The organism is Robbsia andropogonis, from assembly GCF_000970345.1.
GTDB classification, from domain to species: Bacteria; Pseudomonadota; Gammaproteobacteria; order Burkholderiales; family Burkholderiaceae; genus Robbsia; species Robbsia andropogonis.
Genome location: NZ_LAQU01000032.1, coordinates 1 through 47720, shown reverse-complemented (window position 1 = coordinate 47720; position 47720 = coordinate 1). Strand labels below are relative to the sequence as shown.

Annotated in this window: 37 protein-coding genes and 4 pseudogenes; 16 read left to right on the top strand and 25 right to left on the bottom strand. The window is 61.0% G+C overall.

Translation table 11 applies throughout. From position 1 onward, the window contains the following. Positions 1 to 263: 263 nt before the first annotated feature. On the bottom strand, positions 264 to 920 hold the full coding sequence (locus WM40_RS21380) for a DsbA family oxidoreductase (protein WP_024901909.1): 657 nt from the start codon (positions 918 to 920) through the stop codon (positions 264 to 266). A 451-nt stretch (positions 921 to 1371) separates the two neighbouring features. Between WM40_RS21380 and WM40_RS21375 the strand changes: the two genes are divergently transcribed. Genes WM40_RS21375 through WM40_RS28995 form a run of 3 tightly spaced genes read left to right on the top strand, consistent with a single transcriptional unit; the run spans position 1372 to position 5289 of the window. Continuing rightward, positions 1372 to 2688, top strand: coding sequence for an MFS transporter (locus WM40_RS21375; RefSeq protein ID WP_024901908.1), 1317 nt, complete (start codon positions 1372 to 1374; stop codon positions 2686 to 2688). A gap of 59 nt (positions 2689 to 2747) precedes the next feature. Then, on the top strand, positions 2748 to 3149 hold the full coding sequence (locus tag WM40_RS21370; RefSeq protein WP_024901907.1) for a DUF423 domain-containing protein: 402 nt from the start codon (positions 2748 to 2750) through the stop codon (positions 3147 to 3149). 19 nt (positions 3150 to 3168) lie between these two features. After that, positions 3169 to 5289, top strand: coding sequence for a cation:proton antiporter domain-containing protein (locus WM40_RS28995; RefSeq protein WP_024901906.1), 2121 nt, complete (start codon positions 3169 to 3171; stop codon positions 5287 to 5289). A gap of 56 nt (positions 5290 to 5345) precedes the next feature. On the opposite strand, the gene pxpA is transcribed toward WM40_RS28995, so the two are convergent. From pxpA to pxpB, 3 genes and pseudogenes are all read right to left on the bottom strand, one after another. Then, on the bottom strand, positions 5346 to 6116 hold the full coding sequence (pxpA, locus tag WM40_RS21360) for a 5-oxoprolinase subunit PxpA (protein WP_024901905.1): 771 nt from the start codon (positions 6114 to 6116) through the stop codon (positions 5346 to 5348). Positions 6117 to 6503: 387 nt separating this feature from the next. Next, a pseudogene (locus WM40_RS21355) lies at positions 6504 to 7670 on the bottom strand (5-oxoprolinase subunit C family protein); the annotation flags it as partial. Then, positions 7667 to 8323, bottom strand: coding sequence for a 5-oxoprolinase subunit PxpB (gene pxpB / locus WM40_RS21350; RefSeq protein ID WP_024901903.1), 657 nt, complete (start codon positions 8321 to 8323; stop codon positions 7667 to 7669). The gene pxpB and the pseudogene WM40_RS21355, both read right to left, overlap by 4 nt. A gap of 228 nt (positions 8324 to 8551) precedes the next feature. Here pxpB and WM40_RS21345 point away from each other — a divergent pair, with 228 nt between their 5' ends. Then, positions 8552 to 9064, top strand: a complete 513-nt coding sequence (locus WM40_RS21345; protein WP_024901902.1) for a winged helix DNA-binding protein — start codon at positions 8552 to 8554, stop codon at positions 9062 to 9064. A gap of 289 nt (positions 9065 to 9353) precedes the next feature. Here the strand turns inward: WM40_RS21345 and leuA are convergent, their stop codons facing one another. Both leuA and WM40_RS21335 read right to left on the bottom strand, forming a co-directional pair. Further along, positions 9354 to 11078, bottom strand: a complete 1725-nt coding sequence (gene leuA, locus WM40_RS21340; RefSeq protein WP_046153907.1) for a 2-isopropylmalate synthase — start codon at positions 11076 to 11078, stop codon at positions 9354 to 9356. A 612-nt stretch (positions 11079 to 11690) separates the two neighbouring features. Further along, positions 11691 to 13169 carry an MFS transporter gene (locus tag WM40_RS21335; protein WP_024901900.1) on the bottom strand — a complete coding sequence of 493 codons (1479 nt, stop codon included), beginning with the start codon at positions 13167 to 13169 and terminating at the stop codon, positions 11691 to 11693. Positions 13170 to 13568: 399 nt separating this feature from the next. Here WM40_RS21335 and WM40_RS21325 point away from each other — a divergent pair, with 399 nt between their 5' ends. After that, entirely contained in the window at positions 13569 to 14849 is a 1281-nt protein-coding gene (locus WM40_RS21325; protein WP_046153905.1) for an Hsp70 family protein, read from the top strand. Between the two features lie 170 nt (positions 14850 to 15019). Here the strand turns inward: WM40_RS21325 and WM40_RS21320 are convergent, their stop codons facing one another. The 5 genes and pseudogenes from WM40_RS21320 to hemA all read right to left on the bottom strand — a co-directional run bounded on the left by WM40_RS21320 (position 15020) and on the right by hemA (position 19846). After that, positions 15020 to 15223, bottom strand: coding sequence for a cold-shock protein (locus WM40_RS21320; protein ID WP_024901897.1), 204 nt, complete (start codon positions 15221 to 15223; stop codon positions 15020 to 15022). Positions 15224 to 15597: 374 nt separating this feature from the next. Then, positions 15598 to 15909 (bottom strand): Grx4 family monothiol glutaredoxin, encoded by a 312-nt coding sequence (gene grxD, locus WM40_RS21315; RefSeq protein ID WP_024901896.1) that lies wholly within the window; start codon positions 15907 to 15909, stop codon positions 15598 to 15600. A gap of 149 nt (positions 15910 to 16058) precedes the next feature. Then, positions 16059 to 17066 (bottom strand): peptide chain release factor N(5)-glutamine methyltransferase, encoded by a 1008-nt coding sequence (gene prmC / locus WM40_RS21310; protein ID WP_046153911.1) that lies wholly within the window; start codon positions 17064 to 17066, stop codon positions 16059 to 16061. A 101-nt stretch (positions 17067 to 17167) separates the two neighbouring features. Further along, positions 17168 to 18253: a peptide chain release factor 1 gene (gene prfA, locus WM40_RS21305; RefSeq protein WP_024905969.1), complete on the bottom strand. Its 1086-nt coding sequence runs from the start codon at positions 18251 to 18253 to the stop codon at positions 17168 to 17170. A 274-nt stretch (positions 18254 to 18527) separates the two neighbouring features. Continuing rightward, a pseudogene (gene hemA, locus WM40_RS21300) lies at positions 18528 to 19846 on the bottom strand (glutamyl-tRNA reductase). A gap of 178 nt (positions 19847 to 20024) precedes the next feature. Between hemA and WM40_RS28180 the strand changes: the two are divergent. Further along, positions 20025 to 20444: a hypothetical protein gene (locus tag WM40_RS28180; protein WP_162199110.1), complete on the top strand. Its 420-nt coding sequence runs from the start codon at positions 20025 to 20027 to the stop codon at positions 20442 to 20444. A 98-nt stretch (positions 20445 to 20542) separates the two neighbouring features. Then, on the top strand, positions 20543 to 22498 hold the full coding sequence (locus tag WM40_RS21290; RefSeq protein WP_081765223.1) for an aminopeptidase P family protein: 1956 nt from the start codon (positions 20543 to 20545) through the stop codon (positions 22496 to 22498). Between the two features lie 156 nt (positions 22499 to 22654). On the opposite strand, the gene WM40_RS28175 is transcribed toward WM40_RS21290, so the two are convergent. Further along, positions 22655 to 24043, bottom strand: a complete 1389-nt coding sequence (locus tag WM40_RS28175) for a DUF748 domain-containing protein (protein ID WP_024905965.1) — start codon at positions 24041 to 24043, stop codon at positions 22655 to 22657. 99 nt (positions 24044 to 24142) lie between these two features. Beyond that, a complete protein-coding gene (gene ettA, locus WM40_RS21280; RefSeq protein WP_024905964.1) occupies positions 24143 to 25810 on the bottom strand; it encodes an energy-dependent translational throttle protein EttA in 1668 nt (555 codons plus the stop codon). A gap of 274 nt (positions 25811 to 26084) precedes the next feature. Between ettA and WM40_RS21275 the strand changes: the two genes are divergently transcribed. Further along, positions 26085 to 26768 (top strand): outer membrane beta-barrel protein, encoded by a 684-nt coding sequence (locus tag WM40_RS21275; RefSeq protein ID WP_024905963.1) that lies wholly within the window; start codon positions 26085 to 26087, stop codon positions 26766 to 26768. Between the two features lie 132 nt (positions 26769 to 26900). Here WM40_RS21275 and WM40_RS21270 read toward each other — a convergent pair whose 3' ends face one another. After that, the gene (locus WM40_RS21270; RefSeq protein ID WP_036013329.1) at positions 26901 to 27152 is read right to left on the bottom strand and encodes a hypothetical protein; all 252 of its coding nucleotides are present in this window, start codon (positions 27150 to 27152) and stop codon (positions 26901 to 26903) included. 304 nt (positions 27153 to 27456) lie between these two features. On the opposite strand from WM40_RS21270, the gene WM40_RS31725 reads away from it, so the two are divergent. Together WM40_RS31725 and WM40_RS21260 are read left to right on the top strand one after the other, a co-directional pair. Then, positions 27457 to 29481 (top strand): glycosyltransferase family 9 protein, encoded by a 2025-nt coding sequence (locus WM40_RS31725; protein ID WP_052738443.1) that lies wholly within the window; start codon positions 27457 to 27459, stop codon positions 29479 to 29481. Between the two features lie 91 nt (positions 29482 to 29572). Continuing rightward, positions 29573 to 30196, top strand: a complete 624-nt coding sequence (locus WM40_RS21260; RefSeq protein WP_157685888.1) for a DUF2939 domain-containing protein — start codon at positions 29573 to 29575, stop codon at positions 30194 to 30196. Between the two features lie 159 nt (positions 30197 to 30355). Here the strand turns inward: WM40_RS21260 and ychF are convergent, their stop codons facing one another. Further along, positions 30356 to 31450, bottom strand: a complete 1095-nt coding sequence (ychF, locus tag WM40_RS21255) for a redox-regulated ATPase YchF (RefSeq protein WP_046153903.1) — start codon at positions 31448 to 31450, stop codon at positions 30356 to 30358. Positions 31451 to 31667: 217 nt separating this feature from the next. On the opposite strand from ychF, the gene WM40_RS21250 reads away from it, so the two are divergent. The 3 genes from WM40_RS21250 (at position 31668) to WM40_RS21240 (ending at position 35922) form a co-directional block, all read left to right on the top strand. Next, positions 31668 to 32903 carry a UbiH/UbiF family hydroxylase gene (locus WM40_RS21250; protein ID WP_081765220.1) on the top strand — a complete coding sequence of 412 codons (1236 nt, stop codon included), beginning with the start codon at positions 31668 to 31670 and terminating at the stop codon, positions 32901 to 32903. A 66-nt stretch (positions 32904 to 32969) separates the two neighbouring features. After that, positions 32970 to 33743, top strand: a complete 774-nt coding sequence (locus WM40_RS21245; protein WP_024905957.1) for a DsbC family protein — start codon at positions 32970 to 32972, stop codon at positions 33741 to 33743. A 211-nt stretch (positions 33744 to 33954) separates the two neighbouring features. Continuing rightward, positions 33955 to 35922: a M61 family metallopeptidase gene (locus WM40_RS21240; protein WP_082103083.1), complete on the top strand. Its 1968-nt coding sequence runs from the start codon at positions 33955 to 33957 to the stop codon at positions 35920 to 35922. Here the strand turns inward: WM40_RS21240 and WM40_RS21235 are convergent. Beyond that, positions 35909 to 37021 carry a LysR family transcriptional regulator gene (locus tag WM40_RS21235; RefSeq protein ID WP_052738442.1) on the bottom strand — a complete coding sequence of 371 codons (1113 nt, stop codon included), beginning with the start codon at positions 37019 to 37021 and terminating at the stop codon, positions 35909 to 35911. The genes WM40_RS21240 and WM40_RS21235 overlap by 14 nt on opposite strands. A gap of 207 nt (positions 37022 to 37228) precedes the next feature. On the opposite strand from WM40_RS21235, the gene WM40_RS21230 reads away from it, so the two are divergent. Next, entirely contained in the window at positions 37229 to 37828 is a 600-nt protein-coding gene (locus WM40_RS21230; protein ID WP_046153902.1) for an FMN-dependent NADH-azoreductase, read from the top strand. A gap of 127 nt (positions 37829 to 37955) precedes the next feature. Here the strand turns inward: WM40_RS21230 and WM40_RS21225 are convergent. The 9 genes and pseudogenes from WM40_RS21225 to rpe form a co-directional block, all read right to left on the bottom strand. After that, a pseudogene (locus WM40_RS21225) lies at positions 37956 to 38719 on the bottom strand (uracil-DNA glycosylase). Beyond that, the gene (locus WM40_RS21220) at positions 38716 to 39501 is read right to left on the bottom strand and encodes a CYTH domain-containing protein (RefSeq protein WP_052738441.1); all 786 of its coding nucleotides are present in this window, start codon (positions 39499 to 39501) and stop codon (positions 38716 to 38718) included. The pseudogene WM40_RS21225 and the gene WM40_RS21220 overlap by 4 nt, the downstream one beginning before the upstream one ends. Before the next feature lie 16 nt (positions 39502 to 39517). Beyond that, complete coding sequence (trpC, locus tag WM40_RS21215; protein ID WP_046153901.1) at positions 39518 to 40324, bottom strand: indole-3-glycerol phosphate synthase TrpC; 807 nt, start codon at positions 40322 to 40324, stop codon at positions 39518 to 39520. A gap of 6 nt (positions 40325 to 40330) precedes the next feature. Then, positions 40331 to 41383, bottom strand: a complete 1053-nt coding sequence (gene trpD / locus WM40_RS21210; protein ID WP_036013297.1) for an anthranilate phosphoribosyltransferase — start codon at positions 41381 to 41383, stop codon at positions 40331 to 40333. 83 nt (positions 41384 to 41466) lie between these two features. After that, positions 41467 to 42030 (bottom strand): anthranilate synthase component II, encoded by a 564-nt coding sequence (locus WM40_RS21205; protein ID WP_024905949.1) that lies wholly within the window; start codon positions 42028 to 42030, stop codon positions 41467 to 41469. Position 42031: 1 nt separating this feature from the next. Continuing rightward, positions 42032 to 43528: an anthranilate synthase component I gene (trpE, locus tag WM40_RS21200; protein ID WP_046153900.1), complete on the bottom strand. Its 1497-nt coding sequence runs from the start codon at positions 43526 to 43528 to the stop codon at positions 42032 to 42034. 4 nt (positions 43529 to 43532) lie between these two features. Continuing rightward, complete coding sequence (locus WM40_RS30695) at positions 43533 to 43841, bottom strand: hypothetical protein (RefSeq protein WP_162199108.1); 309 nt, start codon at positions 43839 to 43841, stop codon at positions 43533 to 43535. Positions 43842 to 44211: 370 nt separating this feature from the next. Further along, positions 44212 to 44951, bottom strand: a pseudogene (gene gph, locus WM40_RS21190) (phosphoglycolate phosphatase). Positions 44952 to 44961: 10 nt separating this feature from the next. Continuing rightward, complete coding sequence (gene rpe, locus WM40_RS21185; RefSeq protein WP_024905945.1) at positions 44962 to 45669, bottom strand: ribulose-phosphate 3-epimerase; 708 nt, start codon at positions 45667 to 45669, stop codon at positions 44962 to 44964. Positions 45670 to 46092: 423 nt separating this feature from the next. Between rpe and apaG the strand changes: the two genes are divergently transcribed. Next, positions 46093 to 46467 (top strand): Co2+/Mg2+ efflux protein ApaG, encoded by a 375-nt coding sequence (gene apaG / locus WM40_RS21180; RefSeq protein WP_024905944.1) that lies wholly within the window; start codon positions 46093 to 46095, stop codon positions 46465 to 46467. Between the two features lie 74 nt (positions 46468 to 46541). Next, positions 46542 to 47687, top strand: coding sequence for a murein transglycosylase A (gene mltA / locus WM40_RS21175; RefSeq protein WP_081765221.1), 1146 nt, complete (start codon positions 46542 to 46544; stop codon positions 47685 to 47687). Positions 47688 to 47720 lie beyond the last annotated feature (33 nt).

Genomic DNA, 47720 nt, shown 5'->3' with positions numbered 1-47720 from the left:
CTGCCCTTCCTCCAATACCCCAGATGCACTCATAACACCGCACCACGGCGAACCACCCGTGCGCATGGGTGAGCGCGGCCGCGCACGCGCGCCACTACCATGCCATGCTTCAACAGCGCACCGCGACCCACGCACGCGATACCACCCCACCTGATCCACCCCCCACCCTAGTAACCCCCTCGACCCAGAAATTGGCGACCAATCGCGCACTTGCCGCATTGCCGGCAAGCGTCGCTCGCGACGATTTCGGACCTATCGCCCGCTCATAGTTCCGGGAAACCATCGGGGAAAAGGCGTTGCACCGCCGCCTCGAAATGCGCTATTGGCGCCGCGCCGCGCAATGCGATTGGTGGAGGTGGTGTTTCCTCGCCCACGGCAGGGTCTCGCGACAGCACAATGAACGGAACGCTCGATATGCCCAGCTGTTTGGCGAAGTCCTCGTCTTCCTGCACCGCTGATGCAAAGCGGTCCTCTCGAAGGGCTTCGTCTAGCGCTTCGGGGTCGAGCCCAACAGTACTGCCGATGTCGATCAGGATATCGACATCGCCGATATCCAGACCGTCTTCGAAGAATGCTTTGAACAGTGCCATATGCATTGCATCGAAGGCGCCTGCCTCCAATGCGAAACGGGCCGCCTCGAGTGCTTTTCGGCTACGCGGGCGTACCGCAGGCATGCGAATCGTCAAGCCACGCTCTGCGGACATCGGATAGATATTGCGTTCCCAGCTTTCCACTAGCGATTCGTCGTCGGGCTCCGGAAGCGCGACAGGCTCAGGACGGAGTTCGAACGCGTGCCAGCGCAGCTCGACCGCATCGCCATACGCATCGCGAAATTGGTGCAGTACGGGCAATTCGAGATAGCAGAAAGGGCAGACGTAGTCGGACCAGATATCAAGGTAGAGCGTTGCTCCGCTAGCCATCGGATTTTCTCGGCAAAAGCGCGTGTGGTGAAGCACGCGTGGATTTCAGACTTGGTTCAGCGTAGCCCGCCTACGAACACATTAACGCCTTTCCTAACAGACAGGCGGCGGCACTGCCGTATCGGCGGAAGTCGTTCCCGCGCGGGTATGCGCTGTGCCTTAATGGTAGCGCGTTGCGCATCACAATGCCGATTCCGGCTCATTCTGCGACTGACACGACGACTTGGACTGAATAGGGAACTTCCGCCCCAGCCCTAAAAAGTAGCAGGTTTCGACGGCGCGGTATCATAGCGACGAGACATCCGAACCCTGTTCGCCCGCGTCCTGCCGATGAACTCATGTGCCCAATGCGCCCCGTTGCAAAGGCGCAATTGGACGCAGGCATCCAAGAACGCCGAATAAACAGGCCCTGACTGCATTCGATCCGCTTTGTTCGTCAAAAGTCCACCTCATGCCCGATCCATCCCCACAAAGCCCACCATCGGCATCAGACCCCGCCGCAAAGCCACGGCTCCATTATGGTTGGATCATGATGGGCGTGACGTTTCTTGTGTTGCTGGCCGGCGCAGGTGTACGCGCAACGCCAGGTGTCCTGATTCGCCCGCTCCAGAGCGCATTCGGCTGGAGTACGGGTGAAATCTCCTTTGCAATCTCGATCAATCTGGTCCTGTATGGCCTGATGGGACCTTTCGCAGCGGCGTTGATGCAAACCATCGGAGTACGCCGGGTTGCCGTCATCGCGTTGACGTTGCTTGCAAGTGGCGCATTGCTCAGTCTGACCATGTCATCGACGGCGATGTTGACCTTGACGTGGGGGTTCATGGTTGGCACGGGCTCCGGCATGGCGGCACTGACATTGGGCGCGACTGTCGCGAACCGCTGGTTCATCAAGCACCGGGGCTTGGCGATGGGGCTGATGACCGCCAGTGCCGCTACCGGACAACTGGTTTTCCTGCCGTTGATGGCGGCATTGGTGACCACCTATGGTTGGCAGGGCGCCGTCTGGACCTCGGGGCTCGGTGCCGTAATCATGTTGCCATTGGCATGGACTGCCATGCGAGAGTCGCCGGCAAGCCTGGGTCTTGCGCCCATCGGAGGGCACCTTCCGGCAGAGGGTGTCCCGGTCTCGCCAACCCCTGCAAGCGCGAATCCATTTGGCAATGCGTTCGGCGCGCTGCGTGAGGGCATGCATCACAAGGGTTTCTGGCTGTTGGCCGGCAGCTTCTTTATCTGCGGTGCAAGTACGAACGGCTTCATTGGTACGCACTTTATTTCGATGTGCGTCGATCACGGCATATCGGAAGTACGTAGCGCGAGCTTATTGGCCGCGATGGGTATATTCGATCTGATGGGAACGACGGCATCTGGCTGGTTGAGCGACCGTTTCGATAATCGCAAATTGTTGTTCTGGTATTACGGCTTGCGTGGCTTATCCCTGCTGTTCCTGCCGTTTGCCTTCGGTTTCGATTTCTACGGCCTACCGATTTTCGCGGTGTTTTATGGTCTTGACTGGATCGCCACCGTGCCGCCTACGGTCCGCTTGACCACCGACATTTTCGGCCGCGAGCGCGGCCCGATCGTCTTCGGTTGGATCGTCGCATGCCATCAGATCGGCGCTGCGTTCGCCACGCTCGCGGCAGGCATGATGCGGGCATCGCTGGGAAACTATCAGCTCGCGACGTATTGCTCCGGTGCTTTGTGTGTCCTCGGCGCGGTGCTGGTACTGCGTATCCGCAGTCACGCGAAACCAATCGGGTTGGCTGCGTAAGGCCAAAATCAGGCCGAGCGGCGCGCATTGTCACCCTGTTTAGCAGAGAAGAGGAAACCATGAAGGACCGGCAGTTACTAGTGGCAGGTGCCATCAATATGTTCATCGCGGTGGTGGCCGGAGCGTTCGGCGCGCACGGTCTGCGCAACGTCGTCTCGCCGCTGATGCTGGGTGTTTGGGAAACAGGGGTTACGTATCATCTGATTCATGGCATCGCATTGCTGCTGATCGCACTCGCGATGCCGCATATCGGTGAAAAGGCGTTATCGTTGTGTGGAACGTTGATGCTGGCTGGTATTGTGCTGTTCAGCGGCAGCCTTTATCTGCTCGTATTAACCGGCGTGCGCTGGATCGGGGTGATCACCCCGATCGGAGGCGTTGCCTTTCTTGCCGCCTGGGCTGGGTTCGCCTGGGCGGCCTGGCGTGCACCGAATCGCAATTTGCAGAGATGTGACGATTGATTTTTCATAAGGACAGCCGATGCCCCATGCCACGCCGCTGATCGCGACTATTGTCGCCGGCCTTTGTATCGCCTTTGTCTTCGGGGCGATTGCGAATCGTTTCAAGATTCCGCCGCTTGCTGGTTATTTACTGGCAGGTATCATCGTCGGACCGTTTACGCCAGGTTATGTCGCCGATCAACATATCGCGCCGGAATTGGCGGAAATCGGGGTGATTCTGCTGATGTTCGGCGTGGGTCTCCACTTTTCGCTGAAGGACCTGTTGGCGGTAAAGCGCATCGCGGTCCCTGGCGCGCTGGTGCAGATCGCCTTTGCCACGCTGCTCGGCTGGGGCGCTGCCCGCGTATTCGGCTGGAGCAGTGGCGCCGGCATCGTTTTCGGCCTGTCACTGTCGGTCGCCAGTACGGTCGTGCTGTTGCGCGCGTTGCAGGACTTGCGTCTGCTTGATACCGACCAGGGACGCATTGCGGTTGGCTGGTTGATCGTCGAGGACCTCGTCATGGTGCTCGCCCTGGTGCTGCTGCCACCACTGGCTGGTCTGCTCGGCGGTAGCGATGACGCCGCCACGGCGGGTGGTGCCGCCCCCGTTGCATCCACGGGCTCGTTGCTGTGGACGCTGACGTTGACACTGGCTAAAGTCGTCGCGTTCATCGCGGTGATGCTGGTGGTCGGCCGTCGCGTCATTCCGTGGGTCTTGAGCCAGATCGTCAAGACCGGCTCGAAGGAACTGTTCACGCTCGGCGTGCTCGCAATCGCATTGGGCGTCGCATTCGGTTCGGCGTCGATCTTCGGTGTGTCTTTCGCCTTGGGTGCATTTTTTGCCGGGATGATTCTCGGCGAGTCTGAAATGAGTCACGACGCGGCCGAGGATATCCTGCCGCTGCGGGATGCCTTTTCAGTCCTGTTTTTTGTTTCGGTCGGGATGCTGTTCGATTTTCACGTGCTGATCGAACGACCCATCCAGGTCCTGGTGACCTGCCTGATCATCATCGTTGGCAAATCGGTTGCTGCCCTTGCGATTGTCCGGCTGTTCAAACGCTCGACGGAAACGGCGTTGACGATTGCCGCCAGCCTCGCGCAGATCGGCGAGTTCTCGTTCATTCTCGCCGGACTCGGTGTCAGTCTGCATCTGTTGCCTGAAAGCGGGCGTGACCTTGTGCTCGCCGGTGCCATTCTGTCGATCATCCTGAATCCTTTTGTATTCGTGGTCGCGCGCCGGCTGACATCCAGTGCTGGCCGTACCGCGGCAAACGGACTGTCCCCGGCAACGGAGGCGATGGGTCAGCACGCTTGGCGTGATGGTGCGGCAAGCGATGGAGACCTAGAGCGCGCGGCTTCAGGCGCCGGATCGACTGGTTCGGTTACGTCTGTACCATCGCATGTCTATGCGGCAAGTTCGCTCGGACCCGTTTCCACCGCATGGACCAGTGAGGTGAACACGCCTGCCCCTGCCATGGAGAGGCAGGACAACGTGGTTGGCTCCGACACAGGCGCACGGACGGCGCGGAGCGACGCCACCAACGATGTGCACAGTGCGTTCGATGGCACGTGGGGGGCGGCGGCGGAGAAGGCGCGTGCGACCGGTCTTGCGGACGAAGCAGCGCGGCAAGCCGGTATCGCAGGCAAGCCGGACGAGATGCGCACACCTACGGATACTGCGGCGGCTGGTGCCTCCCTGGAAGAAACGCGACATGACGAAGAAACGACCACCGGACGACATGTCTCAGATGCGACCGAGGTGATCATCGTGGGGTACGGCCGAGTAGGGCGCGAGGTCGTGCGGACGTTGTTGGCGGGCGTGCCGCGCAATATTGTCGTGATCGAAGATCGGCCGGATATGCATGCGCGGCTGCGCGATGCGCATGTGCGGAGCGTATGCGGCAACGCGGTACAGCCCGATGTGTTGCGGCAGGCTGGGCTGGCCAACGCGCGCTTCCTTATCGTTGCGATCCCGAATGCTTTCGAAGCGGCCGAGGTGATTCGGCATGCGCGGCTACTCGCACCCGGGGTTCGCATCCTGGCGCGAGCGGGTAATACCGCCGAATTGCAGCACCTTGAGGCGCATGGCGCGCATGCGGTCGTTATCGAGAAACATGAGATCGCGCGCGGACTGGCGCGAGAGCTGGCCGATACGATCTGATGTATCGATGCGGCGAGAAATCATAGGCCGCACGGTGTAGACGCTTGCGCTATGCCTTAGACAATGCTGCACATGCTTGCTTGTGCGGAGACCGTGATCCGTCTTTCGTCCAGCGTATTGCGGATGCGCCGCGCAAATGTCACGGCATGGGGACCGTCGCCGTGCAAGCAGAGGGTCTCGACATTCAGGTCGCACCAAGTGCCGTCAATGGCTTTGACCCTGCGATGGATGATCATGTCCAGGATACGCGAGATCATCGTATCTTCGTCCTCGATCATCGCACCTGGGGTGCCGCGTGGAACCAGCGTGCCATCGGACTGGTAACCACGGTCGGCAAACGCCTCCTCCGAGGTACACATGCCGGCTTCTCGGGCTGCCACGATCAATTCTCCGCCCGCGAGCCCGACGATGACGATATTCGGGTCAAACGCCTGAATGGTCGCCACCACAAGACGGGCCAGGACGGGGTCTCGTGCCGCCTGGTTGTACAGTGCGCCGTGCGGCTTCACATGAACGATCCGACCACCTTCCTCCGAGACAATTTTCCGCAACGTTTCCAGTTGCGCCAACAGTGATTTTTGAAGATCGCTCGGGATCTGCTTTATTTCGGTGCGACCGAAATTCTCGCGATCCATATAGCTGGGATGCGCGCCGATGGACACGCCTTTTGCGACAGCCCATCGAGCACAGGCCCGCATCGTATCCGCATCGCCCGCGTGCCCGCCACATGCGATATTTGCCGAGCTGACCAGCTCTAGCAAGGTCTCATCGTTGTCACAGCCCTCGCCGAGGTCCGCGTTCAAGTCGATATGTAATTTGGAAGTCATGACTGAATTCAAAAAGAAGGTTGAGGCGCGCCGCTTTGCGCGGACAGGTCGCGGCTGATCACGGAGCGCTGCGGGCCTGCTTTGACCGGCGACGCGCGACGCCCACAATCGTTAGTCCTTGAGTACGCCGGACAGCAGTTCCGAGACCAACTCCGAGACGGGTAGCTCGGCGTCCGTGTCCGACAACGCCATGATTAGCTTGCCAATATTGCCGGGTACGGTTTTATTGACGATCGAACGTCCTTCGGGCTCCTTCCTTTCTTTCTTGTTCTTGCTGTCGGTCTTCGTGGGTTTGGACTGTTTTGCCGATTCTGAAGACGCGGGTGCCGGCGTCGATGTGGTCGGCGCCACGGACTTTTCCTGCACCATATGGGCGTTATCTGGTTGCGCGTTGTGTGCGACCGCGCGTTTGGTCTCGCGCTGGACAGGTCGTCGCGCAATCGCGATATCCACTTGCGCCAAATAGCGAAGCAGCGCACGTTGGGCTTCCAGTGCGTCTGCGCGCGTGCATTGCACGAAACGGATTGTCGTCGTTAGCCGCGCTTGTGCCAGCAACCAGAGATCGGCGGTAACGACGGCGCCAATTTTTGGATAGCCTCCTGCGGTCTGGGCATCGCCCATTAGCAGGATGGGCTGGCCATTTGGCGGGACCTGGATCGTCCCAGGCAGCACTGCATGCGACAGCAGCTCGACGTCATTGGCTTTTGCCGTACGTTTCAGTGCCGGACCGGAAAGGCGATAGCCCATGCGATTGCTGTTAGGTGTGATGGTCCAATCGGCATGCCAGAACGCTTGCTGGGCCGCAGCATCGAACATGGTGTATTCCGCGGCCGGAATGACGCGCACGACCAGCGCTTCGGCCCCATTGCCTCGGGCGGACGTTGATTCGGCGGTTGCGGACGGTAACGCACCGGCATAGGCCAGACGACACCAGGCTGGTGATTTCACGCCGAAGGCGGGCTGATCCAATGCCGCACGCAATGCGGCGCGGGCGATGGTGGTGAGCTGCTGCGCCGTCGCGGTGCCGGTGGTCGAGACGTCTGTCGTGGTTGTGGCCACTGTGGCGACGTCACGCTGCGCGGCGCTATGCTCACCGATCGCCAGTGTGTCGCCATCGGCCAATGCACGGCCATTGGCGCCGCCGAAGGCGGTCTTCAGATCCGTGCTGCGTGATCCCAGCAATAATGGTACGGCTATGCCGCCCGCCACGCCCAGGTAGGCGCGCATCGCATGGCTCGCGCTTTGCAAGGCCAATGTCTGGCCCGCCGCTACCGGTACGCTCCACCATGCGTGAATGGGCGTGCCATCAAGCGTGGCCCGGCAATCGGCACCGGTTAAGGCGATACGCGTCGCCTGCCGGAAAACGACGCTGAACGGCAGGCCAGCGGTGATTTCTATCGCGGCTGCATCGTCCTCGTTACCTACCAGGCGGTTCGCCACCCGCAGCGCGACCTGATCCATCGCACCGGCGCTGATCACCCCGAAGTGTCGCGATCCGGTTCGCCCCAGATCCTGGACCGTGCTCAACAATCCCGCTTTCAGAATTTCGATCATGACATCACGCTCGCAATAGTGAAACGAACCTGGTCGCCCGGTTGCATCAGGCTCGAAGGATTACGAGCCGGATCGAACAGCACGACGTCGGTATGACCAATCAGGTTCCAGCCTCCCGGCGACTCGCTCGGATAGACACCGGTTTGCTCGCCACCGATGGCGACAGCACCCGCCGGCACTTTCATCCGGGGTTCCGCACGGCGTGGGGTGTGTAACGCGGCTTCCAGGCCGCCCAGATAGGCAAATCCCGCCTGAAAACCCAGGAAATAAACGGTGTAGTGGCCGCACGCATGCCGTTCCGCGAATTCTCCCGCCGACATGCCGCGTGCGGCGGCAATCTCGCTCAGATCGGGCCCGGCGTCGCCGCCGTAATGCACGGGTATCTCCACCACGCGCGACTGGGCGATTGCCTCGGGCTCGGGCGTTTGCCATGCGGCGCCCAACCGGGCCGTCAACGTTTCCACGTCCGCCCGGAGCGGGTCGAACACCACCGTCAGGTTATTCATGCCGGGCACAACGTCGATGACGTATTCCCAGCGGCGGGCACTGGCTGCGAGGGCCCAGATGCGTTTTTGACATGCAAGCGAGGCCGGAGGCGCGCAGTTCAGGACAAGCGCGCTATCGCCGAACGACTGGATTCGAGGATCGGACATGGGGCAAGGGCCTGTGTGTGGCTCGGGACCAGAGCCTCTCACAAAGACGTAATGAGTTATTGATGGAGTCATTCTACAATGCCAATAAAATGTCGATAATTTATATTTGTTTTTTTGCTTTTGACTCGGTGTATGCTGTCGATATGGTGAGGTTTTCGGTGTTTTTTATTGACATCGGGGTTCGTCCCGATGGACCTTCTTCCTCTTTTTTATTTCCCGAGAGGGCCCATGCCCAACACGAACGCGCCCATCGTTTCATCGATCCACTTGTTATCGCCGGTCAGTGCGGAATTGTCGGAGCTCGAGTACGGACTCATCATGACCAGCAATGCCTTTAACAAGTGGATGACGCGCTGCATGGCGGCGGCAGGCGTCGACGACATGACGGCGTTGGAAGTGTCACTGCTGCACCACGTGAATCATCGTGAGCGCAAGAAGAAGCTCGCGGACATTTGTTTTGTCCTGAACATCGAAGATACGCACGTGGCGAGCTACAGCTTGAAGAAATTGGTCAGTCGCGGCTATGTAACCACCGAGAAGAGCGGCAAGGAGGTGTTGTTCTCCACCACGGACGAGGGGCGGGCGTTATGCGCGAAATATCGTGGGATTCGAGAGACCTGCCTGATGTCGACGCTGCCAGAGTCCGGCTTGACGAATCAGCAGATCAGCGAGGCGGCACAACTGCTGCGCAATGTTTCAGGCATTTACGATACCGCCGCACGCGTGGCGGCGTCGCTGTAGTACGCCGAGGCGCGACAACGGCGCGGGAACAAGCGGTATCGCAATAAAAACGCGATGCCGTTGCCTGTGGCCGCCGGTGCATTGGCGGCATGAAGAGGCAGGGCATCGCTTGGGAAAAGCATCTGGTCCGATGACGGGCAAGGTATGCCACCGACAGGCGCTCATGGCGCTGATGCTGCAACTGTCGCATACGGTCCGCGGCGTTCTGGGCGCGCGGATGGCCTGATTGGACGGACGACGATTTCGTCCGTGCCTTTGGTTTATGACGTGGTCGATGGTGCGTGGGGCATCAGGCCGTGGCGGTTGCTTTTGTGTCGACCGTCGTTACCTGTTTGACGAAGAACGTCGCTCTTACAGCCTTGTCGGCCCGGGCATAGGTACGATTGATGCCGCTGATGGCGGAACGAATCGACGCGGTCGTCAGGTTCGGGTTGATGCCAACGCCGAAGACGCTGCCAGGCACGCCGTCACAGGTCATTTCAGCGAACGCGACGGCAGTCGCATCGGCACCCTGGCCGGTTGCGCGTTCTTCATAGTGTTGAATGCGAACCGGCACTTGCAAGGCGTGCATCAGTGCATCCAGCGGACCATTGCCGCTACCTGTCAGCACACGGGTCTCGCCGTCGATTTTCGCGGTCAGCGTGATGGTTTCGCGCTCGCCTTGATCGTCGAGGTGATGTTTGACGTACTCGATCGGCGCGGCCACGCGGATGTATTCCTGTTGAAAGGCTTCCCACAGTTTTTCCGCGGTCACTTCGGTGCCGTTTGCATCGGTAATCTTCTGAATTGCGCTGCTGAATTCCACTTGCAGGCGGCGGGGCATTGCCAGGCCATAGCGGTTTTCGAGGAGATAAGCGATACCGCCCTTGCCGGACTGGCTGTTCACTCTGATCACGGAGTCATAGGTACGGCCAACATCACTTGGATCGATCGGCAGATAGGGCACTTCCCACACGCTTTCCGGCTTCTGCGCGGCAAAACCCTTTTTGATCGCATCCTGGTGCGACCCGGAGAACGCGGTGAAGACCAGGTCGCCCACGTAGGGATGACGTGGGTGAATCGGCAACTGGTTGCATTCCTCTACCACGCGCGCCACATCGTTGATCTGCGAGAAATCCAGGCCCGGATGCACGCCTTGCGAATACAGGTTCAACGCCAACGTCACCAGATCCACGTTGCCGGTGCGTTCACCGTTGCCAAACAAACAACCCTCGATGCGATCCGCGCCGGCAAGCACGGCGAGTTCAGCGGCTGCGATGGCCGTGCCACGATCGTTGTGTGGATGCACGCTGATCAATACGCTGTCGCGACGTGCGAGGTTGCGATGCATCCACTCGACCTGGTCCGCATAATGATTCGGTGTCGCCACCTCCACTGTGGCCGGCAAGTTGATGATCATCTTGCGCTCCGGCGTTGGGCCCCATGCCTCGATCACCGCATTGCATACTTCCTTCGCGAATGCGAGTTCCGTTGCAGTGAAGCACTCAGGGCTGTATTGGAAGGTCCATTCCGTTTCCGGATGCTGATCCGCGATTTCCCGGATCAATTTGGTGCCCGTCAACGCCAACGCCTTCACGGCGTCCTTGTCCATGTTGAACACGATATTGCGCCATGCCGGCGCCGTCGCGTTGTACAGGTGGACGATCGCGCGCTTTGCGCCCTCGACCGACGCCATCGTGCGACGGATCAGGTCTTCCCGCGATTGCGTCAATACTTCGATCGTCACATCGTCCGGGATATGGCCGTCGGTGATCAACGTGCGGACAAAATCGAAATCCGTTTGCGACGCGGACGGGAAGGCGACTTCGATTTCCTTCAAACCGATCTGCACCAACGTCTTGAACATCTTCATCTTGCGCTCACCGTCCATCGGCTCGAACAAAGACTGGTTCCCATCGCGCAGATCGGTACTCATCCAGATCGGCGGACGCGTCAGTGTCTTCGTCGGCCAGGTGCGATCGGGAATGTCGACTGGCGTGACGGGACGGTACTTGGTGGACGGGTTGTTCAACATGATCGGTTCGCTCGCAAAGACGTGTTCTGAAAGGTTCGTGAATTCTGTTTGCCATCCCCGGCCCACATGGTTTCAGATCATCTCGATCTGTCCTCGCTCCTTGGCAGGTCACCGGGTGGGGCGTGCGGTCGCTGTTATTCGCTACCGTTATGCATGCACCAGATGCGCCAAGACAACGCTGACTGCTGAAACCGTACGGCTTTACTACGATGGGAGGGAAAGCGATGCTACAAAAACCGAGGGGCGGGCGTCGGCGCAGCTAAAGTCGTGAAATCTGGGGCGTCGATCTGGTACTGCGAGGGTCGACTGGCCGGACTTTAGATGCGCGCTAGTAGGCCTAGCCGATCTAGTCGGGCTAGTAGTAGTGCGGAAAGAAGGGGGGTCTTGAATGCAGACATGCGTAAAGTATCGTCAACGGGAGGTGGGCTTGTCAAGCAGAAATTGCGCGTTCCGATGAAAATTGCGACGAATCGTCCGCGGTTGAAGCCAGTGCCAATCGATTACTTGCCGCAGGTTCCGCCTGCTTTAGGCCGCCACCGGTCCCGTGCATGGCCCATTGGGGCGGGGCAGGCCAGATACCGTCCGCGTACATGGATGGGCATGTCAATGTCGTCAGTCTTCATGGGTCGATAAGGGGGCGGCGATGCTTTCGAGTGACTTACCCTCGGCGGCGACGCCCCAACGCAGATGGACCGCGGCGGCGGCGATCATCCAGACCGCGCCGAACACATAGCCGGCGAATACATTGAGCCGTTGGTGGCTGTCGATCAGCCAGCCGAATAGTGCGGGTCCGGCAATCCCCCCTGCACCGGTGCCCACCGCATAGAAAAATGCGATGGCCAGTGCACGGATTTCCAGTGGGAACGTCTCGCTGACGGTCAGGTAGGCCGCACTGGCGGCCGACGAGGCGAAGAAAAAGATGATCGTCCAGGCGATGGTCTGCGTGCGTGCATCCAAAGCGCCTATCGAAAACAGATAGCCGGATACCGTGAGCAGAATGCCGGACATCGCATAGGTAAACGCGATCATCGGACGTCGACCGATGACATCGAACAGCCTGCCCAACAGCACCGGCCCGGCGAAATTGCCAAGCGCGAACGGCAGCAGGAACCAACCGACATGCGCGGCCGGAACGCCGTAGAAGTCGGTCAGCACCAACGCGTAAGTGAAAAAGATCGCGTTATAGAAAAACGCCTGTGCCGACATCAGCATCAGGCCGACCCAGGCCCGCTGGCGGTGCTGCACGAACAACGCCTGCGCCACTTCGCGGAGGCTGACATGGCTGCGGCGGCGCAGCTTGATCTTCGGCAATGGCGTGCTGTCATGAGGCGTACCGCCGACGACGTCGGCCTCGATCGCTGCGACGATTTCGCTTGCCTCCGCTTCGCGGTTATGGGTCAGTAGCCAGCGTGGACTCTCGGGCAAATGCCGCCGGAAGAAAACAATGATCAATCCGAGCAGCGCGCCAATGCCGAAACACACGCGCCACCCGATGTCGACGGCCAGCCACGCCGGATCGAGCAGCACGATCGAACCTGCGGCACCCAGGCCGGCACCAAGCCAGAAGCTGCCGTTGATGACAAGGTCGGTCCAGCCACGCACACGGGCCGGCATCAGTTCCTGGATCGTCGAGTTGACCGCCGTATATTCTCCCCCGATGCCGGCCCCGGTCAGGAAGCGGAAGACGACGAAGCTGGCCAGGCTCCAGGAGAAGGCCGTGGCAAACGTGGCCGCCACGTAAAGCAGCAATGTGATGAAAAACAGCTTGCGCCTGCCGAGCCGATCGGTAAGCCAGCCGAAGCCCAATGCCCCCAGCACCGCCCCGGCGATGTACGCGCTGCTGGCAATCCCGATATCTGCATTATCGAAATGCAGCGAGTCCGGCGATTTCAACGCGCCCGCCACCGCGCCTGCCAATGTTACTTCCAGGCCGTCGAGCAGCCAGGTGATCCCTAGGGAAAACACGACCAGCGTGTGGAAGCGCCGCCAGGGCAGTCGATCCAGGCGAGCCGGGAGGTCTGTCACGATCAGCGAGCGGTCTGGAGCGGGCGACGCGTCCGCGTTGGGAGGGGATGTCTGATGATCGGGCATGCCAGTGCGCTGGAAGGATAGGGGCGGTTGCCGCCCGCCCCGGGGTCTGCGATCGGGCCAACGGTCCTGGGGCGCCGCGGTGGCGCTCTTTCCGCCCCGGAGATCGCCGTGTCCGTGACGTTCATTGATGGTAAGCCAATTGCTGCGCCATCACAGGTGGGCCGCGTTTTTTCCACATGATCTCCGTCGGATTCGGAAAGCGAGCCCGGATTTCCGCGATCTTGTTGTCAGGAACACCACGCTTCGCCAGGGTAGGTAGGCGCGATGAGCGCTTCGTTCGGTCCGATTGCCGCAAATGCATCAGGATGTGCTAAAAAACAAGATTGACTTGCGTGCGCGTCGTCCTTGCCGAATGTTCGGCCAGGATTCCCGCGTGCATGCGTAGCGGACACGACGACCATGACTTACTGCGCGATCGATTTCGGCACGTCCAATTCCGCGTTGGCGCTGGCAAAGCCCGGCGCTGCCACAAGCGGGGGCGCATTCGAGGCGCCTCGCCTGATTCCATTGGAAGGCGGCAACCTGACCCTGCCCACGGCGGTGTTCTTCAATACCGACGAGCATCGGCATGTCTTTGGGCGCCAGGCAATCGCCGAGTACATCGATGGCTATGACGGGCGCCTGATGCGGTCATTGAAAAGCATCCTCGGCACCCATCTCGCCGACGCGTCGACCGAAATTGGCGACGGCGCATCGATGCCTTTCACCGAAATCATCGGACTCTTCCTGCGACATTTGCTGCAGACGGCGCAGCGCGAGGCCGGTGGCCCGGTGACGCAAGCGGTCATGGGGCGTCCGGTCTTCTTCGTCGATGACGACCCGAAAGCCGATGCGGCGGCGCAATCGCAACTGGAAGCGGCGGCACGCTCGGTGGGGTTGCGTGACATCGTCTTCCAGTACGAGCCGATTGCCGCGGCGTTCGACTACGAGTCGACACTGGATCGTGAAGAAGTGGTGCTGGTGGTCGATATCGGCGGCGGTACGTCCGACTTTTCGCTGGTACGCGTCGGGCCGGACCGGGTCCGGCAGGCAGCGCGTCATGACGACGTGCTGGGTCACTTTGGCGTGCACGTTGCCGGTACCGATATCGACAAGCGGGTTGCACTCGCCAGCGTCATGCGTGAACTGGGTTTCCAGGCACTCGACCCGTCTGGCCGGGAGATGCCGAACCGCATCTACTTCGATCTCTCGACATGGCATTTGGTCAATGCGCTTTACAGCCCAAAGCGGATGGCGGAATTCGATCAGATGAAGCACTTGTTTATCGACCCGGCGCATCCAACGCGGTTGACGCGTGTGTTGCGCAACCGATTGGGTCACGCGCTGATCGGACTGTCTGAAAAAGCAAAAATCGCGGTGTCGAACGGCGGCGAGACGATGATAGACATGTCGTTGGTCGAACCCGACTTGAGCATGGCTTTTACGGAAACGGTGATGGCGCGAGCGGCGGCCGAGGATGCGGCGCGCATCGTCGCCGCGGCGCGGGAAACCACGCGGCAGGCCGGTGTGCGCGAGGCGGATGTCGCGGCGGTCTACTTCACTGGCGGGTCGACGGGGCTGCGGTTCCTGGCCGATGCCATTGCGACGGCCTTCCCCAATGCTCATGCCGTGCGCGGCGATCCGCTTGCCAGTGTGGCCAAGGGCCTGGGTATTCATGCGCAGCGGATGTTTGCTGTCTGATGTGGCAATGCCTGCGCGCATGTTGCGCGTGGGCATAAAAAAACCGCGCTCAGGGAGCGCGGTTTTTGTTCACCGTGCCATCGAAGGCACCGTGCTTACCGAATTTTGTGATCCGTTAAGCTAAACCTTGGTCGTTTACCAAGGTGATCGGGCCGAAACCCAATGCTTCTTTAGATCGGCTGGATGTTCGACGCTTGCAGGCCTTTCGGGCCTTGCTTTGCGTCATAGCTGACCTTTTGGTTCTCTTGCAGCGACTTGAAGCCTTCGCTACGAATTTCCGAGAAGTGGGCGAAAAGATCGTCACCGCCGCCATCCGGAGTGATGAAACCAAAGCCCTTAGCGTCGTTGAACCACTTGACGGTACCAGTTGCCATTTACGTACTTTCCTAACTATTTGTGTTGAAGTGGGCGAAAGCGCCCGGAGTGCATGATATCAAGGAGGTAGAAATGACGACAGAAGTACCGTGTTGAGGCAACTACGTGCAGACAAATGCTCACGCTTGAAAATCTTGCTCACTCTTTATACGATTAAATCCGACAATCGTCAACCCCCTCAACACACATGATACACAGATAGATGCCTTCGTGTGCGTTACGCGACAACGATTCAAAAAATAATGAATAATCATATAGTTAATTTTTGGTTCCACCGCGTATTTTTGGCGTGATCCGGTTGTCGTGCGCAAAATAAAAGCCGCGCAGCGTCGTTTGGTGACGCTGCGCGGCTTACCACACACTGTTTGAACGGTCAGGCGGCAGTGAAGACCTGCTGCAATTCACCCGACTGGTACATCTCGGTCATGATGTCCGAACCACCGATGAATTCGCCCTTGACATAGAGCTGTGGAATGGTCGGCCAGGCAGAGAATTCCTTGATGCCCTGGCGGATTTCCGGGTCTTCCAGCACATTCACGGTGAACGGCTTGTCAACACCGCAGGCCTTCAGGATCTGCACGGCGCGGCCAGAAAACCCGCACATCGGGAATTGCGCGGTGCCTTTCATAAAGAGCACCACGGGGTGCTCGTCGACCAGTTGTTGGATGCGTGCTTGCGTGTCCATGACGAAAAACCTGAAAAACAAGAAAGGGGACGGCGCGCTCGCCGTCGCCACGGTGAAGCGGGCGAAGCGCCACGTTATTGGGCAAATGATAGCGGATTCCGAGGGGCCTTAGCGGATCGGCACCGTTGGGAAGGCGGGAATGCGCCGGATTATCCGCCAGGCGGACGACCACACGTTACCCGATCCTGACCACCCAGGTCCTGTGTTGTCCGGATGTCTTGCCACCCGGACGCACGGAACAACGCGCGCACCGATTCACCCTGGTCGTAGCCATGTTCGACTAGCAAGGTTGGCCAGGCGTGATCGATCTGCGACCGCGACGTGGCTGGGTATCGCGGCGTCGCATCGTGCACCGGTTCCGGCATGGCAGTCACCGGCGTGCCATCGGCATGCCGCAACCAGCGCATCGCTTGAGCCGTCAGGATGCGCAACGGTCCCAGGCCGTCCGCGTCGTCAGTCAACGCGCCACGTGGTTCGAAACGCAGGTCACCTTGCGACAAATGCGCATCGTCGCGGTGTATGTAAGGAGGGTTGCTGACGATGACATCGAAGAACGATGCATCGATCCCCGCCACTGACAACGCTTCGAACCAGTCTCCCTCGATAAAACGGATGGATTGGCGGCGGCGCTCCCCGAGCAACGCGGCAGCGTTTGCTCGGGCGATCGCCAAGGCGGCCGCGCTGCGATCCGTCGCGACCACCTCGACAGTCGGCCGTTCCGCCGCCAATGTGACGGCGATGGCACCGCTACCTGTACCCAAGTCCAGGACACGTACAGGCCGGGTGTCGGCGCGTCCGAGGCGCAGGTGACGGTCGATGACCGCCAATGCCTGCTCCACCAGCAGCTCGGTATCAGGGCGGGGAATAAGAACGTCGGGCGTTACCTGAAAATCACGTCCGTAAAATTCCCGTGCACCCACCAACTGGGCGACTGGTTCACCGGCATGTCGCCGCGCGGCCAGTGCCTGGAAAGCACGCAATGCATCGGGCTGTGTGACGTCGAGGCGTTCGTCGGCACGGGTGACCAGGAAGGCGCGTGGCCACCGCAGCGCATGACATAACAGCACCCGTGCATCCACATTGTCCAAGCCCGATGCACGCAGCACATGCGCGACACTGGCGCCAGCCGGCCCGGCATCGGCCCGCTTTTCAGGTATTGCGTCGTCGAGACCGGCATGTTTGTCTGGCCCGCTGCCGCTGCCGCTGCCGCTGCCGCTGCCGCTGCCGCTGCCGCTGCCGCTGCCGCTGCCGCTGCCCGTCACGCGTCCGCCTCGCCGAGTGCGGCCAGTTGTTCCGCCTGGTGTTCGGATGCAAGGGCGCCGATCATTTCGTCGAGATCGCCGTCCATGATCGCATCGAGGCGGTATAAGGTGAGGTTGATACGGTGATCGGTCATCCGGCCTTGCGGGAAGTTATAGGTCCGGATGCGTTCGGAGCGGTCGCCAGAGCCGATCAGGCTTTTCCGTGTGGCCGCCTCCGCCGCATGCGCGGCTTGATCCTGCTTGTCCTTGATTCGGGCGGCCAGGACCTTCAATGCACGATCCTTGTTCTTGTGCTGCGAGCGGTCGTCCTGGCATTCAACGACGATACCGGTTGGTAGGTGCGTGACGCGGACCGCGGAATCGGTCTTGTTGATATGCTGTCCTCCGGCACCGGATGCACGGAATGTATCAATGCGCAGCTCCGCCGGATTCAGCGTGACTTCGGCAACCTCGTCCGCTTCCGGCATGATCGCAACGGTGCAGGCCGACGTATGGATGCGGCCTTGTGACTCGGTCGCGGGGACACGTTGGACGCGATGGCCACCGGATTCGAACTTCAGCTTCGAATAAGCACCTTGTCCGACCAGGCGGACAATGACTTCTCGATAGCCACCCAGGTCCGACGCGTTTTCGGACATCGTCTCCACCTGCCAGCCCTGGCGTTCCGCATAGCGCAGGTACATGCGCAACAAATCGCCCGCGAACAGCGCGCTTTCGTCACCACCGGTGCCGGCGCGGATTTCGAGAAAGATATTGCGATCGTCGTTCGGGTCTTTCGGCAGCAGCATCGTCTGCAACTCGCGCTCCAGCGTCGCCATGCGGTCGCGTGCCTGATGCATTTCGTCCTCGGCGAAGGCCTTCATCGACGGATCCGACATCATTTCCTGTGCATCCCGCTCGTCGCTGGCGGCACTACGCCATAGGCCATATTGCGTGACAACTGGCGTCAACTCCGCGTGTTCGCGGCTCAGGCGACGGTATTGATTCATGTCGGACGCAATGTCTTCGCTACCTAGCATGACCGTCAATTCGTCGAGGCGGCTGACCAATTGATCGAGCTTGCCTTGCATGCTTGCTTTCATCGATGCGGACCTTGCTGTGGCGTCTGCTGCGGGGAAGGAGCAGGCGCTGTTCGTTCAGGGTGCCCGGTCGGTGTAATGCGCCGGGCGGCAGGGGGCGGCAGGGGGCGGCAGGGGGCGGCCGGCATACACGGGAGGCGAGGAGCGCCGGCGCGCGGGAACGTGCCTTTGAAACCTCGATTACGCAAGTGAGACTGATGTTGCGGTGGCCTTCCAACAAGGGCTGCCAGGCTGTCCGGTGCGCCGTGTTGCCGTATCGTAAGTCGTGGTAGCGGCGCTAACGTTCGGGCGGGCCGTGACGGAACAGATCCGGTAGCAATTGCACCAGATGCTCGCGATCCGACGCATTGGCTTGGTTCAATGCCTGGGTCGGGCCATGCATGAATTTTTCGTCAATGAATGCGACAGGGCGTCCAGCACGGTCATTGGGTCTTCGCCACGCGCCAGCAATTTTTGCGCACGTTCAAGTTCCGCGCGGCGCATGGCGTCGGCCTGTTGGTGGATCGAGCGAATCACCGGCACGACCGACCGTGTCTCGATCCATTGCATGAAATTCGCAACGCGCGCCTCGATGATCTTTTCCGCCTCCGCGACGGCGGCCTGCCGCGCGGCGTTCCCTTGCCGGACCACGTCGCCCAGATCGTCGACGGTATAGAGGAAAACGTCTTCCATCTGCCCGACTTCGGGTTCGATGTCGCGCGGCACGGCCAGATCGACCATGAAGATCGGCCGGCGTCGCCGCGCCTTGATGGCGCGTTCGACCGCGCCAAGGCCGATCAGCGGTAACGTGCTGGCGGTGCATGAGATGACGATATCGAAGTCTTGCAGCCGGGTCGGGAGGTCCGCCAGGCCGATCGATCGGCCGTTGAAGCGCGCCGCCAGGCGCTCGCCGCGTTCCGCTGTCCGATTGGCGATGACGATCTCGCGCGGCGCGCGTGCGGCAAAATGGGTCGCGCACAATTCGATCATCTCGCCGGCACCGATGAACAGCACCCGCTGGTCCTGGATATGTTCGAAGATCCGCTCGGCCAGCCGAACGGCGGCGGCGGCCATCGAGACCGAGTGCGCCCCGATTTCCGTCTGGCCACGCACTTCCTTTGCGACCGAGAACGTGCGTTGAAACAATTGATTCAGATAGGTGCCCAGCGCGCCGGCCTCTGCGGCCGTACGGACCGCATCCTTCAGCTGCCCGAGGATCTGGGTCTCTCCCAACACCATCGAATCGAGACCGCTGGCGACGCGAAACGTATGGCGGACCGCTTCCGACTGCGGCAGCGCATAGACATGCGGCGCGAGCTCTTCGACCGGGACGTTATGGTATTCGGCGAGCCATTGCACCGCCAGATCCTGGCCGGCACGATTGTCGGTCGCACAATAGAGTTCCGTGCGGTTGCACGTCGACAGGATGGCGGCTTCCGGTAAGGCACCGCCAGACGGCTGTGCGAACAGCGCCAACGGCCCTGCGGTCGAACGACCCAGCCAGATCGATTTGAATGTCTGCAATGCGGGCTTGATTTGCTCGATCGAGAACGCCACACGTTCGCGCAAAGCGACCGGCGCCGTATGATGGTTGATCCCGATTGTGAGCAGTTGCATTTTTTATGACTCGCTGGTACGCCGCCATTATAGTCGCTTCTCTCTTACCCTTCCCGATTGCCCAAGGTCCTTCCGTCCTACAAGGCATTCCCGGTCGGAAATGACGTAAAGGCGCAACATTGGATGCCATGGCAGCTTTGCGGTGGCGGACGATGCGGGGATACGGCAGGGGAAAGCGTTGCCTGCCTTCAATGGGCATGTGTTCCGGTCGACGTTGCATGAAAACGATGCCGATGGAACGCGTAGGCGTTGGGTGGCGCCGTCGTTGATAATGCGCATGACGGCGGGGCGGGATTTGGTGATACGAGCGTGGAGACGGGCGATGGGGTGGCTTGGGACATTGATGATTGGCGCGGTGATCGGATGGGCGGGCACCTGGCGTGGACGCGCCGGCGCCACCCGGCACGCGCGTTGGATTGTCGTGCTGGCGTGTGCGTTGGCGGCAATGGTGATAAAGATGGCGGGCAATATTGTCGACGTGTTTGACGATGGTTCTATTGCGGAATGGCTCTGTTCCGTTGGCGCGGCGATGCTGATGCTGGGCGTCGTGCAGCAACTGCCGGCAGGGCGTCTACGTAACAAACGCGGCAGCGCATGACGGAATGTGTCTGTTGATAGTAGGGGCGTTCGTGTGAGCGGAGCGGTCGCATCACGGAAAAACGCGTCGGATCGGGCAAACGTACAAGGGGCGGCATGATGGGGAACGGGCAAGGCGCAGTCGATGCGGGAAGCGTTGTCGTAAGGCGGGCGGACGAAGCGGTGACGGCGACTGCCCAGCAGTCAGCGCTGGAACGCGTCACGCAGATTCAGGGCCGGATCGCCACTTTGCGAGCGGCGATGGCGGCAGCGGGACTGGCGGCCTATGTCGTACCGTCATCGGATCCGCACTTGTCCGAGTATCCGCCCGCGCGCTGGCTGGGCCGTGCCTGGCTCTCCGGATTCACCGGATCGGCGGGGACCCTGGTTGTCACGCCAACCCATGCCGCGGTATGGGCCGACAGCCGCTATTGGGTGCAAGCGGAAGCGCAATTGGCCGGCACCGGGATCGTGCTGGCGAAGTTGCAGGGTGGCCAGGTCGCGCCTCATATCGCCTGGCTGGCGGAGCATGTCGAGCGGGGCGGGCAGGTGGGAATCGATGCCCACGTGGTGGCGCTGGGCGCGGCACAGGCGATGACCACGCAGCTCGCGGACAAGGGTGTGACCCTGCGCACCGACGTCGACCTGCTCGATACGATCTGGCTCGGCCGTCCCGCGTTGCCCGACACGCCTATTTACGCGCATGCGTCGCCGTATGCGCCGCGCGCGCGTACGGACAAGCTTGCCGTCGTCCGCGAGGTGATGGCATCGTACGATGCACATTGGCATCTGGTATCCACACTCGACGATCTCGGCTGGTTGCTGAACTTGCGCGGCGCGGACGTCAGCTATAACCCGGTCTTTCTCGGCCATGCCCTTATCGGACGTGCAACGGGTGTCGATGGGCGAACGATAACCGGCGTGACGTTGTTTGTCGACCCGCGAAAGGTACCCGCGTCCCTGGCGGCCGAGTTGGAAGCGGACGGTATCACGCTGGCGCCGTATGACAAGGCCGAGGCCACCGTGCGCGCATTGCCCCCCGGAAGCCGGCTCCTGATCGACCCGAAACGGGCCACCCTCGGTATGGCGCAAGCGGCGCTTGATGCTGGCGCGGTGCTAGTCGAGGCGGCCAATCCGTCGACGCTGGCGAAAGCGTGCAAGATCCCGGAGGAGGCCGAGCATATTCGACGGACGATGGCGCGGGACGGTGCCGCTTTATGTGTGTTCTTCGCCTGGCTGGAGCAGGCGCTTGCGGCGCGGGCCGCCGGTGATGTGTCGCAGCCGCCGATCGACGAACTGATGATCGACGCCAGATTGCGCGCCGCTCGCGAGCAGCAGCCGGGTTACGTCTGTGAAAGTTTCGCGACCATCGCGGGATTCAACGCAAATGGTGCGATGCCGCACTATCGCGCCACGCCGGACGCGTTTTCAGTGATCGACGGCGATGGGTTGCTGTTGATCGATTCGGGGGGGCAATATCATGGCGGGACCACCGATATCACCCGGGTGGTGCCGATTGGTACGCCGTCGGAGGCTCAGAAACGGGACTATACGACGGTATTGAAGGGAATGATTTCCCTCTCGCGAGCACGGTTTCCGCATGGGATTCGCGGCCCGATGCTCGATGCCATCGCCCGCGCACCGATGTGGGCCGAGGGCATCGACTTTGGTCATGGCACCGGGCACGGCGTTGGTTATTTCCTGAACGTACACGAAGGGCCGCAGGTGATTTCGCACTATGCGAATGCCGATGCGGCCACGGCGATGTTGCCAGGGATGATCACGTCGATCGAACCGGGTGTCTATCGCGCGGGGCAGTGGGGCGTGCGAATCGAGAACCTGGTGATGAACCAGCCGGCGCCACGGACAGCGGAAGGCGACACGTTCGGACAGTTCCTGGCGTTCGAGACGTTGACGCTTTGCCCTATTGATACGCGGTGTATCCAGTCCGAGCGATTGACACCGGAGGAGCGTGCATGGCTCGATGCCTACCATGTCACTGTGCGCGAGCGGGTCGCGCCTTTGGTCGAGGGCGATGCATTGGCCTGGCTCGAGAAGCGAACGCAACCGTTGTGAGCCACGACGCGAGGCGCGGTGTTTTGCGCCTGCCGTGTCCGCATCGCCCAAGGGGGCTTTTCGCCGCATGCAATGCGAGAAGATGCTGCGACGGCGGTGCAAGGCTGTTCCGCACCACGCGCGGTGTAGGGTCGCCTGAGCGCGGCGCGCGCCGGGTTATTTGCCCAGCAACCCGCGTAGCGCGTCGCCGAGCCCCTTTGTCGTATCGCCGACGCTTCGAGCTACCCCTTCGGCATTGACGCCGAGGGCTTTCGCCAATCCCGCGATGATGCGGGTGGACAGCGTCTCATCCAGCGAAAACGACGGATCGGAGAGATTTCCGGAGAGCGTGAAATTCAGCGAGATCCGTCCCTTTTCGTCCTGCAGTGCGCTGATGACCGCCTCGCGCGGCAGCGTCTCCAACACCGATGTCGGGCCATGCCCGCGCGCGACCTGGAGTTGTGCGAGGGAAAGGGTACCGTTCGCCTGTAATTGTCGATTCTCGACCGTCGAATGCGCGCTCAGCGCGGCCCGGCCGTGCTCGAAAGCGATTGTCCCATGCGGATCGAGGTAGGGCGTCAACGTGCGGACGTCGACATTCTCGAAATGCGTGCGTATGTCGGATTGCTGCGTGGACAGCACGATCCATCCATCCATATGCACCGGACTGCTTCCGTTTGTCGCCTTCTCATTGTTCGCGGTGGTTGATGGTGATCCCGCCGCCGAGAATGACGCAGTGGCGGGCGCGCTTCCGGCGCTGCTTGGGCTGTCGGCGTCTCGGGCGTTGGCGGAAATCGTAAAGACCGTCTTGGCATCGCCGCTTGGGAACTGCATCGGGCCGATCTGCGCTTGCAGCCGATCGAAAGTCAGTCGATACGGTGCCGCATGGTCCCCTTCGCCAGCAAGCGTATCAATGCGTGCGTCTGGCGAGACGCGGCGATCGTAGAAATCCAGCGTGCCATCGCGGATCGTCACGTTATCCAGCCGGACAGGATAGCTGCGCGACGTGCCACTGCCGGTACTGCTGCCGACCGATGGCTGGGCTGTGCGTACGCTACTGGCTTGGTCCGCGACCGATGTCGTGGGAGCCATCCCGGGGGATGATGCCGGGGACGGCGCGGCCGCGCCTGCCGCTTCCGCGCCCCCGGTCGTCAACGTATTGGGTGGCGCGCCATTGACATCGTGCTTGGCGCGAAGGTTGGGAAGCAGCGTGATGCGCTTGTCGCTTCCCCGTACGATCGACAGATACGGGGTGTCGAACGTCGCGTCCCGGATCACCACCTGATGCTGCAACAGCGCCAGGGGTGCGAGCGATAGCGTGATTCGTCGCGCGCGCAATGTCTGTGGCGCGGGCCAACCGGGCGGGCCGCCGATCGTGACATCGTCGAGAATGATCTGACGTAGCGAAACATCGATATGGGCAGCATGGCCGGTGGGACCCAGCAACGCCACGACCTGCTTGCGCAGGGTATGCGTTGCCCATTGGGTCGCGACCAACGTGCCTATGGCGAGCACGGCGATGACGATGATGCCGCCGAACACGCGGCGAGCCTGGCGTGAGTGCATTCGGCGCTCCGGTTGACGCTGGCCCGAGATGGACCGGCACAGGACGAGAGGAGGGGCGATGTAAAACGGCGGACAGATCCCGCCGTTTTACCCTGGCGCTTAGCGGGTGATCGGCCGATAGCGCAGGCGTTTCGGTCGGCTGGCCTCTTCGCCAAGGCGCGCACGCCTGTCCGCTTCATACTCCTGGTAGTTGCCGTTGAAGAACGTAACCTGCGAGTCGCCTTCGAATGCCATGATGTGAGTCGCGATCCGGTCCAGGAACCAGCGATCGTGCGAAATCACCATGACGCAGCCGGCGAATTCGAGCAGCGCGTCCTCAAGCGCCCGCAGCGTTTCCACGTCCAGGTCGTTCGATGGTTCATCGAGCAGCAGCAGGTTGCCACCGGCCGACAGCGTCTTGGCCATGTGTAGCCGGCCTCGCTCACCGCCGGACAGCGTATCCACGCGTTTCTGCTGATCGCCGCCCTTGAAATTGAAGCGGCCGAGGTAGGCGCGCGCGGGCGTCTCGAATCGGCCAACGGTGATCAGGTCCGCGCCGTTGGCGATGGACTCGAATACGGTCTTATCGCCTTCCAGGTCCTCGCGGCTTTGTCCCACGTAAGCCATCTTCACCGTCGAGCCGATCTTGATGGTGCCGCTGTCCGGTGTTTCCTTGCCGGTCAGCATCCTGAATAGCGTCGACTTACCAGCGCCGTTGGGCCCGATGACCCCGACGATGGCACCCGGCGGCAATGTGAAGTTGAGGTTGTCGATCAGCAGCCGATCCCCGTAGGCCTTGCTGACATTCTCGAAGGTCACCACCTCGTTGCCGAGCCGCTCCGCGACCGGAATGAAGATTTCCTGCGTCTCGTTACGCTTTTGGTATTCCTGGCTGTTCAATTCCTCGAACCGGGCCAGACGCGCCTTCGACTTTGCCTGACGTCCCTTCGGGTTCTGGCGAACCCATTCCAACTCCTGCTTCAACGCTTTCTGACGGGCCGACTCGGTGGATTCTTCCTGCTTCAGTCGGTCCTGCTTCTGATCCAGCCAGCTGCTGTAGTTGCCCTTCCAGGGAATCCCGTGACCGCGATCCAGTTCCAGAATCCATTCGGCCGCATTGTCCAGGAAGTAGCGATCGTGGGTCACGGCGACCACGGTGCCCGGAAAGCGCAACAGGAACTGTTCCAGCCAATCGACGGATTCCGCGTCCAGGTGGTTGGTCGGCTCGTCGAGCAACAACATGTCCGGTTTCGACAGCAGCAGGCGGCACAGTGCGACACGGCGCTTTTCACCGCCGGACAGATTTCCGATCACGGCGTCCCAGGCCGGCAGGCGTAGCGCGTCAGCGGCCACTTCCAATTGCTGTTCGGGGTTTGCGCCATCCGACGCGGCGATGATCGCCTCGAAGCGTGCCTGTTCCGCGGCCAGCGCGTCGAAATCCGCGTCGGGCTCCGCATAGGCGGCGTAGATCTCTTCGAGCTTTTGCTGGGCGGTGAATACTTCGCCCAAGCCCTGCTCCACGGCTTGGCGCACGGTTTGGGTATCGTCCAGCTTGGGCTCTTGCTCCAGATAGCCGATCGTCAGATTCGGCATCGGTGTGGCCTCGCCTTCGATCTCCTTGTCGGCGCCGGCCATGATTTTCAGCAGCGTGGACTTCCCGGACCCGTTCAGCCCGAGCACGCCGATCTTGGCGCCTGGAAAGAACGACAACGAGATGTCCTTCAGGATGTGGCGCTTGGGCGGAACGATCTTGCCCACGCGGTTCATGGTGAAAACGTACTGTGCCATTTTTCAATTGAGGCGCGCGAGGTGGCGCCTGTGTTCGGAAGGGTTGACGGTGCAAAACGGGGTGCGCGAATCAGCCACGATAAACAGACCGCCGTTTGACGAAAGGCAATCGCCAAGGAAGCGACTGCCTGTGCATATCCGCATTCTACGGGATGTCGGGCGAACGACGGAGAGGCTTGAATTGCTTAGGATTTTTGCGAAGAGTCCCATAGCCCTCCCGATGAGGCATGACCGAGAATGGCCGCTTGCCATTACTCCCGAGACCCTTCCTATCATGACCTCTTCTCTTTTATCGCGAAGCACCTTGCTGATCGGATTGGCTGCAACTCTTAGTGTTCTGTGGTCCGTTTCTGCGATCGCCGAGGAACGGTCGCCGATCTATATTTTTGGTCTAGGTACCCTTGATCCGTCCAAGGTTACCGCCACGCCAGCCGCACAGCCTGGCAAGGAAGCCCAAGTCGGCGCCGCGGCGAACAGCCGTCGTGGCACGTTTGGTGGTGAACTGGGCGTGGGCTATCGATTTTCGCCCAATGTTGCTACCGAATTGAGCATCAATGCCGGACTGCCGCAGTCTGGTCGTTTTGGTGCAAATGGGGATTTCCGCACACATATGATGGGCGTGCGTGCCGGCGTACTCGGGATTGTGCCGCTGTCGTCAAATTTCGAGGTCTTCACGAAGGCCTCGATTGGATACGAATTCACGCGAACGCGTTTGAACTATGCAGGCGCGGTTGCCAATCAGCGTAAAGGACGCATCGTTCCTGCGATCGGGGTGGGTGTGACGTACTATGTAACGCCGAACTTGGCGTTCAGAGCCGAGTACGAATATCAGGTCAAGGTCGGCCGCAAGGCGCGTGCTGATGAGAACATAGCCGTTTCCTCGGGAGATGCGTCGGACGTGACGCTGCGGCGGCAAAACCTGGGCATGGTTAAAATCGGTCTGCAATATTCGTTCTGACCCAGGTCCGTTCCAGGGGGAAGAACTGCTTCCTGGTAAGTGCCCTGTTTCCCTTACCAAGCAAGCATGGGTCAAGCGCCGCCACGAATTCGTGGCGGCGTTGTTGCGTGGCACCAGCGAATCCGCGCGGCGTCAGTCGTTCGGGCCGCACTTCAAGTTACATCCGTCCGGATCGCCATAGTCGGCACGCTTGCGTGCTTCCGATGGCTTGCCGCGCTGGTACTTTGCGCTGGGTGCCGACGCCGCGAAGGGCATGTCCGGATGCTCGTTGATTTGGAATTTGTAGTCCAGGATGCCGCCTGGCACACCGGGCGAATTTTGCGCAAGGCAGGCTGGGCTTGCCAGTGCGGCGCATAACGTGGCCCCGGAAAGGGCAAGCAGCAGCGGTAAGACGTGCGTGCGCCGTCGAGCGCGTTGCTTTATCGGCGAATCTGAAACGGCGGAGAGCAAGGAGCGGAACATGACAGTGCGGCTTTAAGGCGTTGGAACTCGCAATGTAACGCAAGTCGCGCCGAGCTGCTTCGTAAAGACCCCGCGCATGTGTTGCGATTGCTTACAGGGTGCAAGCGCTATCGGTAGGCAGCCAGGGTTTTCCGGGTTACGCTTCGGCTGCGGCAGCACGCCCCATGCAAGGGCGCCGCGCTGTAGCGCTTCATTTTCGGAAATTGTCACCCTCGAGATCGCAACGTTGGAACTGGAAGCTTTGAGCGTGGGCGTGCCACCTCTCCCGCACGATTGGGTGCAGCAGCGCGTGGCCGTATTATTGTCGCCGGCCTTGGGCGATTCGCTGGTCACGATGATTATCGCGAATAATCTCGCCCGAGCGGGGGCGTGCGTGACCGTCTTCGGTAGCCAGACGATGGCGTTGCATGATTGGTTTGCGCACCAGACTGGTCTGACGCTGGCTCCTGCTATTGAATCCGGCAACGGCGTGACGGAACCTGCGTCCCGTGCCGCCATCCAGGCCGCGCTGGCGGTCTTCGACGTGGTGGTGCAGCTCCATCACCAAAAGCCCGTGCCGGATCTGGCCTCGGCGCATCGTTGCGCGGTGGTGCTGGAGCCGGTTTTCGACGTGCGTGGCGATGCCGCGATGGTCGATCGGATGCAGGCCGTCGCGCGGACTCTTTTCGGGTGCGTCGATGCCACGCGCGATAACGGCCTCCAGGCTCCGCGGGGCCTTCAGTCCAGGCGCCACGCGCGGCGCGTCGCGATCCACCCCATGGCCAGTACCGCGGACAAATGTTGGTTGCCGGAGCGGTTTCTCGTCTTGGCAACACGGTTGCGCGGCGCGGGTTTCGATCCCCATATGATTCTGGCATCACACGAACGCGCCGCGTGGGCACCGCGGCTGGCGCGAGCGGGCATTCCCGTCGCCGAGGTGGATTCGCTCTCGGCGCTGGCTTCCTGGATCTATGAAAGCGGCTGGTTCATCGGCAACGATTCCGGCATCGGGCATCTGGCGTCGAATCTCGGCGTGCCGACGCTCTCGCTGTTCATGCGCAAAGGCATTGCTCGGACCTGGCGTCCGTCCTGGGGGTCGGGACACGTCCTGATCGGCAGCCAGGGCATTCCCACCGGCAAGTTGAAAGAGCGTTTCTGGAAACATGCGCTGACCGTCAATCGGGTGTGGCAGGCATTTGCCGCGTTGCGTGCCCAGACGGCGGATGGGCGGGATGGGGCGTCACTTAAGCGCGTCCCGGTCAGGCCGCGATCCGAAGCGGCGGGTGTCGATGCGGTTCCGCATGGCGGCGTGGCTCGCGCCGACGCTGCTGGTTTTGACGTTGCCATGGCGAATGGCGCAACGGTTGCGGCGGGTCTCTCCCCGCAGGCCGGGGCGGTCGCCATATCGATGTCCGGCGCGATCGGCGACACATTGGTGATGATGGTGGTCGTGCGCAATTTGATGCAACACCGCATCCCGGTGACTGTCTTCGGCCGCACCGCGCATGCGTTGCGCACGTTGTTTCCTGATGTCGATATCGTCTTGCCGCCAGAGGATGAGGAGGCTTGCATCGCGGCATTACGCGACTATCCGACGGTGCTGCAGATGCACGATCATCAGCCGATTCCGCGGTTGACGGAGCACCTGCCACAAGCACGAACGTTGCGGGAGGTCGAATATTCCAAGCACGGCGCCTGCATGGCGGAGCGCTTTGCCGCGTATGCGCAGGCGACATTCGATCTGGCGCATGCGAGCATCGACAATGGCCTGACGCCGCCGGTGAACAAGCGATATCGCTTGCACCGGATGCGCGTGGTCATCCATCCGGAAGCCACCACGGACGACAAGCGTTGGGGCAACGATCGATTCGTGCGTTTGGCGGCGTTGCTGCGCAAGAAGGGATACGAGCCGCATTTCGTTATCGCGCCGCACGAGCGCACGCGGTGGCCCGGTTTGGCGGCCAGCGGCATTCCTGCGCCGCACTTCGCGAATTTGCAGGTGCTGGCGGAATGGATCTATGAATCCGGCTGGTTTATCGGAAACGATTCAGGTATTGGGCATCTGGCGTCGAACCTGGGTATTCCGACCTTGAGCCTGTTCCGCCGCCGTGGTTCGGCGCAACGTTGGCGGCCGGCATGGGGACGGGGACAGGTGGCGCTCGGGTGGCAATGGTTGCCGGGGGCGTCGATGAAGGAACGGTATTGGCGGGAGACGCTGCACTGTCGCCGTGTGATGCGGCAGTTTCTCGCCATGGTGGAAAACGACGGATAGCGGGGAGCGCGCTGTGGGAGTGAATCGGTTAACAGGATGTTTGACTCGGCAACGCGGTGCGTCGCGGCCTGCGATATGGGTTGTCGCGATCGTGGCAATCGGGTTTATCGCTAGTGTGTATGCAAGCCCGTGGTGGACGTTAAGGGCGATGCGCAATGCGGTGCAGGCGCGCGATGCGCAAACTTTTTCGTCGTATGTCGATTACGCGGCACTGCGTGAGAGCGTTCGCGCGCAGATGTTTCCGACGACCGAGGCACCGCCCAGCAGCAATGCGTTAGGCAGGCTGGGTCAAATGCTGGGACGCCAAGTGGGCGGTGCGGTGGTGAACATTGCGGTGACGCCCCAGACGGTCATGTGGGTAATGGAGAATGCACAGCCTTTGCCTGGTGTGCCATTGCCTCCCGCCGCGCCTCCGTCCGATGCGGCGGGTAGTGCCGCGGCGGGTGAGGGGGCGAGCGGTACGGCGGGAGCCGGGCCGTCATCGATGACCGGTACGCCGGGTGACGCGCATGCATCACAGCGTGACGATGTTCGCAGCGACGATAACATCGTCGATGGCAAACCGCTGCATTATGCGGTTCGCTACCGCGACATGTCGACGGTGGCCGCATCGGTCCAGCGTGGTGATGATCATCCGGTCGTTTTCGTGTTTCGTCGCGCCGGGTTGTGGTCGTGGCGACTGGCGGGATTGGAAATGGGGGCTGCGGGGCAGTGACCGTGCACGGGTTGCCGGTTCGTCTTTCATCGCACACGTCATGCATTTCCGGTGCGTGATGGAAGCGCCAGGGATAGGAATATCTGGCAAAAATTCGGGATAAAAAAAGCGACCCATTCGGTCGCTTTTTATTCGTACGTCTTTTTGAGAGCAAGTGGCTTAGACGTTAAACAGGAAGTTCAGCACGTCGCCGTCCTTGATGACATATTCCTTGCCTTCGGCGCGCATCTTGCCTGCTTCCTTCGCGCCTTGTTCGCCCTTGTAATGAATGTAGTCGTCAAAGCCGATGGTTTGGGCGCGGATGAAACCACGCTCGAAGTCCGTGTGGATGACACCGGCCGCTTGCGGCGCGGTTGCACCGACGCGGATCGTCCATGCCCGTACTTCTTTCACGCCGGCCGTGAAATACGTCTGCAGCCCCAACAGACTGTATGCGGCGCGGATCACGCGGTTCAGGCCCGGCTCTTCCATCCCCATATCGGCGAGGAACACCGTTGCATCCTCTTCGGGCATATCCGCGATTTCTGCTTCCACGGCGGCGCAGACGGATACGACCGGTGCCTTTTCCGCGGCCGCATAGGCCTTTACCGCGTCCAGCAGCGGATTATTCTCGAAACCGTCGTCCTTGACGTTGGCCACGTACATCACCGGTTTCGACGTGATCAAGCAGAACGGTTTCAGCAACCCAATCTCATCATCCGACAGATCCAATGCGCGCACCGGCTTGGCCTCATTCAACTGCGCTTGCGCCTTTTCCATCACGGCGACAAGCTTTCCTGCTTCCTTGTCGTTGCCGGATTTTGCGGCCTTGGAATACCGTGTTAGGGCCTTTTCCACCGTGGCCATATCGGACAGCGCGAGTTCGGTATTGATCACTTCGATATCGGCGATCGGATCGACGCGACCGGCCACGTGGATCACGTTTTCATCCTGGAAGCATCGTACGACGTGCGTGATTGCATCGGTTTCGCGAATGTTCGCGAGGAATTTGTTGCCCAGGCCTTCTCCGGTCGATGCGCCGGCCACCAGCCCCGCGATGTCGACGAACTCGACCACGGCCGGGACGATACGCTCCGGCGATACGATGGCGCTCAAGGCCGCCAGGCGTGGGTCGGGCACTTCGACGATGCCGACATTCGGTTCGATCGTGCAGAACGGATAGTTTTCCGCCGCGATGCCGGCTTTCGTCAGCGCGTTGAACAGGGTGGACTTGCCGACGTTCGGCAAGCCGACGATGCCGCATTGGAGGCTCATGGAGGACCTTCGGTAATCTGGGATGTGGCCGCACGGCATACGCTGCGTGCGCAAACCGCGATTGTACCCCGAGCGGCAGCTGTTTCCGCTGCGACGGGATTCTGAGATTCGACTTTACAACCATTGCTTTCGCAATTTTAAGTTGCGCAAGCATACCGGCCGTGTAAACGCCCAACGGTATAATGCATCGATGTCCCCTCGACCCCCACCGCATCCGATGCCAGCCCAAAAGCCTCTTCATGGCGCGCCGCACAGCCCCCTCCACACGTCTCGAAAAGCGGCATTGCCGCAGCATGCGATCGTCGTTGGCGGTGGTCTTGTGGGTAAAGCCGCTGCGCTTGCGCTGAGCCAGTCTGGATTGCGTGTTGCGCTGCTTGCGCCGCAAGCGGCGCCCCTGCCGGCGGACCAGCCATTCGACCAGCGTGTCTATGCCTTGTCCGCCAGTTCGCAGGCACTGTTCGAAAGATTGCGTGTCTGGCAGGCGTTGGACCCCGAGCGACTTGGACCGGTATCCGATATGCGCGTGCTGGGCGATGGCACCGGTGCATTGCATTTTTCCGCATTCCAGGCAGCGGTGCCGCAACTGGCCCATATTGTTGAATCGTTGCAGGTGGAAAACGCACTGGATGCCGCTTTGCGCTTCCAGCCGCAACTGACCTGGCTGAACGCACGCGCGCAGGGCTTGCAAATCGATCCGGTCAGGTCCGATAAACCGGCGTTGTTGACGTTGGACGACGGTCGAACGCTGGAAGCGGAATTGATCGTCGGGGCTGACGGCGCCCATTCATGGGTGCGGGCGCAGATTGGTGCGAGCGTCGAGCGTCGGGATTATGCGCAGACCGGAGTGGTAGCCAATTTCCGGATTTCACTGCCCCATGCGGAAACCGCTTGGCAATGGTTCCGGGACGGCGAGATTATTGCGTTGTTGCCGATGGCGGGCCCGTATGTCTCGCTGGTCTGGTCTGCCGAGACTGATCATGCGCAACGCCTGGTGGCGCAGGGCGGGGACGTGCTGGCTGCGGAACTGGAGCGGCTGGCCGGCGCGACCCACGGAACGTTTGAATGTGTGACCTCGCCAGTAGGTTTCCCACTGGCATTGCAACGGGTGGACAAGCTAATCGCGCCACGTGTCGCCCTGGTGGGCGATGCCGCGCATCTGATACATCCGCTGGCGGGACAGGGCGTGAATCTGGGCTTGCGTGATGTCGCCGCGCTGACCGACGTGCTGCGGGAGAAGGAAACGTTCCGGGACCTGGGCGATCGTGTGTTGTTGCGACGTTACGAGCGTGCGCGCCGGGAAGACATCGCATCGCTGACACTTGCCACCGATGGCTTGCACCGGTTGTTCGCGTTACCCGGAACGGTGGCGCAAGGATTACGGAACGTGGGCATGTCGCTCGTATCGGCACAGCCGTTTGTCAAGCGCTGGCTCGTCGAGCACGCGTTGGGTTGAAGTAGGAAGGGGGCGGGGTGCCATGGCGCCGCGTCGAATCAAATCTATCGTAGAGGAAGGTGCGCGATGACTGTTTTCAATCCAGGCCGCTTGGCCGCCCGTCGCGTGGGGGCTGCGCTGGTCCTGGCCTTGGCGACGACCATGTCGCTGGGCGCGCATGCCGAAACCGACGCCAAAGTCGAGGCGCTGAAAAAGACGCTCCAAGAGCGCCTTGGTAGCAAGGCCGAGATCAGCGAGATCCGCAAGTCACCCATCGCAGGTCTGTATGAAGTCGATGTGAATAAGCAGGTGTATTACGCCGACCCCACTGGCCAATATCTGATGCTAGGCGAGATCCGCGATACGACTACCGGGGCGAACCTGACCCAGGAGCGGACGGATCAGATCAATCGAATCGATTTCGCATCGCTGCCATTGCAAGATGCGGTGAAGGTGGTGCATGGCAACGGCGCGCGCAAAATCGCGGTGTTCTCGGATCCACATTGTCCGTATTGTCATAAGCTGGAAGAAACGCTGCAGAAGGTCGACAATGTGACGGTCTACACGTTCCTGTTCCCGATCCTGTCACCGGATTCAGTCGCAAAATCCAAGGCGATCTGGTGTGCGAAGGACCGGGGAGCCGCGTGGGAAAACTGGATGCTGCGTAAGCAGGTGCCGGGCAATGACGGAAGTTGCAATGTTGCGGTGCTGCAGCGGAACCTTGCGATGGGTCAGTCGATGAATGTCACGGGTACGCCCACGGTATTCCTGGTCGATGGCAATCGCCTGCCTGGTGCGGTCGACAGCGACAGTCTCGAGAAAGCGTTGAAGGCTGCCCAAGCCAGTAACAAAAAAAGCTGACGCCATGCGCGCGTCGGGCTGAACCTCCGCGAAAGGGGGGAAATGTCCGCGCTGCGGCGTTACAAACAACGCCCGCGGTTTCTGAAACGCCGCCTGCCAGGCGCCGTTTTGCCACACAGGCCGGAGACGTGCATCATGAAGCGCGCCCTCGGTGCCCTCGCCGCGCTCCGGGACGCTCGCCGAATTTCGGCACGCGGGCTATCATGCTTTCATGAGCACGATACGTTACGGCATTCGCGCGGACCAGGCCGCCGCGCATCTCTTCGACGTCACGCTGACGATCGCCGATCCTGACGCCACGGTGCAGGCAGTCTATCTGCCGGCGTGGATTCCCGGTAGCTATATGATCCGGGAGTTCGCGCGCAATATTGTCACACTGCGTGCCGAGGATGACACCGGTGCGCCCGTGCACGTGAACCAGACCAGGAAGGATCGCTGGCTATGCGGGCCACTGGCACCCGGACGCGGGCTGACGTTGCATTACCAGGTCTATGCTTGGGATCTGTCGGTGCGCAGCGCCCACCTGGACCAGCATGTTGGTTTCTTCAATGGCACCAGCGTGTTTCTGGCCGTGGAAGGCCGGGAGACGTCGCGCTGTACCATCGATATCGCCCAGCCGGGCCGTGCCGCGGTCAACGCCCCTGTGTCTGGCGACAATGTCTCGAACACCTCATTCGAAGGATGGCGTGTGGCAACCTCTCTGCGGGAAGCCGAAGGGACGTCGCGATACGGATTTGGCTTGTACGAAGCGGATAACTACGACGAACTGATCGATCATCCGGTCACGCTGGGTGAATTTGTGCTGGCCAGCTTCGATGCGCATGGTGTGCCGCACGACGTGGTCATCAGTGGTGGTGTGCCACGACTGGACATGGACAGGTTGACCCGCGACCTTAAGCGAATCTGCGAGGCACAGATCGCTCTTTTCGAGCCGGAAACCCGTCGCGCGCCAATGTCGCGCTACGTGTTCATGACGATGGCGACCGCGGACGGTTATGGCGGACTGGAGCATCGGGCCTCCACCGCGTTGGTCGCGAAGCGCAGCGATTTTCCGATTCTTGATGAACCAGCGGATACGCCGATGTCCGACGGGTATCGCACGTACCTCGGCCTTTGCAGTCACGAATACTTTCATACCTGGAATGTCAAACGCATCAAACCCGATGTCTTTGCGCCTTATGACTTGCACGAGGAATGCTATACGCCGCTGCTGTGGCTGTTCGAGGGTTTTACGTCCTATTACGACGACCTGATGCTGGTTCGGGCCGGTGTGATCGGTCAGAAGGACTACCTGAAACTGGTGGGAAAGACACTGGGTGGCGTGTTGCGCAATAGCGGTCGCCTGAAGCAAAGCGTGGCGCAAAGTTCGTTCGATGCGTGGACCAAGTACTACCGGCAGGACGAAAATGCGGCCAATGCGATCGTCAGCTATTACACGAAGGGATCGTTGGTGGCGCTGGCCTTCGACTTGCGCATCCGGGCGCATACGGACGGCGAGAAGTCGCTTGACGATGTAATGCGGCTTCTGTGGCAACGCTATGGCAGGACGTTCTATACCGCGGATGGCGGCCGTGGCGTCCGGCCGGATGAGGTCGTGCCATTAATGCGCGAGGCAACCGGCGTCGATTTGACCGAATTGCATGCGTTGGCGGTCGATGGCACGGAGGACCTTCCGCTTGCGGCACTGCTGGCGCCGTTTGGTGTCACGATTTCGCCGGTCAAGGCGAAGCAATCGGTGTCGATTGGCGCGCGCGTCAAGGGGGATGCTTCCCTGGCGGTGGTGCACGATGGGGGGGCTGCGCGTCGCGCCGGCCTGTCGGCGGGTGATGTCCTGGTTGCACTCGATGGGTATCGTGTTACCGGGTCGAATCTGGATGGCTTGCTCTCGCGTTATCTACCCGGGACCACGGTCACGCTCCATGCGTTCCGCCGCGACCAGTTACGCATCTGCGAATTGACACTCGATGCACCGGATGTGACCGAATACGCGCTGCACGATTCCACGCGTGCGCCTGATAAGGTGTATTCGGCGGATGAAGGGGCGGCGAAGGAGCGCGCCGGGGAAGTGTCGGTCGACAACTTCCCCGGTACGATTCCGGAAACGGCCACCGGGGTGCCGTTCGATGATGTCTCCGCGCGGCGTTATTTCGACGCTTGGCTGGGAATTATCCGCGATTGAGAGGGGGCTCGATGGTTTCGGAGGCGGCGTGGCTGCCACCGAAATCGGGCATCGGCCGCATACGGTAAGGCTGGGCGGGCCGTTGGTCACATGACACGGCTGCATGGGTCGTAGCATCGATCACGGGATAGGGCGGTGCCGGGTCGGACAGCGTCACGCGTGGCGAAACGGGTTGGCCAAGACTGGCGCGTTCGATCGCGCGGCACATGGGTTCGATCTCGGTCACATATTCGATAAACGCTTGTGTCTTGCGTGGCACGAAACGCCGTGATGGGGTCACCAGATGTATCGCGGTAGTGGGGAGTTGCCATTCCGGCAATACCCGTTCGAGTTCATGCCGCTGCCGTTGTTCCCCCGTCATCGCATCCGGAAGTACCGAAATGCCTGCTCCCGCGGAAACCAGTTCCCGTACCATCGTCAGGCTATTCGCTTCCACGCGCCCGCGCATCTTGAGTTCCACGGTCTGCCGGCCGCGGGTCAGTGTATCGCGATCGTGCACCTTGCGCGCCCCACGCAGCAGCACGAAGCGATGTCGTGCCAGATCGTCCGGTGTTTCCGGGCGGCCCGCGCGATCCAGGTAGGCGCGACTGGCATACAGGGAGCGTGTCATCACCCCCAGTTGCCGGGCAATCAGCGTCGAGTCCGTGAGATGACCCGCGCGAATGGCGATGTCGATTCGCTCGCCAATCAGGTCGACATGACGTGCGCTAAGATCGAATTCCAGCGTGACTTCCGGGTAGCGCGCGCTGAAACCGGCAAGCGGACCGGCGAGCCAAAGCTCGGAAAAATCCGGGGGCGCAGAGATACGGAGCAGACCTCGCGGACGCTGCGCTAATTGCGATGCAAAATCTCGCGCATTTTCAACATCCTCGAGAATCGGCAGACAGTGCTGGAGGTAGGCTTCCCCGACTTCCGTCAATTCCAATTTGCGCGTGGTCTTATCCAGCAGCCGGGTGCCCAACCGTTGTTCGAGTTTTGCAAGACGCCGGCTGACGGTGGTCTTGGGCATGCCGAGCACGGCCCCGGCGGCCGTCAAACTGCCCGAACGTGCCACCTCGGCGAATACCAGCATGTCGTTCAGATCGTCCATCGCGGCCATTGGCGGGCTCCTTGGCATTTGTCCCAAAAACGGGACAATGTTACCCAAATTTGCGACTTGTGCCAAAAACGGTGAAGTCTACAATGAAGCCATCACGATTACCGTGCACGCCTGGATGCCACGGCCTTGTCATGCAGGGTCGCCAAACCGCTCAGGTGACGGACGATCGATCTTCCATGTGACCTCCTTTTTTGGACAGGAACCACCATGACCACGATTCTTCAAATCAATGGTGCCGCGCGCTCGCAAGGCGCGAACTCGACATTGCTGGCCAACGAAACCACCGCACATCTGAAAGCCAAGCATCCGGGCGCGACGGTTGTCGTGCGCGACCTGTTGTCGACAGGATTGCCGTTGCTGGGCGACGAAATCCTGGGCGCATTCTTTACGCCGGCGGAATCTCGCAGCGACGCACAGAAGGCGATCGTTGCCCGTAGCGACGCACTGATCGACGAACTGCGCGCAGCAGACATCGTCGTCATCGGCGCGCCGTTATACAACTTCGCCGACTCGACGCAATTGAAGGGCTATCTGGACTGGATTACACGTGCCGGCGTGACGTTCCGCTACACGCCGGAAGGCACGCCGGAAGGGCTGATCAAGGGCAAGAAAGTGATCGTCGCCGCGGCGCGGGGTGGCAAGTATACGGGTACGCCGATGGATGTGCAGACCCCTTACCTGAAGTTGATCCTGGGTTTCCTGGGCATGACCGATGTGACATTCGTGTATGCCGAAGGTTTCGCGATGGGGCCGGATGCAGCCGCGCTGGCGCTGTCGAGCGCGCGTGAGGCGATTGCCGCGCTGTAAATTGTTTTTTCTCGCGCAACGCGCGGCCTGGCACGGCCTCTAGCGGCACGATCGACCCCTGGTTCAACAGGGGAATCGTGCCGCTTTAGTGTGTGTGTGATGGAAAGTAGCCTTCGGGCGGACGCAGTTAAAACAGCGTGCCGTTAGCCTGACTTTCGACGATCGCCGCCGCTGGAATCGACCAGTCGATCGGGGCGAAACCGTGGTGCGTGAGAAAGCGATTGGCTTCCCCAAAGTGGCCACAGCCCAGAAAACCCCGATGTGCGGATAACGGTGAAGGATGCGGTGCTTCCAATACAAGATGATGCGCGTGCTGCATCAGCAATGCGCGTTTTGCTTGCGCATGGGCACCCCATAGCAGAAACACCAACGGCGTCGGGCTTGCACCGAGCCGGGCGATCAAGGCATCGGTGCAGCGCTCCCAGCCGTGCTTCGCATGGCTGCCGGCATTGGCTTTTTCGACTGTCAGGACCGTGTTCAACAGCAGCACGCCTTGGCGCGCCCAATGATCGAGGCAACCATGCGTAGGGGGGGGTGGCCAAACTCCGCGCTGATTTCCTTGCAGATATTGCGCAGCGATGGTGGAGGCCGGACGCCTGGTGGCACCGAGAAGGCCAGTCCGTGCGCCTGTGGAATGCCATGGTCTTCACCGTGGTACGGGTCCTGCCCGAGAATGACCACGCGGACGTGATCGGCATCCATTAACGTCAAAGCCCGGAATGGGTCGGCCGGGTAGATCGTCTTGCCGGCTGCCCGCTCACCATCGACGAATTGGCAGAGCCGCGGATAGGTGTCACTGGCCAGGAAATCCGTCAGGCAGGCACGCCAGCCGTCAGGCAGCGCGTCGAAATGCCGCGCGAGCGGTGTCTGGTCGAGATGGTCGTGCGTCATACAGCACCACCTTGTGCCGAACCCGGAGTCGCGTTGCCACTGGACGATACGGGTAGCGCCTGCCGTGCCTTGAACAAGGCATAGCCGCGTGCTGCTTTCGACGTATCGTCCGCGCGCAAGTCTGGAAAGGTTGCGCGCAATGTGTTCGCAAAGTCGACTAACGCCGTTTCTCTTTCCTCGTCACTACCGTCACCGCCTTGCAACTCGAGCTCCAGCTCTTCAATCGCTAGCGAGGCGCTATCGGCGTGCGGCGCATCGTTGCGTTCATCCGGTACGAAAACCTTGCCAAGATCCAGCGCCACTTCGATATCGGCATGGTGATGCCGAATAGGCCAAACGGTCCGATCGAAGTCCGTACGGAACACCGGGATCAGTGCGATGCCCGCATCGTGGAATGCCTGCAGCGTGGTCAGCGCCGCAGGGTCATCGCAGGCGGTGCGCAATGCTTCCAGATCCAAGCTGGGGCCGGCCACCGGCATTTCCCATTCGCCGCGGGCATGCAGGCCATTGACCGACTTGCCTGCGGTTTTCAACGTTTGCAACCAGCCGTGCGGCGACAAGCGCAAGCGCAATGCGATCTTGCCGCGTGCCAGATCCAGTGCCGGCGTGTCGTAATAGATATTCCGCAACGCAAAGGTGGATGCCCTGCCGCTGCTGCCCACACGCTTGTCGCCTGCGCGCGCGCCGGGGGCGACGGCGGATGCCCTTTGCTGTAACCATTGCGTCAGTGCTTGCGGTGTCGTACCGCCAAGCGCCAACTTCATTTCCTTTTCGATGGCCATCCCGCATGTTGTCCTGTCAGCTTTGCGATGTGAAGAACAGTCGAGCCATTTCCTCACCGGGTTCCGGCGCGCGCATGAATGCCTCGCCGACCAGGAATCCGGGCACGCCGCCGTGACGCAGCACTGCCACGTCGTCGTGGTTCGCAATGCCCGATTCCGTGATGACGAACCGGTCTTCCGGAAGATCGGCCAGCATATCCAGCGTCGTGCGCAGCGACACGTCGAACGTGCGCAGATCACGGTTGTTGATGCCCAGCAGGGGTGTTTTCAAGGTCAATGCCGCGGCGAGTTCGTCACGACCATGAATTTCGACCAGGACTGCAAGGCCGAGTGACAACGCCAGCGCTTCGAGATCGCGCATTACTTCCGGCGTCAGGATCGCGGCGATCAACAGGATGCAGTCGGCACCCATCGCCTTTGCTTCGTACACCTGATACGGATCGACGATGAAGTCCTTGCGCAATATCGGCAATGTGCAAGCTTCGCGTGCCTCCTCTAGATAGGGCACGCCGCCCTGGAAGAATTGCACATCGGTCAGCACGGACAAGCAGGCGGCGCCATGCGCGGCATACGAGCGGGCGATATCGGCGGGCACGAAGTGCTCGCGGATCACGCCTTTCGACGGGCTGGCCTTCTTCACCTCGGCGATGATCGCGGACAGGCCGGCTGCGCGTTTTGCGCGCAACGCACCAACGAAGTCGCGCGCATCGGCGGCATCGCGGGACTCGGCGCGCAAGCGCAGTGCCGCGAGCGGTTCCGCCAACTGCGCGGTGGCGATTTCCTGGCGTTTGACAGCGACAATTTTCTCGAGAATATTCGACATTTTTTCTTATCCTTTGCAGAATTGGGTAAAGTCCACCAGGTCCTGGACCTTGCGTTGGGCCGCGCCGCTCGATAAGGCGTCACGCGCACGATCGATTCCCTCGGCAATCGACGCAGCGAGGCCGGACGCGTACAGCGCCGCGCCGGCGTTGAGCAAGACGATGTCGCGCGCGGCCCCAGGCATATCGCCGAGAGCCTGGCGCAACATCGCTTGCGATTCGGTTGCGCTGCCAACGCGGATCGATCGATTCGACGTCATCTGGAGGCCGAAATCCTCCGGATGAATTTCGTATTCTCGCACCTCGTCGTCAATCAATTCGCCTACCAGGGTCGGCGCGCCAAGCGAAATTTCGTCCATGCCGTCACGGCTATGTACCACGAGGACATGCCTTGCGCCAAGGCGTTGCATGACGCGCACCTGGATACCCACCAGGTCTTGATGGAACACACCCATCAACTGGTTCGGTGCGTCGGCGGGGTTGGTCAACGGTCCCAGTATATTGAAAATCGTTCGGACACCCAGTGCCTTGCGCACTGGCGCGATATTCTTCATCGCGGGATGGTGATTCGGAGCGAACATGAAACCGATGCCGGTAGCGGCAATCGATTGTGCTACCTGCGACGGGGTCAGGTGCAAATTGACTCCCAATGCTTCGAGCACATCGGCACTGCCTGACGTGCTCGATACGCTGCGGTTCCCATGCTTCGCGACCTTCGCACCTGCGGCCGCGACCACGAACATGGACGCGGTCGAGATATTGAACGTGTGTACCCCGTCACCACCGGTACCGACGATATCGACGAAATGCGTCTTGTCGTCCACCGGAACGTGGAGCGCCAATTCACGCATCACGGTGGCCGCCGCCGTGATTTCGCCGATCGTTTCTTTCTTCACACGCAGGCCCGTCAGCAGGGCCGCGCACATTTCCGGCGCGATTTCACCGCGCATGATCAGGCGCATCAGATGCACCATTTCGTCGAAGAACAACTCGCGGTGTTCGATGGTCCGTTGCAGGGCTTCTTGCGGACTGATAGGGGTAGCGTGGGAGACGTCGTTCATGCCGATATCGGTTGCGGATGCGTAAGAGAGGGATGTCGCCAGCGATGCATGCCCGGGCGCCTATTGCCCGGGGGACCCGCGATTCAGCGCTGGACGAAGTTGCGTAACAGCGCATGCCCGTGTTCGCTGAGAATCGACTCCGGATGAAATTGGACGCCTTCCACCGGCAGCGTCTTATGACGTACGCCCATGATCTCGCCATCGGCGGTTTCCGCGCTGATGGTCAGGCAATCCGGCAACGTCTCGCGTTCGATCGCCAGCGAGTGATACCGGGTGACGATGAAACGCTTTGGCAGGGCGGTAAAGACGCCTTGCTGATCGGTTTCGATCTCGCTGACCTTGCCGTGCATCACTGTCTTGGCGCGAATCACCTTGCCGCCAAACGCTTCGCCGATGGCTTGATGGCCCAGGCAGACGCCGAGGATCGGCAGCTTGCCGGCAAATTCATGTAGCACTTGCAATGTCACGCCGGCATGTTGCGGATCGCTTGGTCCGGGAGACAGGCAGATCTGGTCGGGTGCCATCTTGGCAATGTCGCCAGGCGTGATTTCATCGTTGCGCACCGTTCGCACGTCCACGCCCAGCTCACCGAAATACTGCACGAGGTTGTACGTAAAAGAATCGTAGTTGTCGATCATCAGCAGCATGTCAGTACTCCCCGTCCAATCCGTCCTGCACCCGTTCGGCCGCGCGCAGCACGGCGCGCGCCTTGTTCTCCGTTTCCTGCCATTCGGATTCCGCCACCGAGTCCGCGACCACGCCGGCCGCTGCCTGCACGTACAGGTTGCCGTCCTTGATGATGCCGGTGCGAATCGCGATAGCAAGATCCATTTCGCCGGAAAAGGACAAATAGCCCACGGCGCCCCCGTAGAGACCGCGCTTGACTGGTTCCAGTTCGTCGATCAATTCCATGGCGCGCACTTTCGGCGCACCGCTCAGCGTACCGGCCGGAAACGTTGCGCGTAACACATCGAGGTTCGACAGACCCGGTTTCAACGTTCCTTCCACCGCGCTTACGATATGCTGCACATGGGAGTATTTTTCGATTTGCATCTTGTCCACGACCTGCACCGATCCGGTCTGCGCAATACGGCCGACGTCGTTACGGGCCAGATCGATCAGCATGACGTGTTCGGCGATTTCCTTCGGATCGGCGAGCAGTTCGGTGGCCAACTGTGCATCGGCCTCCGGCGTCGCGCCACGTGGCCGTGTGCCTGCCAGCGGACGAATCGTCACGATCCGTTCATCATTACGCGGTTCCTGGCGCACCAGTATTTCCGGCGACGCGCCCACGACATGGAATTCGCCGAAGTTGTAGTAATACATATAGGGTGAGGGATTCAGCGACCGTAGCGCGCGATACAGCGACAGCGGCGCGTCGCGGAACGGTTTCACCAGGCGCTGTCCCACCTGTACCTGCATCAATTCGCCTGCCTCGATCTGCTCCTTTGCGCGATGCACGGCGGCGAGATAGTCCGGCTTTGCGAATTCGCGATGGATAGCGGTCCGTACCGACGCCGACGTCACCGGTGGCTGCACCGGTTCGCGCAGGCGGTCGCGCAATTCGCGCAGGCGCCGCCGGCCGTTGGCATACGCTTCCGGCCGTGCCGGGTCGACATGAATGATCAGGTAGAGCTTGCCCGCGAGATTATCGATGACCGCGACTTCCTCGGTGAGCAGCAGCAGGATGTCCGGCATGTCCAGCGGATCCGACGTCGGCGCCGAGTGCGCGAGCTTGCGTTCCATGTAACGCACCGCGTCGTATGCGAAATAGCCTGCCAATCCGCCGACGAAGCGCGGTAGGCCAGGTCGCGGGGCAACGTTGAACCGCTGCTGGAACGTGGCGATGAAGTCGAGTGGGTTTTCCGTAGACGTCTCGACCACTTGGCCGTCGGTCACCACCTCGACGTTCGCGCCGTGGGTGCGCAGTAACGTGCGTGCTGGCAAGCCAACGAACGAGTAACGGCCGAAGCGTTCGCCTCCGACGACCGATTCGAGCAGATAGGAATTCGCGCCATGTCGTTCGCGCTGTGCCAGTTTCAGATAGACGGACAGGGGTGTTTCCAGGTCGGCGAGTGCTTCAGCGACCATCGGAATGCGGTTATAGCCTGCGGCGGCCAAGGATTGGAATTCGATTTCAGTCATGGTTTCAGGTCTCTTTGTCCGGCATCGCCGCACACTCGCGCCCGCCCGGATGCGGCGGTTCCGGGATGGCAGCAACAAAGTGGTGCGGCGATGACGCTTCGGTCGGACGCGAGGCAGCATGCAAGGCGCGGACGCGGTGCGACGACACGAGGTGCAGGCCACAACAGGCGAGCATGGTGTGCGTCAGATCACGCATCCGGCGCGGATACACCTCGGGAGGGTAACGGCAGGGGAACACGCTCCGAAACCTCGGCGCGCTGTCGGGGAACACGACTGGTCCGCGCTGCACCAGAAACAACGTGTTACTCGACAACCCAGGGCACGATACCTTTACCGACGTGTTGCTACGCTAGCTCCGCGTACCGGCCTATAGCCGGCGGCAACGTCAAGATACAGCAAAGGGGACAGCAAAAAACGGAAGCTGAAGCAGGGGGTGCTTCAGCAGCCTCGGGGCGAAATCACCAAGACAAGCGACGCCAGGGCCAGGCCCCCCGGTCAATGCCGCCATGACTCCGTTTTTTGTTCAGAAACATTGCAATCGATCGAAAATGTTCGAATCGTCGAAAAAACGCCCGGATGATGTACCAAGCGTCGTCTATATCGCCAGGGCAAGCAACGAAGCACTCGCCCACCAATCAGTTTATTGCATCGACTTCGCCTACTCGATAAGGTATTACCCCTTGTCAGCGAACTTGATGGGAAGCGAATCCCAGTAGGCGCGCGGCTTCGAGCAGCGTTGAAACTATAGCATCGGTCGCCAGTTCCTGCACGGGTTTCCCGTGGTTATAGCCATACGGCACGGTCATGCTCGAGATGCCCGCGGCACGTGCCGCATGGAGGTCGTTCTCCGAGTCGCCGATGGCAACAGTCTGCGTCGGCGTCGTGGCAAGCTGCTCGCAGGCGGTCAGCATGGGGAGCGGGTCCGGCTTTTTACGCGCCACGGTATCGCCACCGATGACGACCGGAAAAACGACAGCAGGTCGTGACGTGCCAGCAGGCCCCGCGCAAACCGTTCGGGCTTGTTCGTGACACAGGCGAGGGCGAGCCCGAGCGACCTCAGCGCCGTCAATCCGGATACAACGTCCGGGTAAAGCCGCGCGTACATACCGTTGATCTGCTCGTAACCCTCATGATAGGCGGTCAATGCGATGTCGAAGCAAGCGCGTGCCTCTCCCTCTGGCAGGCGTGCGGCCAGCACGTCGCGAATCAGCTTTTCAGTGCCTTTGCCGATATAACGCACCACCTCCTCGCGCGTGACTTGTTCCAGTGGGGTGGGAAGCGCGCGCAACATGATATTGAGCGCTGCGGTGAAATCGTCCGCGGTATCAGCGAGCGTGCCGTCGAGGTCTACGATGGCCGCGCGCACCGGTCGATCGAGAAAGCGGGCACCGTGGTCACGCGATGCTGATGATTGATCGGTCATGATTATCGCGTCATGGGGTGGCATGGGCGGCTACCTCTTCGGACTGCGTGGCGAGCGCCGCGCGCATTTCCTCGATGACCGCCGCATAGTTCGATTGCCCAAAAATCGCTGATCCGGCAACAAAAGTGTCGGCGCCGGCCGCGGCGATCTCACCGATATTGCCGCTTTTCACGCCGCCATCCACTTCCAGTCGGATCGTGCGTCCTGTTCGTGCCGTGTACGTATCGATTCGCGCGCGGGCCTCACGCAGCTTGTTCAGCGCTTCGGGAATAAAGGATTGGCCGCCAAAACCCGGATTGACCGACATGATCAGGATCAGGTCGATCTTGTCCATTACGTGGTCGAGATAAGACAGCGACGTGGCGGGATTGAAAACGAGGCCCGCCGTGCAACCGTGTTCGCGAATCAGGCCGAGGGTTCGATCAATATGTTCGGACGCCTCGGGGTGGAAACTGATGTTATTCGCACCGGCCTTGGCGAAGGCGGGCACCAGCGCATCCACCGGTTTCACCATCAGGTGCACGTCGATGGGAGCCGACGTATGTGGGCGCAGTGCCTCGCAAAACATCGGTCCCATCGTCAGGTTCGGCACGTAATGATTGTCCATCACATCGAAATGTATCCAGTCCGCGCCTGCGGCCACGACATTGCGGACTTCCTCGCCCAGGCGGGCGAAGTCGGCTGACAGGATACTGGGGGCGATCACATAGTCTTTCATGATGATGGGTGGGGAAGCTCGATCCGTGATTGAAACGCACGCGCCCGGTCTCAGACGGGGCTTGGCGGCGGCCCTGGTGTGGCGCCGCGGCTTGGACCGGCGGTGGGCGCACGCCGGGCGTCGCGTGCTGCGCGTACCATTGTATTTCCTATAGACGTTATTCTACCGAATCGGCATCTAAGCGACGCGCACAAGGCATTCAAGCCATCCGGCGCGATATGGTGTCGCGCGTTTGTGGAGAACGTTCGCCGGATCGCCGATCGATGCGCGGCTACGAGTTGCGGTTGACCGGTGCATGCCTCAGAATGTCCGGCGACCCGTTCGTCGCCTGCATATGTCGGCGGCCTGGGGCCTTGCGGGTTGCCCGCTGTCGTTTTCAGTCGGTGACCGCGCCCTTTACCTCCTTTGCCAATATTCCGCCGAATGAGCCAGTATCAGATGACGGTGACGGTGTCGCCGCGCTTTTTGCCGGACCAGTCCGAGCCGTCGCAACGGCAATTTGCGTTTGCCTACACGATCACGATTCGCAATACGGGCAGCGTTGCATCGCAGTTGATCGCCCGACACTGGATCATTTCCGATGCGAATGGCGACGTTCAGGAGGTCAAGGGTCTGGGCGTGGTGGGTAGCCAGCCATTGTTGGCGCCGGGCCAGCAATTCGAGTACACCAGTTGGGCCATGATCGCGACGCCGATCGGTACGATGCGCGGTTCGTTCTTCTGCGTGGCTGAGGACGGCGAACGTTTCGATGCGCCTGTAGCGGAATTTACCCTCGCGATGCCGCGAACCCTCCATTGAAGAACGGCGAACGGTTGATGATGGGTGTGTTGGGTGCGCTGCGGCGCGTTTCTTTGTGGCGTGGTGTTGCCGGTATGACAATGCATACGGCAGGCGCTTCGATGGCTTGCCTGGTTGCTGTGTTACTGGCGGCATGTTCCTCGGGGCCGTCGCCGTCCGTCCGTGGTTCTGCGCCTGACGCCGGTTACGCCACGCGTGGAACCTTGTCGCCGCTGTCCATGCCGAGTGTGTCGGACATCATTTCGGCGGATCGGCTGACGCCGGTTGGCTGGGACGCCGTGCAGGGTTGGCAGACGGATTCCTTGCTGGGCGCAACGGCATCGTTACGACAGAGCTGCCTGCGGTTGCGAACCTTGCCGGACTGGCGGACCGCCTGCGCAGCCGCCCAGCAGCTCGACGAGTTGGACGAGAGTGCTACCCGTGCCTATTTCCAGCAATATTTCCAGCCCTATCAATTAGCCAATCGGAATGGCACCGTGGATGGCCTGATCACCGGCTACTACGAGCCGTTGCTGCACGGCTCCCGTGTGAAGCGGGCGCCGTATCTGTATCCGCTCTATCGCTGGCCGATGGGGGTGCGTCGTGGTGCGCCATTGCCTGCGCGACCTGCATTGGAGCGTGCGGGCGTGTTGGAAGGAAACGAACTGGTCTATGTTGACGATCCGATCGAAGCGTTTTTCCTGCAAGTACAGGGGTCTGGACGTGTCGTCATGGACGATGGATCAGTCATGCGCGTGGGATTTGGCGGCACGAACAACCAGCCGTACGAGTCTATCGGCAGTTGGCTGCTGCGCAATCGTGAAATTACCCCGTCCCAGGCAACCATGCAGGGCATCAAGGCCTGGGCGCGGGCGAATCCTTCACGCGTACCCGCCTTGCTGGATGTGAACCCGCGTTTTGTCTTCTTCAAGGAAATGCCGCCGATCGTCGGCGACGATGCTGACGGGCCATTGGGCGCGCTGGGCGTGCCGTTGACGCCGGAGCGTTCGATTGCGGTGGACCCAACGTCTATTCCGCTGGGCGTGCCGGTGTTCCTGTCGACAACGCGCCCGTTTAGCGACACACCATTGAACCGGTTGGTATTTGCCCAGGACACGGGTTCGGCGATTCGTGGCGGCGTGCGGGCGGATTACTTCTGGGGGCATGGTGATGACGCCGGCGACCTGGCGGGACGCATGAAACAATCCGGCCGAATGTGGCTGCTCCTGCCGAAGCGTTAGCCGGTTCATTTTGCTGGCGTGTGACAAATGTCA

Coding starts and splice junctions, on each gene's coding strand:
- trpE (WP_046153900.1), bottom strand. CDS start 43,528: ATGACTGAAATCGAATTCCAATCCTTGGCCGCCGCAGGCTATAACCGC.
- WM40_RS21380 (WP_024901909.1), bottom strand. CDS start 920: ATGGCTAGCGGAGCAACGCTCTACCTTGATATCTGGTCCGACTACGTC.
- pxpA (WP_024901905.1), bottom strand. CDS start 6,116: ATGACTTCCAAATTACATATCGACTTGAACGCGGACCTCGGCGAGGGC.
- WM40_RS28995 (WP_024901906.1), top strand. CDS start 3,169: ATGCCCCATGCCACGCCGCTGATCGCGACTATTGTCGCCGGCCTTTGT.
- leuA (WP_046153907.1), bottom strand. CDS start 11,078: ATGTTGAACAACCCGTCCACCAAGTACCGTCCCGTCACGCCAGTCGAC.
- WM40_RS21335 (WP_024901900.1), bottom strand. CDS start 13,169: ATGCCCGATCATCAGACATCCCCTCCCAACGCGGACGCGTCGCCCGCT.
- WM40_RS21240 (WP_082103083.1), top strand. CDS start 33,955: ATGAGCACGATACGTTACGGCATTCGCGCGGACCAGGCCGCCGCGCAT.
- WM40_RS21250 (WP_081765220.1), top strand. CDS start 31,668: ATGCCAGCCCAAAAGCCTCTTCATGGCGCGCCGCACAGCCCCCTCCAC.
- rpe (WP_024905945.1), bottom strand. CDS start 45,669: ATGAAAGACTATGTGATCGCCCCCAGTATCCTGTCAGCCGACTTCGCC.
- mltA (WP_081765221.1), top strand. CDS start 46,542: ATGACAATGCATACGGCAGGCGCTTCGATGGCTTGCCTGGTTGCTGTG.
- ettA (WP_024905964.1), bottom strand. CDS start 25,810: ATGGCACAGTACGTTTTCACCATGAACCGCGTGGGCAAGATCGTTCCG.
- WM40_RS21205 (WP_024905949.1), bottom strand. CDS start 42,030: ATGCTGCTGATGATCGACAACTACGATTCTTTTACGTACAACCTCGTG.
- WM40_RS28175 (WP_024905965.1), bottom strand. CDS start 24,043: ATGCACTCACGCCAGGCTCGCCGCGTGTTCGGCGGCATCATCGTCATC.
- WM40_RS21245 (WP_024905957.1), top strand. CDS start 32,970: ATGACTGTTTTCAATCCAGGCCGCTTGGCCGCCCGTCGCGTGGGGGCT.
- WM40_RS21290 (WP_081765223.1), top strand. CDS start 20,543: ATGGGGAACGGGCAAGGCGCAGTCGATGCGGGAAGCGTTGTCGTAAGG.
- WM40_RS21235 (WP_052738442.1), bottom strand. CDS start 37,021: ATGGCCGCGATGGACGATCTGAACGACATGCTGGTATTCGCCGAGGTG.
- apaG (WP_024905944.1), top strand. CDS start 46,093: ATGAGCCAGTATCAGATGACGGTGACGGTGTCGCCGCGCTTTTTGCCG.
- trpC (WP_046153901.1), bottom strand. CDS start 40,324: ATGTCGAATATTCTCGAGAAAATTGTCGCTGTCAAACGCCAGGAAATC.
- WM40_RS21230 (WP_046153902.1), top strand. CDS start 37,229: ATGACCACGATTCTTCAAATCAATGGTGCCGCGCGCTCGCAAGGCGCG.
- WM40_RS21325 (WP_046153905.1), top strand. CDS start 13,569: ATGACTTACTGCGCGATCGATTTCGGCACGTCCAATTCCGCGTTGGCG.
- WM40_RS21375 (WP_024901908.1), top strand. CDS start 1,372: ATGCCCGATCCATCCCCACAAAGCCCACCATCGGCATCAGACCCCGCC.
- prfA (WP_024905969.1), bottom strand. CDS start 18,253: ATGAAAGCAAGCATGCAAGGCAAGCTCGATCAATTGGTCAGCCGCCTC.
- WM40_RS21320 (WP_024901897.1), bottom strand. CDS start 15,223: ATGGCAACTGGTACCGTCAAGTGGTTCAACGACGCTAAGGGCTTTGGT.
- grxD (WP_024901896.1), bottom strand. CDS start 15,909: ATGGACACGCAAGCACGCATCCAACAACTGGTCGACGAGCACCCCGTG.
- pxpB (WP_024901903.1), bottom strand. CDS start 8,323: ATGTCCGATCCTCGAATCCAGTCGTTCGGCGATAGCGCGCTTGTCCTG.
- WM40_RS21220 (WP_052738441.1), bottom strand. CDS start 39,501: ATGGCCATCGAAAAGGAAATGAAGTTGGCGCTTGGCGGTACGACACCG.
- ychF (WP_046153903.1), bottom strand. CDS start 31,450: ATGAGCCTCCAATGCGGCATCGTCGGCTTGCCGAACGTCGGCAAGTCC.
- trpD (WP_036013297.1), bottom strand. CDS start 41,383: ATGAACGACGTCTCCCACGCTACCCCTATCAGTCCGCAAGAAGCCCTG.
- WM40_RS21275 (WP_024905963.1), top strand. CDS start 26,085: ATGACCTCTTCTCTTTTATCGCGAAGCACCTTGCTGATCGGATTGGCT.
- WM40_RS21370 (WP_024901907.1), top strand. CDS start 2,748: ATGAAGGACCGGCAGTTACTAGTGGCAGGTGCCATCAATATGTTCATC.
- WM40_RS21345 (WP_024901902.1), top strand. CDS start 8,552: ATGCCCAACACGAACGCGCCCATCGTTTCATCGATCCACTTGTTATCG.